The sequence below is a fragment of the Paenibacillus sp. UNC217MF genome, from assembly GCF_000686865.1.
Classification (GTDB): domain Bacteria; phylum Bacillota; class Bacilli; order Paenibacillales; family Paenibacillaceae; genus Paenibacillus_B; species Paenibacillus_B suaedae.
Genome location: NZ_KK366030.1, coordinates 1 through 57,365 on the forward strand (window position 1 = coordinate 1; position 57,365 = coordinate 57,365).

A 57,365-nucleotide genomic window follows, 5' to 3' on the forward strand; every position below is an offset into this window, starting at 1 on the left:
ATATCGCGGGGTGGAGCAGTTGGTAGCTCGTCGGGCTCATAACCCGAAGGTCGCAGGTTCAAGTCCTGCCCCCGCAACCAAATATGGAGCTGTGGTGTAGAGGCCTAACATGCCTGCCTGTCACGCAGGAGACCGCGGGTTCGAATCCCGTCAGCTCCGCCATTTATTTTCAAGTGGCTTGAATTTAATAGGATCTCAATGAGGCTTGGTAGCTCAGTCGGTAGAGCAAAGGACTGAAAATCCTTGTGTCGGCGGTTCGATTCCGTCCCAAGCCACCATAGAAATTTCGCCGGTGTAGCTCAGTTGGTAGAGCGGCTGACTTGTAATCAGTAGGTCGAGGGTTCGACTCCTTTCGCCGGCACCATCTTGGAGGATTAGCGAAGTGGCCAAACGCAGCAGACTGTAAATCTGTTCCCGTCCGGGTTCGGTGGTTCGAATCCATCATCCTCCACCATGTAGGGGCATAGTTTAAAGGTAGAACAAAGGTCTCCAAAACCTTTGGTGTGGGTTCAATTCCTGCTGCCCCTGCCAACAATTTCTAATGTAATATGGCGGTCGTGGCGAAGTGGTTAACGCATCGGATTGTGGCTCCGACACTCGAGGGTTCGATTCCCTTCGATCGCCCCATTACCACATTGGGGATTAGCCAAGCGGTAAGGCAACGGACTTTGACTCCGTCACGCATAGGTTCGAATCCTATATCCCCAGCCATTTGCGGACATAGCTCAGTGGTAGAGTATCGCCTTGCCAAGGCGAGGGTCGCGAGTTCGAATCTCGTTGTCCGCTCCAGATGTGGCGCCATAGCCAAGTGGTAAGGCAAAGCTCTGCAAAAGCTTTATTCCCCAGTTCAAATCTGGGTGGCGCCTCCAAACATCTTTTGTGCCCTTAGCTCAGCTGGATAGAGTATTTGACTACGAATCAAAAGGTCGGGAGTTCGAATCTCTCAGGGCACGCCATTAATTTCATAAGCCGGTGTGGCGGAATTGGCAGACGCGCGCGACTCAAAATCGTGAGGGAAACCGTGGAGGTTCGAGTCCTCTCACCGGCACCATATTTATAAACAAGACTTTCAAGCGATTGAAGGTTTTTTGTTATTCTCGGAAATGAAAGAATACGATAAGACGATTACATAGTTGCTTGAGCCAGTTTGACAGCAAATTGAATCATGAGGACAGGAAAAATAAAACGCGAAGTAGTCGAACCTATTAAGTCGAACATAGGATGTCCATAATAGAGGAACGAGCATCAGATGGATGTAGATCATGCTTCACGGTTAGATGTTGCTGGGATAGTGGACAAATAGAGTAGCCTTGCAAAGCGAACGAGTAGAGTTTGCTCTGCAAGGCTGTTTTTATGAATAAGACCTAAGTGTTTCAAGGTTTACTCGGGCTGTTTAGTTGGTTCGTTCGTAGGTAGATCGAGTGCTGGCTTGATCTGCTTGCTATGTTCCGGACCGTTGGTAAATCGCTTAATCATTTTCTCAATATCCAGACCGGATACGTCTTTTAACATTTGTGGAGCAGTCGCCATGAGTTGTGTGACATAGTTGCTTACCCGTGCTGCTCCTTCACCGTTTCCTGTGTCAACGACAGTGAGCTTGTCGATGGACTTGAGTGGCTCTGCGACTTTGCCAGCGAGTTCTGGCATCATCTTAACGACGATATCGAGAACAGCAGCTTCGCCGAACTTCTCGAACGCTTCAGCAAGCTTCTCCTTCGCTTCTGCTTCGGCTAGACCACGCAGGCGGATGACTTCAGCTTCAGCCGTACCACGCGCACGTTCAGCATCGGCAATCGCCAGACCTTCTAAGCGTTTCTGTTCAGCGAGGGCCTTGGCCTCGGCTTCGATACGATACTGCAGGGCATCCGCTTCCAGTACTTTGCGTGACTTCTCAGCTTCGGCAGATTGAACAACGGCATAGCGATCCGCATCGGCCTTCTTTTTCACTTCTGCATCATACTGTTTCTCACGACGGAGAATTTCTTTGGCTTCCAGATCAATCTCACGTTCTTTGCGAACAATTTCGACACGCATTTGTTCCTCAACAACGCTTTGCTTGGAACGTGCTTCTTGAATGAAGTATGCTTGGTCTGCTTCCGCACGAGCAAGATCTTGGTCTTTTTTGAAAGCAGCAACCTTTAATTCTTTTTCTTTGGAAGCTTCAGCAATGTTCGTATCTCTGAGCAACTCGGCTTTCATTCCTGCTTCTTCCGCTTTGGCCTTTTGGATACGGGCATCACGAACAGCTTCTGCCTCAGCAATGTCTGCATCACGTTTAACGGCTGCGATACGTGGTTTGCCGAGTGCATCTAAGTATCCGTGCTTATCTCGCACGTCTTTAATCGTAAAGGATACAATTTGCAGACCCATCTTTTTTAAATCTTTAGCGGCAACTCCCTGTACTTCCTGAGCAAATCGATCACGGTTGCGATATACTTCCTCGACGGTCATGGAACCAAGGATCGCGCGTAGATGACCTTCGAGAACTTCTTGAGCCTCACTCTTCAGCGCTTCGGTGGGCTTGCCAAGGAATTGCTCTGCAGCGGTTGCAATATCTTCAACAGTACCGCCTACCTTAATGATCGCTACAGCGTCAGTCATGACGGGTACACCTTGTTCGGTATACACTTCTGGTGTGGTTACATCAAGCTTGTGTGAGAGTAGGGATAGAAATTGTGATTGCTGAAAGATTGGCAGGATGAATGCACCACCGCCGCGAACAATTTTCATTTTACGTCCGGATTCGTCAGTGGATACGTTCTTGCGTCCCAGATAAGAACCGGTGACGATCATTGTTTCGTCTGGGCTGACGGTCTTGTAGCGTGCCCAGAATGCAAGGCCAAGTACGAGTATGACGCCAATAACGATTAATGGGATGATCAATGCTTCACTAAACTCCATAAGATACAGCTCCCTCTATATATATTTGTATAGGCAATGCCTGAATACACATGAATCCATAAATCGAATCGAAGTGAGAATGTAGGATATAAGTCCAGGAACAGAAGAGCAATGATGTTAATGGGTTGGACGGAGTGTTTCCTCGTTGAGCGGGGATACATACAGCGTATCTCCCTTTACTTCAACAACGACGATGGTCGTTCCGGAAGGAATGGCTTCTTTGTCGAAGGAGGCTGCAATTTGATTCGTTACTCCAGCTCCGATTCGAACAATGACCTCACCATAGCCAGCAGCCGGAATCGGAACATTGACCTCCCCAACCTTACCTGCAAGTTCTGTAATGGAGAATCCAATGGAGTTCTCACTATTCTCCATAGGCCTTACATATAGAAAATAGACACCAATGGATACTACAAGTGCACCAGCAAGAGCGGTGAGGAGAATGGTTGTAGAAGCCCAAACTGTATAACGGCTAAGCAGGACTCCGACTGCGCCAAATGCGGTTAAGCCGCTTACGAGTATGGTTGGCTGAAGCACCGCAAGGTGACTGTCGCCAACTAAACCATCGAATACATGGCTGAGCACCTCTCCAATCAGAAGTGAGACGATGGCGTACAAAACGCCGAATATCAGCAATCCCCAATATAATGTGTGCATGACGATGCGCTCCTTTCTCATCGCTTGAAGGATGTGACGCCTGCAGCGAATGGGCAGTTATGGAAATATATACGTAATTGGCGAAACTTTGTTTCAACTTCGACTTCAGACCAGTCTAGTATAGGCTCGATCAAAGGTCGGTCAGGTCCCCCGACTTGAGTCTAGGATCAAAAACCGTCCCCGGCCTGTTTTGGGCAAATGCATTTCCACCTAAAATAAAGACATAAGCAAGACACGACGAAAGGTGGTGACGAACCGAATGCAAACGAACAAAGGTAACACATTCGCTTTTGTACTGATCGCTCTGGGAGGAATCATATTACTTAGCAAGTTCGGGATTCATCTGGGCAGCTGGTTTGGCTACTTGTTCCCTCTCATTCTGATTGCGCTTGGCTACTATGGAGTGAAGGCAGGGAATTCATTCTTCGGATGGATTTTCATCATTATCGGAGCGATATCGTTGATTGGCAAGTTGTCCTGGATCATCGGTATCATCGTTGCCGTAGGATTGATTGGTTTCGGGATATCGATGTTGGGAGGCAAGCGCAACAAGAGCCATCCGTTTTAACAAAGGTGATTATTAATAATTGCAAATAGTCGGTTCAAGGAGGGTAAGGCTGAATGAGTGGTATTTTGAAAAGGGTTCGCGACATTACGATGGCAACATTGAATGAACGTTTGGATAAGGTTGAAGATCCTGTCCGCTTGATTGACCAGTTCCTGATGCGTACACGCCATGATATTAATGAGGCAGACCGCCTCTATCAACAATATGTCATGCATGCGAATCAAATGAGAAATCAAATGAATCAAGCACAAGAATTATGTTCTCGCAGAGAGCAGCAAGCGATGCTGGCCTTAAAGGCGGGGGAGGAATTCGCAGCCAAGATTGCATTGCAAGAGAAGCTGATGCATGAGGATAAGGTGCAGCAGTATTCAGAATTGTACGAAAAGAGCAAGGATGCGATTCTTGAGCTGGAAGAGCAATTGAATATGCTCAAGAGCGAATATCAAGCTGTATACGACAAGCGCCAGTATTACATCGCTAGAATGCAGACCGTTCGCTTGCAGCAGCAAATGAACGAGCGCTTCGGACAATACGGTGTGGGGCAAGTGGACAGCATGTTCCGCAGACTCGAGGATCGAGTGTCCGGGATGGAATGGGAAACGCAAGGCATTCAAGATGTACGCCGCATGAGCGGCCAAACGATGGGCAACATCAACCCGGAACGGGATATGGCTTTGAAGCGCGAAATGGAGCGCCTGAAACAAAAATTAGATTCAGCAAAGGAGTGAAGTAAGCCATGAACAGAAAGTTGTACCGTTCGACACGGGATCGTAAAGTATGCGGTCTCCTCGGCGGCTTAGGTGAATGGCTTGGATTCGATGTCACTCTGCTGCGTGTCCTGTTTGTAATCGGAGTATTCTTCTCGGCGTTCACACTTATCGCCGTATACTTTGTAGTATCACTAGTAGTACCTAAGGAGCCGTACCAGCCATTTGGACCTACCGGTTATGGTGCAGGCCCATACGGAGGCGGCTATCAAGGCCAACAAGGTTACCAAGGCGGCTACTCCAATGATCCGAACTATTACAACGGACCACGAGCTGCAGGGCCGACGAATCCATACGGCTCCTCCACATATGGAGGAGTGAAGCAAACCAACAGTTATGATGCCAATTATGCATCTTCTAATGATTCTTCCATCGATTCGATGATGATGGATATTGAGAAAAAAGCATTGAAAAAAGAAATCGAAGAACTTCGCCAAAAAGTAGCGAAGTACGAGAGAGGGGACAAATAAGATGGGTGTATTCAAACGTATTAAAGATATGACTAAGGCTTCTGTACATGAGTTGTTGGATAAAGTAGAAGATCCAGTGGTAATGTTGAATCAATATCTGCGCGACATGGAGGAAGAAATCCATGATGCGGAAGTAACAGTTGCCAAGCAAATGGCAAGTGAGCGCCAAATCAAGCATCGTTATGATGAAGCTATTCGCTTTACAGCTGACCGTGAAGCACAGGCAGAACGCGCATTGAAGTCAGGCCAAGAGGAAATGGCACGCAAGTTCCTGGAAGAAAAACTGTACTATGATCAAAAAGTTGCTGAATACAGCGACTTGCATGCCCAAGCACAGGGCCATGCGGAAGAGTTAATGCATCAGCTGCGCTCGATGAAGGATGAATTCTACAAGCTGCGCAACAAACGCAATGAATTGGCTGCACGTGCACAAATGGCGAAGGCACGCAAGCAGATGTCTTCTATTACAAGCAACCATTCCATCGAATCAGGTTCTGCAACTCGCGGATTCCATCGCATGGAAGAGAAGATTATGCAATTGGAAGCAGAAGCTGAAGTCATGCGTGTCCCTTACGGCGGATATGCAGGCACTTCATCCAATTACCAGCCGCCAGTAGATGTAGAGAAGGAAATGAAGGTAAACGAGCAATTGGCAGCATTGAAGCAAAAATTGGGTCAAACGGAGCAATAAATCCTTGGGGGATGTCCAAGGTTGTGATATGCTAACATAGGTAGCTTACGGCGATGCGCTAGCATCGCCGTAAGTGCTATCCGCGAATATTTGTGACAGGAGGTGCGACATGAATAAAAACAACCGTTTGCTTGCATATATTCTTATCGTCTTCGGGTTGCTCATTTTAATTGGCAAGTGGCTTAGTTTCGTAACGTTTGTCGCACTTGTAATGCTGTATTTGGGCATACGCAAAGTTCGTGCTGCAGAATTGCGTGTAGGGTACACCTTGCTAGGTATCGGCGGAACACTGTTACTTTTGGAACATTTAATGTTATTCGTCGGAATCATCTTGATTTCGTTAGGGATATTCTATTCGCGTGCTCGCAAAGACCAGAAACATGATCATGTCGAAAAGCGCCAGAATATTACGTCCAGCCTGAAGTGGGATCGAGTTCCGTATATTTTGCATAGCCAGAGCATGTGGCATTTCATTGGGGAAAGTGATATTGATTTGTCCTTAGCGATATTGGAAGAACCGGAAACCACCCTCATCTTTCAAGGTGTATTAGGTGACATGGACATTATGATTCCAGATGACATTGGTGTATATATCGAAGCTACGGTCATATTTGGACAAATTGATGTGGGACGCGACAAAGAAACCGGATTTTTGAACAAGTGGACGTGGCGATCGCCGAATTACGAGTTTACGGAGCAAAAGGTGAAACTCCATATTTCTTACCTCGTAGGAGATATTGATGTCAGGTTGCACATGTAGGACTGTTAGCGGAGAAAGGAGATGCAGAGGCCGGTATGGAACCGAAAAAGCATGTGAATATGGTAGTACGATTAATGGGCGAGACGCTTCTCCTTTCTATCATACTATTCTTTGTCATCATTTATTTGATGCAATCATATGGTTATGTGCAGCCATTTGAGACTTGGATCGACGGAGTGAAGGCGACATTATCGGTGTTGTTTGTCGTTGCAATCATTACGTCGATATTTGCGTTTTACCAAGGTTATCGAATGAAGCGTCGGGTGGAATTGCTGCGCGAATCGATGCTGCTCTTGGAGAAGGGGAATCTATCGCGGCCGATGCCGGATCTCGGCGATGACGAGATCGGCCAGCTAGCTGAACAATTGGAGCGAGTAAGCAAGCGTTGGGAAGAACAAGTGACTTCGATGCAGCGCTTGTCCACGAATAATGCGCAATTGGCAGAGCAGGCTCGGATATCTGCGATTATAGAAGAGCGGCAACGCTTGGCGCGGGAGTTGCATGATGCGGTAAGCCAGCAGTTATTTGCAATATCAATGACAGCTACCGCTGTACGGAGAACACTGGATGTTGATTTTGATCGAGCGGTGCGGCAGGTGGAGCTGATTGAAGAAATGGCTTCCGTTGCCCAGTCTGAGATGCGAGCGCTGCTGCTTCATTTGCGGCCTGTACATTTGGAGGGAAAAGGCTTGACACAAGGTTTGGCGGAGCTGATCCGCGAGCTTCAGTCCAAAATTCCAATTGAAATCCATTGTGAGATGGATGATCATATTGGATTAGTGAAGGGCGTAGAGAATCATCTGTTCCGGATTGTTCAGGAGGCGTTGTCGAATACACTGCGGCACTCGAAGGCATCACGGATGGAGATCAAACTGCAAAATCGAGGGGATTTCGTTCGTTTACTCCTTCGTGATAATGGGATAGGATTTGATTGGGACGATAAGAAGCAAGCAAGCTATGGCCTTCGTACGATGCAAGAGCGGGTAAATGAAGTGGGTGGCTCCATTCAGTTCATTACCGCACCTGACAAAGGAACCCGGATCGAAATTCGAGTGCCTGTCATGAGAGAAGAGCCTGGTCTGAAGGAGGAAGAGTTGAACGATGGAGATGGAAACATCGATGATGGACAATCCTATTAAAGTATTGTTGGTAGATGACCATGAAATGGTTCGCATCGGCCTTGCTGCAGTACTGAATACAGAAGAAGGCATTGAGGTCGTAGGGGAAGCGAGCAACGGGATGGACGGAATACGTCTTGCCCAAGAGTATAAGCCTGATGTTGTGCTTATGGATCTTGTGATGGATGGTATGGATGGTATAGAGACAACCCGCAAGCTGCTGCAGTTGTATCCTGACTGCAAAGTGATCGTACTTACAAGTTATTTGGATGATGAAAAGATGTATCCTGTCATTGAAGCTGGAGCATTCAGTTATTTGCTGAAGACGTCCCGGGCTACAGAGATTGCTGAAGCCATCCGGGCGGCTGCAAGAGGCCAATCTGTGCTGGAGTCCCAGGTAGCCTCCAAGATGATGAATCGATTCCGCCAGCCAGCACAGCCAACTGCGGCGCATGAACAATTGACAGAGCGTGAGATGGACGTACTTCGTTTATTAGCGCAGGGGAAATCCAATCAGGATATCGCGGATGATCTGTTTATTGGGATTAAGACGGTTAAATTCCATGTTACGAATATATTGGCGAAGCTTGGTGTGGAGGATCGCACGCAGGCAGCGATTTACGCTTATAAGAACGGATTGGCTGAATAGCCGAGAACCCGAGCGCTTTCCTAGGAGAGTGTTCGGGTTTTTTTCGAATGAACTGAGAAGAGGATGCAGGAATTCTAGATAAAAAGCAGAAAAAATAAGGAAACCAGACCCAAATCAAGAGCGAGGCGTCCACCAGGGAAGAAGGGACTGGCTCTATATGGATCGAATGCGCTTGTATATACTTGATTTGAAGTGTCAGCAACTTGAAGCGATCTGTTTTTCTTTTTCCCTCTGTGCTTCTTAACTGGGGAAGGTTCGACGGATGCAGCAGAAGCGTACGAGGTAGTAACAATATCGCCGTTCAATATCACTTTCCCCCCCTCACAAGAGGTAAGCCGTCCTATATATTGATCTCCATTCTGCATCACAACACAGACCGGGCGGCCACACAGCAATCGAATGAATGTCTCGTCTATCGGAACGGGAACCACGGTTGGTTAGCCTCCATTCTTGGTTGAATGTATATGTCAGTAGTCTATTCCATGAACGAATGCTAGGTATGGTCATACACCTAGAATCAGCCCGCCTAATTCTAAGAGGTGCTACACTTCGATAAGGTAAGGTGATGGAAGGATGCATGCAGTACGCCGTTCTGCCGTTGCGGCAGTAGGATTGGTGTTGTTAGCATTATGCGGTGCCATTGCACTCATCGGAAGCAATGATCGATGGCAGTTGGCTGGGAGTCGGGAATCGGTCGAGAAGCTTGATCTTGTGAAGCGGGTGAACATGCTGTGGGTGCTTGCTGAATTGGTCGGATCCGGGAAATTCCAGACTACGGTGCTCATTCAAGGGAATTATGCAGCTAATGGCAGCAAGGAGAAGAACCTCGAACAGTGGCAGAAGGATGCAGGAATCACTGCACACCTGATACGCAAGGAAGAACAAGGCAAGGAGGCGTATCGCGGAATTTATATATCGGATTCGATAGAGGCAGCGATTCTGTGGTTTCAAGAAGAGAATGGGCGCGTATACTATACGATATCCATACAGGGTTCAGCCAGAACCGGTATGACTCAGTCAGCTGCAGAAGGAGAACAACTGATGAAGAAGCTGTCATCTCATTACGGGGCAGAATGGACGGCGACCGTTCAGACAGTAGCGAGCCAATCGCTGAAGGACAGCTTCGAGAGGGCTGAGCGATCGTTGCGGGAATGGGGACAAGCAGAACCGCTTGACCGCTATGAGGATGAGCGTACGATCAGTGTATCTTATCAGACGGACTATATGGGTTCAGGGGTGCAAATGAAGCATGGAAATGCAAATTTGCAGCTTGCTGTTCATGAAAACAGGGACAAGGGAGAAACTCGCATATCTTTCGGTACACCGCTGATTGCCGGTGAATATTAATGAGAATGGATTGAGAATTGCAGCTAGACAAGGCAATGAGAATTATATTTGACGTCAAGGAAAGAATGGAATCTATACGGTAAGTATGCTAAAATGGCATCACATCCGAAATAGGAACTATATCAGATCTATAAACGAGTGTAAGGATGATGGAGAGAGATGACTGTGATGCAAAATCATGAATCCCAATTGGCAGAAGGCGCCGTATTCTATATATTCGGTGCTACTGGCGACTTAGCTCGCCGCAAATTGTTCCCGGCTATATATAGTCTGTATCGCGAAGGCAAGCTAGGAGAACGCTTCGCAGTTATCGGACTAGCCCGCCGTGCTCGTACGCATGAAGAATTCCGTCAGGATGTGCGTGCGTCTATCGACGAATTTTGCCGTTACCCGGTTCAGAATGATGAGGAATGGAACCGGTTTGCTAAGCATTTTGAGTACAAACCGTTAGATATTAACAATGTAGATGGCTTCCGCGAACTGCGTGAGCAGTCCGAGCATATCGAACGCGAGTACGATATTCCAGGAAATCGTCTGTTCTATTTGGCACTGGCTCCAGAATTGTTCGGCAGTGTATCGCACAATCTTCGTGATGGCGGAATGCTGGAGAGCAAGGGCTGGCACCGCCTCGTAATCGAGAAGCCGTTCGGTTACGATCTACCGTCAGCAGAGAAGCTGAACGAAGAAATTCGTCAAGTATTCAAAGAAGAAGAAGTGTACCGTATCGACCATTACTTGGGCAAAGAAATGGTACAGAACATTGAAGTTCTTCGATTTGCGAATGCATTCTTCGAGCCGCTCTGGAACAACAAGCATATTGCGAATATTCAAATTTCCCTATCTGAGACAGTTGGGGTTGAAGAGCGTGGAGGCTATTACGATCATGCAGGTGCATTGCGCGATATGGCGCAGAACCATATGCTGCAAATGCTCACGATGATTGCAATGGAGCCGCCAAGCCGCCTGCATCCGGAAGATATCCGCGATGAGAAGGTGAAGGTGCTTCGTTCCTTGCGCCAATACCCAGAGCAAGAGGATGTTCACCGCAATGTCGTGCGTGGACAATATTCCGCAGGCTCGATGAATGGCAAGGAGCTTCCTGGCTATCGTGAGGAAGATAAGGTGAATCCTGCATCTGTTACGGAGACATATTTTGCAGCACGTGTATTCGTTGACAACTTCCGCTGGGCGGGAGTACCGTTCTACATTCGGACAGGCAAGCGTCTGCCAGTGAAGACGACAGAAGTTGTAGTTGAATTCAAGAACATGCCTACGAATGTATACCTCGGACAGAAGCATAAGCTGGAGCCGAACTTGCTCGTTATCCGCGTAAATCCGATGGAAGGCATCTATGTGAAGCTTAATGGTAAGAAGCCTGGAGCGGAAGGCGGCATTCAACCGCTTGCGATGGACTTCTGCCAAAGCTGCATGGTCGGCATCAATACGCCAGAAGCGTATGAGCGTCTGATCTTCGATGCTGCTCGCGGCGATTCCACGTACTTCACGCGTTGGGACGAGGTGGCTACTGCATGGTCATTCGTTGATAATATCGCGAAGGCATGGAAGAAATCTAACGAAGATCTGTTTGCTTATCCAGCAGGCTCTTGGGGCCCTGAGCAAGCAGACAAGCTTCTGCAAGAGGATGGATTCCACTGGTGGCCTGTTAATGGACAGGAAGAAAGTGAAGTTGTCTGGACGAAGTAATTCGTTTCCCATAGATTGATAATCAGCTGTGCCCTCTACAGGGGCACAGCTTTTTTGGTTCAAGGTTGAAGGCAGTTTATAGTGAATGGCTGCTTCGCCTTTTCATGTGTCGATCTCGTGACTGTGAAAACAGGATGATTTTAATCCCTATCAAAAAGCTCGGAAAAACTATTGTCTTCTGAAAAAAATATAGTTATACTAGATTCCATAGTCTTGTTAACCATCTATCGGGAGGAATCAACATGAAACGCAACAAATTATGGATTATCGGGCTGCTCACACTTATCGTCCTTGTGGTGAGTGCGTGCGGTAACAATTCTACTCCTGCGAAGGATTCAACGTCTTCTACGGCGGAAGGGACAGGCCAACCGAAGGATGGAGGCAATATTATTATTGCAGTACAAGAGGATCCTCGTGTATTGAACCCATTGTATTCGAATGACCGTGTTACGTTGACGATAAATCAAACCTTGTATGCACCGTTGTATACGGTGGAAGACGGAGGCAAGAAGAAATTCGTACTTGCGGAGAGCATTACTCCATCGAAGGATTTCTTGACTTACACGCTGAAGCTTCGCAAAGGATTGACATGGCATGACGGCAAGCCGCTTACAGCAGATGATGTTGTATTCACAATCAACAGCATCTTGGATGAGAAGCAGCACAGCACGGATCGTGAATCCTACATTTTCAACGGCAAGCCGTTGCAGGCGAAGAAAGTGGATGACGTAACTGTCGATTTGGTTCTTCCACAGCCATCTGCTTCCTTTGAAGGAATCTTTGCTTCGTTCAAGCCGATTCCGAAGCATATCTTCGAAGGCGAAGCTGATATTGAGAAGAGCACGAAGAATGCAGCTCCAATTGGTTCTGGTGCTTATAAGTTCAAAGAATATCGCCCAGGCGAATATGTAACATTGGAGCGCTTCGATAATTATTTTGCAGGCAAGGGTCATCTGGACCAAGTCATCTACCGCATTGCAAAAGATCCGAATGCAGCGAACTTAGCATTGCAGAATGGTGAATTGAATATGCGCAAGGTTGAACCAGCGGATTACAACAAGTTGAATACAAGCGGCAAGCTGAACATGGTTGTATACCCTGAAGGCCGCTTGAACTATCTGGTGTTCAATATGAACATCGATGCGATGAAGAAGAAGGAAGTCCGTCAAGCGATTTCCTATGCAATTAACAAGCAAGAACTGATTCCGCTAGCTTATGGCTCTGCAGAATTTGCAGACCCAGCGGCGTCCATCTTTACACCGGATACAACGTATTACACAGCGGATGTTGAGAAGTATGACTACAATGCGGAGAAAGCCAAAGAATTGCTTAAGCAGGCTGGCGTAAGCAACTTGAAGCTGAAGCTTGCGTACTCGAATGCAAGCAAGATTCAAACAAGCCAAGCACTCTACATTCAACAAAAGCTGAAAGAAGTAGGTATTGAAGTGGAATTGCTGCCGCTTGAATCCGGCACGTTCTCCAATATGTCGCTTGATCCGAACAACACGAAATTCGATTTGTCCTTCAATGGTTATGTAATGGGAACTGAACCGGATTCGTACAAATCGCTCTACTTGAGCAATCAACTGTACAACTACGGCCATTACAACAATCCTGAACTCGATAAACTGTGGGAACAAGCTGCAGTAGAGATGGACAGCACGAAGCGTGGCGAACTGTACAAGCAAATTCAACAAACGATTGCCAGCGAGGCGGTTGTATATCCGATTGCAAACGACAAAGCGATCATCGCGGTAGACAAACGTTATGGCGGTCTTGATGAAGCGGTTGCGAAGCCGGTCTTCATGTTCGAAGATTTGTCCAAACTTTATCTGAACTAAGCACGATAATTTGATATCGAACATAAACATCCAGAATACAGGCGCCAGCAAGGGCTGGCGTCTGCACGGAGGGAATTGAATTGCAGAAATACATCTTGCGACGCGTTCTGCAAGCCATTCCACTGCTCTGGTTTATTTCAATCGTATCATTCGCGCTCATTAAACTAGCACCGGGAGACCCGGTGCTTTCGTTCGTCACACCGAACATGAACGCGGAGGATGTAGAGCGAATCCGTCATGACCTTGGATTGACGGAACCGATTATTGTGCAGTATTGGAACTGGCTTAAAAATGTATTTTCAGGAGATTTAGGTTATTCACTGATGAGCCATCGGCCGGTGACGGAGCTCATTTTAGAACGGCTGCCTGCGACGATTGGCCTTATGGGATCCGCTATGTTGATCTCACTTCTCATTTCGGTACCACTTAGCATGTACGCTGCGTCACGTAAAAATCGTCTTAGTGACCGCGGCCTTAGCCTGCTGTCTTATATCGGAATCTCGATCCCGAGCTTCTGGTTTGGCATTATGCTGATTTATATTTTTGCGTTGAAATTAAACTTGCTCCCAAGTATGGGGATGCGAACAATCGGGGTAGATTCCGCACTTGATATTTTGAAGCACGGAATTCTGCCTTGTACGGTACTGACTTTCATGAATGTATCGGTCTATATGCGTTACATTCGTTCGCATACGATAAGTCAGCTGGAAGAGGACTACGTTCAAATTCAGTACGCTTACGGAGCTACTCGCGGCACGGTATTGCGTCGTCATGTGCTGAAAAATGTTCTGCTGCCTGTCATTACAATTCTCGGTATGTCCTTCCCTGAGCTGATTGCCGGAGCATTCATTACGGAATCGGTATTCTCATGGCCAGGGATGGGGGCACTCGGGATTAGTTCGGTATTTCAGCTGGATTACCCTGTCATCATGGGCATTACGATGATCTCTTCCGTTATGCTGGTTGTCGGGAACTTGGTTGCTGACCTGATGTACGGCGTAGTAGATCCACGAATTAAGACAACGGGGTGAGTCAGATGAACCGAATGATATGGCGAAATATCGCTACACAATTGAAAGAACAGAAGCTGGCTCTGGTAGCATTGATTCTACTCGCGGTTCTCATTATCGCTTCCACCTTGGCATTTTTGAGCCCGCATGATCCCGACAAGATGGTCGTGACGGAGACACTTCAGTCCCCAAGCGCATCTCATTGGTTCGGTACAGATGATCAAGGGCGCGATGTGTTCGCACGGGCATTGTATGGCGGACGTATTTCACTTAGTGTCGGATTTTTGTCGATGTTTATCGCAGTGCTGGTAGGAACAGCTGTAGGTACAATTAGTGGTTTTTTTGGCGGCTGGATTGATAATACGTTGATGCGTATCGTTGATATTTTAATGTCGATACCATCCTTCTTCTTAATGCTTATACTGAATGCTTACTTGAAGCCAGGGATTACCACGATCGTGCTGATCATCGGCCTGCTTAGCTGGATGAACATATCCCGAATTGTGCGTGCGGAGACATTGTCCGTCAAGGAGCGGGAATATGTCCTGTATGCGCGAGTATCAGGCCAGAGCACGTTCGGCATCATTTGGAAGCATATCATTCCGAATATTATGCCTACGATTATTGTTACGGCGACGATCAATATTGCAGGGGCAATTATGATGGAGTCGTCACTAAGCTTCCTTGGACTCGGGGTACAGCCGCCGAATGCGTCATGGGGAAGTATGTTGAACAGCGCACAAGGATATATCGGGGAGGCGCCTTATATGGCTTTGTTCCCTGGATTGCTTATCTTGATTACAGTGCTGTCGTTCAACTTCCTAGGCGATGTGCTGCGTGTTGCCTTTGAACCAAAAGCGAATCAACGTTAGTCCATTATAAGCTGGGTTAGGTTCTAGGATGCAGTGTGTGCACTGTAGAGAGCAGATAGTTGGATCGTCTAACGACAGATGCAGGGCTAACGATACTATACAACGGAGTGAGACTTATGAATGAACTGCTATCCGTTCAACAACTGAGAACTTCGTTCCACACACGCGACGGAGAAGTGCAGTCTGTCCGGGGCGTCAGCTTCGATGTTCATGAAGGCGAAGTCATCGGCATCGTCGGTGAATCGGGCAGCGGCAAGAGCGTGACAGCGAAGTCTCTCATTGGATTAATACAACATCCGGGACAGATTAAGAGCGGTCAAGTGCTGTTCCACGGAGATAACCTATTAGATATGTCAGAAAAGGAATTGCGGCGCATTCGGGGTAATCGGATTGCAATGATTTTCCAAGATCCGATGACGTCGCTAAATCCGGTAGTTAAGGTAGGCGCACAGATCGTAGAGGTATTGCAGCGTCATCAGAAGCTGTCGAAGACGGAAGCACGAAAGCGGGCAATCGAACTGCTGCGTCAGGTTGGTATTCCTTCGCCCGAGCAGCGCATCGATCAGTACCCACATGAATTCAGCGGTGGGATGCGTCAGCGGGCCATGATCGCAATGGCGCTCTCCTGCCAGCCCGAGCTGCTTATTGCAGATGAGCCGACCACTGCGCTCGACGTCACGATTCAGGCACAGATTCTGGGATTGATGAAGGAGCTCCGGGATACGACGCGCACCGCCATTCTACTCATTACGCATGACTTGGGTGTTGTAGCGCAAGTGTGTACGAGGGTTATCGTCATGTATGGCGGGTTGATTATGGAAGAGGGCACGGTTGAGGATATCTTCGAGCGTCCTCGTCACCCATACACGAAGGGATTGCTTCGCTCGATTCCGAAAGTATCGACAGGAACACGCGAGCGTCTCGCTACGATTGAGGGAACGCCGCCGAACCTGCTACATCCGCCGGAAGGCTGCCCATTTATGGAGCGCTGCCCTTCTGCGATGGACAAGTGCAGACAAATGCCTCCGGTCGTTACGACCGATCCAGGTCATCGTTCGCTATGCTGGCTTGTGCATGAAGAAGAAGAGCAGCGACTGGAACGATTGGAGAGGGGGCTGTCAAATGAGTAACCAAAAAGAAATTTTGCTGGACGTGCGTGGACTAAAAAAGTACTTCCCAGCCTCCAAATCACTGCTCGGCCGTCCACAGAAAGTATTGAAAGCAGTAGATGATGTCAGTTTCCATATTCATAAAGGGGAGACGTTCGGACTTGTCGGAGAATCAGGCTGTGGGAAGTCAACGACAGGACGTTCGATTGTAAGACTATATGATGTAACGGATGGCGAAGTGCTGTTCGACGGTCAAAACATCGCGACAATGAACGAGAAGCAGCTGAAGCCGTTCCGCAAGCGAATGCAGACGATATTCCAGGATCCCTATTCTTCCTTGAATCCTGGCATGAACGTGACTCAACTCATTAGTGAACCGATGGCGATCCATGGCGTCGTGAACCGGAAGGATCAGCGTAATATGGTATTGTCTCTGCTGGAGAAGGTAGGACTGAAGCCAGAGCATGCAGAGCGTTATCCGCATGAGTTCAGCGGCGGTCAGCGTCAACGGATCAGTATTGCGCGCGCACTGTCGGTACGGCCTGAGTTCATCTTGTGCGATGAGCCAATCTCGGCGCTGGACGTATCCGTACAAGCCCAAGTGGTGAATATGCTGGAGGACTTGCAGGAAGAGTATGGGTTGACTTATCTGTTCATCGCGCATGACCTATCCATGGTAAGACATATATCGGATCGGATCGGCGTAATGTACTTGGGCAAGCTGGTCGAGGTCGCTCCTAGCGATGAGTTGTACAACCATCCTGCACACCCCTATACGCAGGCGCTTCTCTCCGCAATCCCTGTACCGGATCCGAAGCAGGCTGGTTCAGCGATCTCGATGCTTCAGGGAGATTTGCCAAGTCCGCTCGCAGACATGCAAGGGTGCAAGTTCGCATCGCGTTGTCCATTTGCCACGGAACGCTGCCGTCAGGAGGAGCCGAAGTGGCGGGAAATCTCGCCTGGGCATTATGCGGCTTGCCATTTGAATGATGGTCAAGTGTAAGTGGTGCAATTATATTAAGCTCGTATAGCAATTACGAGAGGTGATGGGTTTCCTATAGCTAGTATGATATAATGCTAGATATTTGTTAATCTATGCCAATGCACAATTGTGAGGAGAGTGGAATAGATGTCTACAGAGACTCGGGTATCGCAAAGTACCGCGATTATGATAGAACGCGCTCGTCGTAAGGGCATTACCGAAGAGCAGCTGTTGCATGCAGCACGCACAGGAGATGTTAGCGAACTCATTACGATTAATGAAGAGTGGTATACGTATGATGACTTCGTATCCTATGCGAACGAACATGATGAGCCGCTTGCTCAAGCAATTGCAGAGGGATATCGGATGACATTTAACACGAATAATGGTATGTCGATATGGCTGCAAGAGCGCTTCGATGTGCAAGAGGGAGAGCATTATACCAAGGAAATGGGTCGTATTTCAGGACTGAAGCTGAGTGCAGCTGATGTCGAAGTAATTCGCTCCTCATTGGCCTTGAACTGGACATTAGTTGAAGGGTCGGCTGCGGATGGAGCGGGTACGGTAACACTGGTTGTCCGTGCTCTGCTTGAGCAATCATAAGTAGTTAATAATACGTATTATGATATAATCGAATCGTCCATTCTCTCGATGAGAGGATGGGCGGTTTTTTAGTTGTAAAGTGAATGAGTTCCTAATATAGGGGATAGCTGTTAGGATAGCAGGGATGCAGTAACGAGGGATTAGAGATATTTCATATTCTTTGAAGGTTGTTCTCGTTACCCATTTATAGGTTTACTTATTTTGTGTTACAATAGGACTTACGTGATTTTGTGATGAGAGGGCTAACGATATGAGTAAATTATCCGAACAATTAGCGCAAGAGGTAGAGAAGCGTCGTACCTTTGCGATTATTTCTCACCCAGACGCCGGTAAGACGACATTGACAGAAAAGCTGCTCCTGTTCGGTGGCGCCATCCGTCTCGCAGGTACGGTCAAGGCTCGTAAAGCGAGCAAGCATGCAACAAGTGACTGGATGGAAATCGAGAAGCAGCGTGGTATCTCGGTTACGTCATCGGTAATGCAATTTGATTATAATGGGCATCGGGTTAATATCTTGGATACACCAGGTCACCAAGACTTCAGTGAAGATACGTATCGCACATTGACAGCTGCGGATGCTGCTGTCATGTTGATCGACGTTGCGAAGGGTGTCGAGGCACAGACCATTAAGCTGTTCCAAGTATGTGCGAAGCGTGGTATTCCGATCTTTACGTTCATCAACAAGCTCGACCGTGAAGGTCGCAGTCCGTTTGAGCTGATGGAAGAGATCGAGCAGGTGCTAGGTATTCGTTCTGTGCCTATGAACTGGCCGATTGGTATGGGACGCGGTCTATGCGGCGTATATGATCGCATGAAGAACCAAGTCGAGCTGTTCCAGGATGATAACACGAAGATTAGTGTGAAGAAGGTTGAGGATTACAACGATCCGGCCATTCGCCAAATTGCAGGGGACTATTTGCATGATCAATTGTGTGAAGAGTTGGAATTGTTAGACGTAGCGGGAGACGAGTTCGATTATGAGAAGGTAAAGCGCGGCGAATTGACACCCGTCTTCTTCGGAAGTGCGGTCAACAATTTCGGCGTGCAGACATTCTTGGATAACTTTCTTCAGCTTGCTCCGAAGCCAGCTCAGCGCCAATCGACGGAAGGACCGATTGAGCCAACGAACGAGAAGTTTACGGGCTATATTTTCAAAATTCAAGCAAATATGAACCCTGCCCATCGGGATCGCATTGCCTTCTTGCGCATTTGCTCCGGCAAATTCGAGCGCGGGATGTCCGTTAAGCATGTACGGGCAGGCAAGGAGATTAAGCTTGCGCAGCCACAGCAATTCCTTGCCCAGGATCGGGATATCGTGCAGGAGGCATTCCCAGGCGATATTATCGGTCTGTTCGACCCAGGCATTTTCCGGATTGGAGACAGCTTGAGTCAAGGTGGGGAAGTGGTGTTCGATGAACTGCCAACCTTCTCTCCTGAGATTTTCGCCCGGGTGACGGTTAAGAATGCATTGAAGCATAAGCAGTATCAAAAAGGCGTCGATCAGTTGACTGAGGAAGGTACAATTCAAGTATTCCATTCCGCAGGCGTGTTTGATGAGACGATATTGGGTGTAGTAGGTCAGCTCCAATTCGAGGTATTCGAATATCGGATGAAGGCGGAGTACGGCGTTGATGTGATGATGCAGCGTCTAACGTACCAGTTCGCAAGATGGGTAACAGGCAATCCGAAGGATATTGATCCAACGAAGTTCCGTATCAATTCACAGCTCGTGAAGGACAAGAACGGCAATTTTGTCGCATTGTTTGAGAACGAGTATGCGATGCGTACAGCTATGGACAAAATGCCGGATTTGAAGTTTATGGAGACAGCTCCTTAAGGAAAATAGACGACAAGAAGCCCGCCAGATTATTGGCGGGCTTTGTCATTATCCCAGACCCACAGGCCTGTATAGGAGGGCAGTACGACACTGCCATCACTTTCTGGCTTGAGGAACCTGCAGGCGGCGGAACCGAAAAACCAGCTTGTGATCTGCTTGGCCTCCTCCATCGAAGGGAAGCGGAAATGCGTGCTTAATTCCGTGCGCTCGAACCCGTAACGTTCTTCTAAGTCTCGAATGTACGTCCGTAATCCAGGGGGAACTTCGGGAGCGGCTACCCCCGTTCCAAGTGTCTCCCAAATCGCGATACATCCACCGGGACGCAATATGCGTCTTAGTTCGCTCATGATGCGATCTAGTAAACTGCCCTGTTCTTCACTTGTATTCCCTTCACAGGCACCATAACAGATTGTCCAGCCTGCTAGAATGAGATCAGCAGAATGATCAGCAAGCGGAAGCTTGTGGTGCAGTGCTTCATGTGTGGACAGCTTAGCGGCTGTAGGGGCGCTTATTCGTCCCAAGGATACATCAAGCCATATATTGTGCTTTAGCTGCTCTAGCATCGCTTCAGATGCGTCACAGGCTACATAGGAACCAGATTGCCAATCTCTGTTGGGCATGTCAGCTAATACAACTCGTGTAAATCTTCCGGTTCCTGCACCAATTTCGATAATCCGCTCATAATGCCGCTTATTGAGCACCTGCTGTACAGAGAGCCGCCATTCCTGCTCGATATCTTCGTACTGGATCATACGGTCATAATCGGCAGCCTGCTGGGCGTAGACGGTGTCATGATCCGGTTTCATTTTCGTGTTCGCTTGCTTGGTTTCATCCGATTGAGGTACAAGTGTCACTTTGCGATTTCGGGGTTGGGCGGTACCATCCTGCGCTGATTCGATTGTCACGGCTCTTACACCCTCTCTTTGGAAATCGTCAGCATGTGCATTAAATGATTCAACTGTTCCAGCTTTACCTTGAAACCGTGCTGCTCTAACCATGAAATCAATCTGGAACGATCGGCGAAATATTCGTCGTGGAGTGCTTCAATCCCCTGCACGTCCCCTGCAGCTGTCAGCTCGTCAATAAAGGTAGCGCGATGCGCCTCATCCCGGAACATTAGGTCTGCGATTACAATGCGTCCATCAGGATGAAGTAACCGGATCATCTCGGCAAGGGCGATCTCTTTCTGATCATCGGTTACATGGTGAAGCGCATAGGTTGATATTATGAAGTCAAATTGTTCATCCGCTATTGGCAAAGCCAGCATGTTGCCTTGCAGCAGCCGAATATTCGGCCATTTCTCCCGACATCGCTCGAGCATTGCGTTTGACTGATCAATGCCGGTCATATCTGCCCCCAGGCGCAAGCAGCGGCCAGCCAGATTGCCCGTACCAATCCCAATTTCAAGTCCTCTTTCTCCGGTCTTTGACTCTTGAATCGCCTCAAGACATACCCTGTCAAGAATGGCCTCATAATCGGCGTGGACATCCAATGGCCCCGTACCGTTCGCTACAGCGTGATCATATTGTCCTGCCTGCTTGTCAAAATTCCAGCGGTCGCTCCAATCACTGCGCAGCTTCTGGTAGCGTCGTGATTGTTCGCCAATGGCATGTAAATCGTTCATCATCATCTCTCCTTGATTCGCTTGATCGGAATCATAGCCGTTAAGCAGCTTGTCAATTTGGCCGAGGAGCCGCTTCAGCTCGGTATATTGCAGGGCCAGCTCTTGCCGCTTTTCTAATAAAAAGGGATGGACAGACGCCATATTCCCTTGAGCTGCATCATCAATACAGCAGCGAATTTGCTCGACTGACAAATTCATCTCCCGCAGTGCGCCTATTGTCCGTAGCCGGCTTATATCCGTTTCATTGAATACGCGATAGCCATTCTGTTCTTTGGCGAGCGGAGGCAGTAGACCTTTTTGCTCATAGAAGCGTATTGCTCTCGTTGTCATCCCAAGCTGCTCTGCAGCTTCTTGAATTTTCATGGGGCATCGGCTCCTTGCTTGGTTATGCTTTCATTGTATAGTTTGACGCAGCGTCAATGTAAAGCGATATGTAAAAAAAGACGCAGAACCGTTATCCCTCTATTCAAGGGCAATGGGTTCTGCGTCATTGTAATGTGGATATGCATAATTGCATTTCGTGGATGCGGGCAGATCTGATGCTTATTTGCCAGCTTGTTCGTCTTGCAGTTTGCTCTGAAGCGTATCGATAAGCTGCTGACGAGCCTCGCTGCTGCTCGCCTTCCAGATCATTTCGAACAGCACACCCAGTCCAGGCAATGCGCGTTCATCGTAATCGATGGAGCCCTCAATCATATCTACGATATCTTCATCGGGCTTATTTTTTACCTTTTGCACAATGGCTTGACGCAAATTCAATGTGACGGCCACAGGCAGTCCTCCTTCCTTCGCGTGTGCTTGCTTCATGCTATAACATTCCCTGAGATGAGGACAGTCATTCAAGGAAGGGATTCGCGTTTCACCTACAGAGATGGGCATGCTATAATGAAGGGTATAGAATGTTGTCGGAAAATGGGGAAGGTGAACCTATGGCTGCCAAAAAACAATTTGCCATTATCGGTATGGGCCGATTTGGTACAAGTATAGCGAACAGCTTAAGCAAAATGGGATTTGAAGTGCTTGCGATTGATTCGAGCGAGCAGAAAATTCAGGATGTAGCGAATATGGTTACGCATGCGGTATCCGCAGAATGTACGGATGAAGAAGCGCTGAAAGCGCTTGGTGTCCGCAACTTTGACGTAGTTGTTGTTGCCATCGGGCAAGATATACAGGCAAGCATCCTGACTACGCTCATCCTGAAGGATCTAGGTGTGCCGACGATCGTTGCCAAGGCGCAGAATGAACTGCACGGCAAAGTATTAAGCAAAATTGGTGCTGACAAGGTCGTATTCCCTGAACGTGATATGGGGATGCGCGTTGCGCACAACCTAATTTCGCCGAATATTTTGGATTACATCGAGTTGTCTGATGACCACAGTATTGTAGAGATTCGTGCGACGCCGCTTATGATCGGCAAGAACTTGAAGGAACTTGATATCCGCGCGAGGTATGGATGCAACGTTATGGCAATTAAGAACAACGGCAAGACTAACATTTCTCCATATGCAGAAGATCGCATTAAAGAAGGAGACGTGCTTGTCATTATTGGGCAGAACGAACATTTGAATACGATGGAGCTGGCATTTTCGGAATCATGAGAGAATCATTGAGCATTACATCGATACAGAATAATAAAGTAAAGAGCTGGGTACAGCTAAAAGAACGAAAGCACCGCAACCGTGAAGGCTTGTTCATCGTGGAAGGCATCCATCTCGTACTGGAGGCTCTGCGCTCTGATATGCAGGTGGATGTCGTGGCGTATGACATGAACAGCGGAATACCGCAGGAGTTGGAGCCATTGCACTTGCAAGAAGAGGGAGGACTATCATCCTCTGGTCGTGCTCCGGGCACGGAGTGGATTGCAGTGACGGATGCGATCATACGCAAATGCAGTGATACCGAGACCCCGCAGCCTGTCTTCGCTATTGTCCATAAGCCTGCTGCATCGGTAGACAGCTTGCTGGTATCACCGAACTCACTCGTTGTTGTTGTGGATGGCGTACAGGATCCTGGCAACCTAGGGACGATTATCCGTACCGCAGATGCAGTTGGCGCAGATGGTGTCGTCATTGGCAGAGGGACCGTTGATCTCTATAATTCGAAGACGATTCGTTCAACTATGGGGTCGCTATTTCACTTGCCGGTTGTAGAGGGGGATTTAGCTGAGCTGCTTCCTGCTGCGCAAGCAAGCGGGGTTCGCCTAGCCAGCACGAGCTTGCAGGCAACGCATTCCTGCTATAGCTATGACTATCGACCGGCGACATGGCTTGTCGTTGGCAATGAGGGGCAAGGCGTCTCTAAGAACGTGCAATCGCTCGTAGATGATACGATTATTATTCCGATGCGTGGGCAGGCGGAATCGCTGAATGTAGCCATGGCTACTACAGTGCTGCTCTATGAGGCAATGAGACAGCGTCATTACTCGCAATAGATCCTGTGGTATAAATGAATATCCCTATAAAATAGTATTTGAATAGACAAGAGACTGGAAAAGGATTGATTTACTGCGCGTTCCTTTGTCCGGTCTTTTTGCATATGCGGGACCTAATCAGAGGAGGTTCAGTTTATTGAAGTATTTCATGAGTGATATACATGGTGAGTTTAGTGGCCTCGAACAATTGCTAAAGTACGAGGAGATCGATTTAACTAAGGATCAGCTTGTGTTCGGCGGGGACTATATCAATCGTGGAAAAGAAAGCGGTAAGGTTCTCAAGAAGATTAAGCAATTAGTAGACACTTATCCTGATAATGTGATTGCGTTGATTGGCAATCATGAGGAGATGATGAGGGATTATTATCAACATGGGGACAAGCTATGGCTCAGACATGGAGGGATCGATACTCTTAAGGATTTTTCGAGGGCATTTGCTGATGAATCGGAGATGCATAAATACATAGAATGGGTCTGTGCTCTACCATTACTCTACGAAGATGATGAATTTGTTTATACGCACGCCGGATTAAATCCTCATGAGCCGTTACATCAACAGAATAGAAGCATACTTTGGATGTCAGAGTCGGATTTTTACAGCATACCGAAATCTAATCTGCAGAGGTTGACCGACAACAAGCCTATCGTTCATGGCCATACCCCAGTAGAGCGAATCTATTTTGACGGGGTTCGTCTGAATTGCGACATGGGTTCAAGTACGTACCCGATTAAAGAGGAGCGGGGATTAGGCTTAGTCAATGTGCGTGAAATGACCTATATTGTCTATAAGACAGCTCTGAAAAAAATGGAAACACGCAATGTTTACCGCATGTAGTAAAAATATTCATTCATATGCTCCTATTATCATACAGAAATGTATGATGTTTTCCATTATTTGATTATCTATCAATGTTCTCATTTTTGCTAGGATTAAAGATAGCGCAATCTATCATCTCTAGTAAAGTGAGGATATCAAAGTGACCTTTCGACGCAAAATTGTATTGTTAACGGCTGTGGCCGCGATGTTTATAACCGGAAGTTTGGCATGGGGAGAATCAAAGAGTGCAGGCTCAGGTTTGCCATTCGATGATATTGCTGGTCTATACGGGCAGCAGGATATTGTCACCTTATATAAGAAAGGCATTGTGACCGGATCCGGTAATCGACGCTATGAACCGGAGAAGTCGGTGACCCGAGCGGAGTTAATCAGCATGATCAATCGAATGTTTAATTTGCACCCCGTAGCAAGTGACATTTCTGCCTATGATGACGTGCCGCGCAGCGCTTGGTATTATGGTGCGGTTCAAGCCGGGTCATTGCTGCATTTGGTACAGGGAACAGGGGAGAGAAGCTTCCAGCCGCAGCAGCCTGTAACCCGACAGGAAGCAGCTGCAATGATTGTACGTGCCTTCAAGCAATCAGCGAAATCCGGCTCCGGCGTATTGTCTTATCCAGATTCATCGCGTATCGCGAAATGGGCCGTACCGTATGTAAGCATTATGGAAAAGCTGAACCTTATGACCGGTGACGATGATGGCTTCCGGCCAAATGACCCGCTGACCCGGCAGGAGACGGCTGTCGTGCTGAATCGGGCGCTTCAACGCCCGGATTGGTCGAAGGCTCTGACGAAGACCCCGCCGAAACGCATCGAGATGGGATGGATGCATGAGCTTACGACGCAGCAGTATATAGAGAAGGTTTCAGGTTCAAACGTTAATACATTATCGCCAAGATGGTTTTTCCTTGATGCAAAGCAGACGGTAACGGATCAAACCGACAAGGTGCTCCTGTCGTGGGCAAAGCAGCATGGCAAGCAGGTGTGGGCGCTTGTAGGGAATCGCTTCAATGCGGATTTGACGCATCAGGTGCTTACGGATCCAACGAAGAAGAATGCGGTCATTGCGAAGCTGTCGGGCTTTGTGAAGACATATGGGTTAGATGGTTTAAATCTTGATTTTGAAAATGTGAGACCAGATGATAGACAGGCCTTAACGGTGTTCGTGTCGGAACTGGCTGCTAAGCTGCATCAACAGAAGGCGGTTCTTTCTATTGATGTGTCTCCTGACTTGGGAACTGATTGGACGGAGGCATTTGACTATGCAGCACTCGGCAAGTCTGCGGATTATATGGTCCTGATGAGTTACGATGAGCACTGGGACGGTGCGCCGAATGCGGGATCCGTGTCATCGCTGCCATGGGTGCAGCGCGCGCTGGATAAACTTGTGGAGTCGGTGCCGGCTAACAAAGTCATCGTAGCACTTCCCTTCTATACGAGAGATTGGGCGATCAAAGAAAAAGGTGTTACTTCCCGTGAAATGACATTGAACGAGCAAGGTGAACTGCTTCGTTCCCGCAAGGTCAAATGGGATGACCGAACTTCACAGTATATCGCTGACTTCATGGATCGAGGAATAAGACATCAAGTGTGGGCAGAAGAAAGCCGCTCCCTGAGTTCGAAGTATGCAATGGCGAGCAAACGCAATGTGGCGGGATTTGCCTATTGGTATGTAGGTGCTGAGACGAACGATGTATGGAAGGCACTAGATAATCAGTGGAGATATTCTTCGTTAACATTTTGAAACAGGTTACATGTACGTAATAAATTGAATGGTGAATGAAAAAGTAATGGAGCAAATCGGAATTCAGGAGACTATTTTTATCATTCATATCGAACGAGCAATCCGTGTTAATCTGGTTGCTCGTTTTTTTGTCCTGCAATACATTACACGGTTGAATTCTTCTTTTTTCCCTCGGGCAAGCATACACTGAGAACGTACAGGCTGCTCGTTGCACCGACCGGGAGGGGGAATCGGATGTGAACAACAGGTGGCGTTCGAGCGGGTTCCGTGCGCGGCGATGGAGATGGCCGAAAATATCTTGGAGCAAGCGCCGTCCGGGCTGGAGAGCGTCAGGGTGGCGTCCACGGCCGAGGATGCCAGTTGCAAGTCAATCAGAAGCCAAAAATGTATCATCAGGCTGGAGCAGCAGACAAGCGAAGCCGAAGCGAAAACGCAGAGCCTTCTTCATTGCGCTCGTTATTTTCACGCTATTGACAGTGCAATTGTTCGTCTACGTGGATAGAAATGTGAAGGGGCCGCTCATGCATTTGGCTAAAATTCGTGTAAAGCAAATTGCGACGCAGGCCATTAACCGAGCGATTACCGATCAGGTGATGCGTGGGCGAGAACTCGATAAGCTGATTGAATGGAAAACCGATTCACGCGGTAAAGTGACAAGCTTCGTCTTGAATTACAACGAGCATATGCGGATTACCTCCGAAACGGTAGATATTGTAGAGTCCTCTCTCAAGAATATTCATGAAATCAGTGACAAGATTCCGCTTGGTCAAGCGCTGGGCAGTCCACTGATCGCTTCCTTCGGCCCACGGATACCGGTTAAGATGGAGCCGCAGGGTGCGGTTAAGGTGGAGTTGAATACCCGCCCTATGGACGTTGGCATCAATATGGTACTGGTTGAGGTGTATATCAAGGTTACGGAAGAGGTCGCGATTGTCATTCCATTCGATCTGGAGCCTGAAGTGGTTGAAACTCAAATTCCAATCTCCTATTTGCTCGTTGTAGGGGATGTTCCAATGTACTATTATGATGGCAAGGGCCAGCCAGTGGGAGCGAATCGGGAAAAAGCCCCTGCCTTGTCGCTGCCTATGCAGTCGGTTCCAAGCAGCGGAGGAAGTGGGAGTATTTCTTCGGGCAGCAAGCAGGAAGGGATAACAGTTCCAACACAGACGGAAACGCATGCTGATCCGACAGCTCCGGCCGAGACTGGTGATGTGCAGCAGCATGGCGGTAACGGTAATACTGGATCGTGATCGGATTATGGCGCACTGTATCAGATGCGCAATGGAATGTGTATGGGATTCGTATATGAAGAAGGGGCACATTCATCGGTACGGCCGAAAGATGTGCCCTTTTTGCCTTATTTAGAACCCAATCGTTAGCGCCGCTTGGAATTCAGCCGCTTGCGTTTATCGGATTGTTCCCACTGGTACAGAAGCGGATACGGATCGAACGCGTACTCGACTAAGCCGCGATCGCGATATACGCCATAGTGGAGATGCGGAGGGAACTTGCCTGATGTGCCAGGCTTGCCATATCCAGAGCTGCCAACCCATCCGACTGTCTGACCTGGGGTGACGATATCGCCAACCTTAATATGTTTCTCATAACCAGACAGGTGGGCGTAATAATGATATATGTTATTCAGATCACGTATGCCGATCCGCCAGCCGCCGTAACGGTTCCAGCCTTTCACCTCAACGATGCCATAGCAGGTGCTGCGCACAGGAACCCCATAGCCGGCAAAGATATCAGTGCCTTCATGAATACGATATCCCCCGTAATGCCGTCCCATTCCAAAAGTACTTCGATATGAATAGGAGCTTCCAAGAGGCAATGGGAAAGTGTACTCGAACAGATCTACTTTATCGAAATGCTCGAAAATCCGCGCATACTGCTGGACACGCTGAACAGCACGCGGATTGGAATAATAATGCCACAGTCCATTGCCAAAATCTTCGACATTAGGCCCATAGGCTCCAATGAACGAAGCGACGCTGTAGAGCAAGTCCACATCATTCGAGGCGTCCGCACGCTTGTCCCCGGAACCGTCGCGTCCAATACCTCTAAAGATAGATATCGACTTCGGGTTGTCATCATTGATATCCGGGTTCAGCATGCCAGCCCATTTACGGGGATCCACATATACGCCTGTTAGTCGATCTGGATGTTTACGCTGTTTTGGGTTGGCTTTGGTCAACGCCCGCTCGTACTGGTCGATGGCAGCTAATCGGTACCAAGGGATTCCGGTCAGTATCGACATTTGCTCATATAAATTTCGACGCGCTTTCCATACATCCCCTGCCGGGGATGGTGCCTGACCAGAATCTTTGGCAGCTCCAGACTGCTGGCTAGACTGAATCTTCTGCTGCTGTGAACCAGACGGAGCGGCGTGAACCAACACTGCTGAATGTGGTGTCATCAGCCCCAGCCATAAGGCAAGTCCTGCACATAGATAAGATGGAGCTTGTCTCATGTCTTCATTTCCTCCTTATTCCATACCTGAAAAGGTTGATTTAATGTTAGAATGTGCGTAAATGGCCTTTTTATCCAAGCAATGGACACGTAGGTATAGATTTTGAAGGGTTCATGGTATAATACAGAATTAGGTCAAGGTTAAGCGAACAAGAAGGAAGGTAGACTCCATGAAAACGAGAGAGCAGAAGCAGAAACCAGATTGGATACGCATCAAGCTGACTACCGGAGAGAACTATTCCGAGATTAAAGATATGATGCGCTCCAAAACGTTGCACACCGTATGCGAGGAAGCACGTTGTCCGAACATTTATGAATGTTGGGCAAATCGTACGGCGACGTTTATGATTTTGGGAGACATCTGCACTCGTGCTTGCCGCTTCTGTGCGGTCAATACCGGCATGCCGACGGAATTGGACTTGCAGGAGCCAGAACGCGTAGCAGAAGCTGCAGAGCGCATGGGCTTGCGCCATTGTGTCGTTACATCCGTAGCCAGAGACGATTTGAATGATGGAGGAGCATCGATCTTTGCAGAGACGATCCGGGCGCTACGTCGCCGGTTGCCACTCTGTAGTGTGGAAGTGCTTATCCCGGACTTCATGGGTAATTGGGATGCACTTAAGTTGGTTATGGACGCAAAGCCAGACATTCTCAATCATAACGTCGAGACGGTAGAACGGTTATCCGACCGTGTACGTGCAAAGGCGAAGTATGAACGCACACTTGAATTGTTGAAGCGTGCGAAGGAAATGCAGCCGAACATTCCTACGAAATCCAGCATTATGCTTGGCGTAGGGGAAGAATGGGATGAAATCTTGCAGACAATGGACGATCTTCGCGCCGTTGATTGCAACATTATGACAATTGGACAGTATTTACAGCCGACGAAGAAACACTTGTTCGTTGAGAAATATTACACTCCAGAACAATTTGCAGAGCTGAAGAACGAAGGATTGAAGCGTGGGTTCAGCCATGTGGAATCGGGACCGCTTGTCCGCAGTTCCTACCATGCGCATGAACAAGTCCAGTCCGCTCATAAGTCCATGGCTACACAAGCGTAATCGTGTTGTTAGCCGCTGGCGATGAGACGGAGTTCGCCTAAAGAGTGACCGTTCGAGAAGCCGATGTTCAGCAGCGGGAAGAATGCATCATCTACTCGATGTCCCAGTCTCCTTACAAGTTGCTAGCGACTTGTAAGGAGCAGCGGCGGCAATCGGGAGGAGAGGGAGCATGCAGGCCTCTATGTTATGGGAACAACCTCGATAAAGCGCGCTCCTCCGTTCGTGCTTGAGCCTGCTGCGGCAGGGGAAGGGGGAATCACGGACGTGATTCAAATTGGAGGCAGATCGTACGAAGTCATTCATGAGTACAAGAACGCATGGAATCCGGAAGCATTCAAGGGTCGCTATAGCGAAGTACTAGAACGGTATGATTACATTCTAGGGGATTGGGGATACAATCAGCTTCGCCTCAAAGGCTTCTTCCGTGACACTCATGCGAAATCCACTAAGGATAGCGCCTTGTCCGGAATGATGGATTACATTAATGAATATTGCAATTTCGGATGCGCCTATTTCATATTGGAAAGGGTAGGCAACAAGGATGTCCGTGTAAGGACTGCTGGAGATCAGGGAGATGAAGCAGAACAAGAAGGTGCAGCAGCATTGGAAGCGCCTACTGCGGATTTGCCGCCGCAGCAACCGAAGCAGGGGATCGTACTCCAGCCGAAGCAAAATAATCAGGATGCAGCAGCGGAACCAGCTGCGAAGCCATCCTCGTCTGAGCGTAAGCCTCGTCATTCGCGCAATCGCAATAAGCAGAATCATGGCAAAGGCGGTACACCGAATCAGGCAGCTGCGCAGCCACGACCTGCTGCGGAATCGAAGGAACGGGCAGAGCGGGTAGAACGCGCACCTAAAGAAGTGCGTTCCTAAGCAGACACAGCATAATACCATAGTAGATGGACTTACCGGCACCGCTTCTCATCTGTTCAAGACGAGGAGCGGTGCCGTTTGCATGAATAGGACATAGCAATGCCCGCCGTCCAGTGAACAGCGGGCATTGTGAAGTTGAACTTATACGTTATAACAGCCGTGCTCGTCATATCCGAGGAAGGCTTCACGAACCCGATTCCAGAACGGGAATGGACGATAGCGAATAAATGTTACCTTCTGATCGGCGACTCTACAGCGTATGGAGCACAGCTGCTCCAACGGAATGTTGATATGATCAACCGTCAGGAGCAATTTCTGCTTCTTCTGAGAATGGATGTCACAATGATGATGCTTCGGCAAAATAAGCGACGATCCAAGCGTACGATACACACGGTTGTTGATGGATGAAATCTCAGCAAGTTGAATCGATGGGATCGAGGGATGAACCATAGCCCCGCCGAGACTCTTATTGTAAGCTGTACTTCCAGACGGAGTAGATACGCACACCCCATCTCCACGGAACATTTCGAACAGTTCGTCATTAATATCAATTTGAGCGACGAGCGTATTTTCTACCCCTTTAAGCGTAAACTCATTCAATGCGATGTATGTCTTGTTGGAGCCGTTGTCATGAGTAGCGACTTGCAGCTCAATTAGCGGATACTTGACGATGCGCGGTGATATTTGATCTTGAGTTCGATTATCTGCAATCAACTGAACGAGCATCTCAATTTCATCTGGCTTCCAATCCGCGTAAAACCCGAGGTGGCCGGTATGGATGCCAACAAATGCAAGTTGATCAAGCTGATCGATGTATCGATGGAACGCTTGAAGCATCGTGCCGTCTCCGCCTATGGATAATACAATATTCGGTTCGTCATCATCACGTACTAGGCCCCGATCGTTGGCCAGTTGGTGGAACGTGTCAGCTAATGCGGCAGATACGTCGTCTCCCCGGTTCATTACTGCGTACTTCAAGGCGTTGGCTCCTTTGCACTGCTTTTCATTAAGATTTATAACGAAGTATATCCAATTCCATATTATACGTTCCACATCTGGAATACAATCGCCATTTCATCTGAAGCAGATTAGCCGTTCCCTTATCTGCCCATTCGATGGAAGTATCGCAGCAATCCAACAGCCGCTGATCCGATACTCAATATAATGAGAATGGCGAAGGCTGCTAGAAGACCAGTATGTGTGGCTGACCATGCTGTATTCCATACTTTCGTTGGAATTATGTTGTGGTCTAAGTCAGACAGCCACGTAGGGAGCAAGGATTGTACCGTTCTTGTACGGAGCAGCGGATACAGGATAAAAGCGACGAATGCGGCAAGGAAGCTGTGAATGAGTCTGGAAACAAAGAAAGGAATATATCGTAAATCGCACTGATTCATAATACTAACGATTTGGGCATGGACGGACAATCCGCCCCATGACAAAATCCAAGCTGCGGCTACCACTTGTGCATGAGTGCCAGCTGAGTCCGCGGCTCCAGCGCCCTTAGCGCCAAGAGTGACCTCAAATATTCCACCGGAAAAGGCGGAAGAGAGGGAGCCGGGGAGTTGAACAGTCTGAAGAAGCCCTTGCAGCACAGCCTCCCATACTCGCATAACCCCAATTACAGACAGTAAGTCCATCGCAACGGAGAAAAAGACAACCAGCCCTCCTACAACGATCATAAGCTTTAAAGAGGAGGCAACAGCCTCCTGCAATAAGGTGCCAAGGGAGCGGCCATCCTTCTGCCTTGCCTCATGCATGGCCCAGAAGGCGCGGACAACAAGGGGAACCCGCCTGACACGCTTCGTCTGTCCATGGGAGGAGATCGGCTCGACAGCTGCTGCTATGGGCGTCATAGGAGCATGCGGAGCATGGAATCGCATCAATAGCCCGACGACAAATGCCGCTCCGTAATGAGCAATTGCAATCGTAAGAGCTAGGCTGGCGTCTCCAAAAAATCCGATGGATACAGCACCTATTAGAAATATGGGATCGGATGACGTGGTGAAGGCGACGAGGCGCTCCCCTTCTTCACGGGAAATGAGCCTCTGCATTCGCAGCTGAGTGGTGAGCTTGGCTCCAACAGGGTAACCGGAAGCATACCCCATAGCGACCACAAACCCGCCGATTCCAGGGATGCGGAACATCGGGCGCATGATTGGATCAAGCAAGGTGCCAATAAAGTGTACAATGCCGAAACCAAGCAGAGCTTCGGATATAATAAAGAACGGGAGCAAGGATGGGAACAGGACGTCCCACCAGATGGCCAACCCCCGTGTCGAAGCGGATAATACGGTGTCAGGATATATGATCATTAATAAAATGAAAAGACCAATCGTTGCTGCGATGAGTACAATCTGGATGGAGGAGCTTGTCCGAGAGCGGCTCATTGTATATTCACTCCCTCTACTTCTTCAGTCAATGGGACGACCACTGCAATACAACATATGATAAAGGGACAACAATCATGCTGTTCACCTTCAGAACAGCGCTGTGATGATACAATTCTGTCTTTATTCTGTAATCAAAACGTAAAGGAAACGCTTGCATTTATCCGTGTCATTTCGGGAAGCATTATGGTACACTAAAAATACAAGAAAGATGAAATGCGTATCCGATCGTTAGGGGTGATTGGTGTGAGCATTATTGCAGGCATCCTTGTTTGCGCTTTTGTTTATGTCATTCGAGAATCGTTAATGGGATCACCAGAAGAAGATTGGTAAAGACAAGGTAAGAAGAGATTACAAACTACGGCCAGACGCTGAACAGATGCTCAGCGTTTTTTTTGTGCTTATTTTTGTGTTCATGACTCATTTGATTGAAACTTCTGCTCGTTTGTAATAAAGTGTTGAACAAGGACTACTTTATTGACGATATGCTGGCTGTTGTTGGCAGTCGCATGATGGAATAGATAGGAGCGATTATGGAACGGTACAATCAAACAATATATGAGGCGATCGGCGGAGAGGCGACGGTTCGGAAGATGGTGGAGGCTTTCTATCCACGAGTCCAGGCTCATCCTTTGCTTGCGCCACTATTCCCAGAGGATATTATGCCGGTAATGGAACGACAATTCATGTTCTTGACGCAGTTTTTCGGAGGACCATCTCTCTACTCTGATCAGTTCGGACATCCAATGATGCGTGCACGTCATCTGCCATTTCCGATAACGCATGATCGTGCAGATGCATGGTTAGGCTGTATGCGGGAAGCGCTTCATGAGATAGGAATGGAGCCAGGGCTGGCAGCGATGGTTATCGATCGCTTATCAGGCCCAGCGTATCACTTTATTAATACGAATGATGAGGCTTAATTCCTTGTTCATATAGAACGGCTCATGTATTCCATAATAGATTCGTTTTCATGGACTTCGTGCGACTCACATAATCGATCAGCAGAAAAGAGGAACGATTTATGGAGGTTGAACCGCTTTTTACGGTGAAGGTAGGCTGTCCGTACTGTGAACAGGTATTTGTTACTTCGCGTGTACGGCCTCGCTTCAAGAAGCCCTCACGCATTGACAGTGATTTTTGTACGCATTATGACGAGGGCAAGGTGAATCCGGACTATTACGTAGTTCGGGTATGTCCTTCATGTGGATGTGCATCCACAGAAAATTCCCTAAAGCATTGGTACGAGCCGCAGCGTAAGAAGTTCGAAGCACGCATCGCGAACCAGTGGAAGAACCGTGATTACGGTGGCGAGCGGACTTGGGAGGATGCGCTTGCAACGTACCAGCTGGCTCTGTTAACAGCTCAGACTATTGGCGAGAGCCATCGTGTGGTTGCTGGTCTTCTTCACCATATCGCATGGTTGTATCGATACCGCAATGATGTGGTAGAAGAGCGTCGATATATGCAATATGCACTTGACGCCTATGTTGCCGTGCTGGAGCAGGAGTGGCGCGATCAGAACGATGCGCGGCTCATTTTTATTATCGGGGAGCTGTATCGCAGATTAGGCGAATTCAATGAGGCTGTGAAATGCTTCAGTAAAATTGTTCATGATAAAAGGATCATGGATGCGGCAATGATCCGAGCTGCTAGAGAGCAGTGGACCCTTATTCGTGAGGAAATGAGAGAAGCAACTGAAAACGCTACATCGAGTATGGCCGATTGAATGAGGAGACAAGAAGACGTGTATCCGGCAGAAGTGGCGGGTACACGTCTTTGTCTTGACCAGTGAAAATCAATCCTCACTGATCCATGCATTCTATCGAATCGCGCGGTCTGCAAGCAAATAATCGTTATCCGCATCGATGATGACGAGGCGGTTGCGACAACAAGGGAATACAAGGAGCCGTTTCTTGCCGTCATGGATATCGGGAAGCTCATTTGGCTTAATGGGAAGAAGGACATTGTCTTTCTTACAAAACGGGCAGGTTGATATATACAGGTCGCCCATTAGCTGATCATACGGCAGTGTATTTTCAAATGGTATCATTCCTTGGTGCTCTCCGATGTTTGTTCTGTGCCAGAAGGACTCTGTTCTGCCTTGTTAAGCTCGGCAAGCTTCTGTATAAGAATGTGCTGCGGCATATGCATGAGCTGCTCTAAGGGGACATTAAGTGCCTTAGACAGTTTGACAGCGGTGTCTGCGGAGATTGGTAATGGTCTCATCTCACGTTCCTCCCTATACGAGTTCCTATAAATTTTGATATAGTTTAGTTATACACGGTCAAGGTGCAAAACTCAAACTTTGCAAGGTTGAATAGGTGTGGACAAATTAAGCCAATTGAAAGGTGTGTGCACGATGAAACAACCGTTAAGTCAAACGTGGGATTTGGATGTTATTTTTGAAGGTGGATCAGAATCTGAAGCACTTCAGGCTGCACTGTCTTCCGGTGAACAGAAGATCTCTTCGATCACGAGTGAGCTTAAGGCAATGGCTATTCCTCAATCTGTTGAGGAGGCACGACAGCTTGCCAAATTGACTGAACAGCTTCAGCAGTTGATTGCAGAGTTACGTGAGGCAGGTGCTTACATAGGGTGCTTGACGGCACAAAATGTAAAGGATAAGAAAGCGATTCAATTATCCGACCGTGTACGTACAATCGGTGCCCGACTGGTTACTTTGGATACGCTGTATGATGAGCTTTTGCGCGGCATGGATGAGCAAGTATGGTCTGAATTTGTTGCACTGCCTGAAATTGCAGGCATTCGTTTCAATTTGACTGAACGCCGAGAATGGGCAAAGGAGAAAATGTCACCGGAGAAGGAAGCGCTTGTTGGGGATTTGGCAACAGATGGTTATCACGGATGGAGTGCCAACTATAACACTATCGTATCCCATTTCCGTATCAAGCATGAAGAGAATGGGGAGACAGTGCTTCTTTCTGCAGGACAAGCTGACAACAAGTTGTCTGATGCTGATCGCTCGGTACGTGAGGACATGTTCGCGAAGTGGGAAGAAGCATGGGAAGAGCGTGCGGACTACTGTGCTGACGCCCTTAACCGAATTGCAGGCTTCCGCTTGAAACTGTATGAGAACCGTGGCTGGAACGAAGTGTTGAAGGAGCCCCTTGCCTACAACCGGATGTCGCAGGCGACGCTGGATGCAATGTGGGATACGATCGTTCGCAATAAGCAGCCGTTCGTGAAATATTTGGAGCGAAAAGCAAAGCTGCTTGGTGTAGAGAAACTCACATGGTGTGATGTAGAAGCTCCACTCGGCGACACGCAATCCAAGATTTCTTACGATGAGGGTGCGCGTACGATTGTCGAGCAATTCGAGAAGTTCAGCCCGCGTATGTCCAAGTTCGCAGTGAATGCATTCGAGAAGCGCTGGATCGAAGCGGAAGATCGCTCTGGCAAGCGTCCAGGTGGGTTCTGTACGTCGATGCCTGTTAGCAAAGAAACGCGTATATTCATGACTTATGCCGGCACACCATCGAACGTGTCCACCCTTGCCCATGAGCTTGGACATGGTTATCATACGCATGTGATGGAGGATCTTCCTACATTTGCAAAGTCATATGCGATGAACGTAGCAGAGACGGCTTCCACTTTTGCCGAGATGATCGTATCTGACTCTGCGGTGAAGCAGGCGAAGAATGAGCAAGAGAAGTTGACACTGCTGGAAGATAAGCTTCAGCGGTCAATTGCGTTCTACATGAATATCCATGCGCGCTTCCTGTTCGAGACTCGCTTCTACGAGAAGCGCAAGCAAGGCGTATTGTCCTCTGAGGAACTATGCTCGCTTATGGAAGAGGCACAGAAGGAAGCGTTCTGTGGTGCACTTGATTCGTACCACCCGCACTTCTGGGCGTCTAAGCTGCATTTCTACATGACGGGTGTGCCGTTCTACAACTTCCCTTACACATTCGGTTACTTGTTTAGTACGGGATTGTATGCGCGAGCTCTGCAAGAAGGCGAATCCTTCGCAGCGAAGTACGATGCATTGCTGAGGGATACAGCGGTAATGACGGTAGAGGATCTTGCACAGAAGCACCTTGGCGTAGATTTGACGAAGCCAGATTTCTGGCAATCGGCGATAGATGTGACATTGCAAGACGTGGAATTGTTCCTGCAAATGACTGAATAATTTAGAGTGACAACGGATAGACCGTGCAAGTTAAATGAGGCTTACATAGAAAGGAAAAACAACTTGGCGACATCAACTAGGCTTCTTAAGCTGTTCCATGCTTTGTTTTACTCAACGAATGCCGTTCTGCTTTCTTATTTGCCGCTTCTATTGCGGGAGCGGGGTTTCGAACCGTTTGAAGTAGGCACTATATTAATGTTGGGGCCTTTTCTGGCGATGTTTGCACAGCCTGCCGCAGGTCTGATTAGCGACCGCATCCGAAAGGTTCGCCCGCTACTAATCGGCTTGTGGATTGTATTGGGAATATCAGCGTCATTAGCTTTTTTGACAACGGATCGTATCCTTGTCGCGGTAAGTATTCTGATTTTGTATATTTGCTATCTTCCATCGATTTCATTGCTTGATACGTTAACAGTTAAAATAGCTAATTCTATGCAGCAATCATATGGAGCTGTTCGCCTTTGGGGTTCAGTTGGCTTCACCGTAACGGCTGTAACGCTAGCACAGGTATTTGATTTGGTGGGCGGAGTGGATTCACTGTTCTGGATGTATTTGCCGGTCTGGTCCAGCTTTTTTATCGGTATGTTCTTTTTGAAGGAACCGAGATATGATGATGGTGAGCCGGATGAAGCGGTGAACATGACCATTTTGAAAAAGGCGCTCACCATTCCTTCCTTGCTTGTATTGCTTGCTCTTATTTTCGTCATCGGGATGCCCCACCGGATGAATGATGCGCTGCTATCGCTGCATATGAGCGATTTGGGCGCAACCTCCGGGCAGGTATCGATTGCATGGGCTGTTGCAGGATTCAGTGAAGTTTTTGGCTTCATCATTATGGGACGAATCATGAAGCGGTATCGAATGCTGACATTGCTTTCCGCCGTAGGCATGCTATATGCGCTTCGATGGCTGCTGTATTCCATAACGACGGAGCCGGTGATGTTAATCGTACTGCAAGGACTGCATTCGATTACGTATGCTTGCTTCTGGGCCTTAGCAATCGAATTCGTAGTGCAGCTTCTCCCGCAAAAATTAGCAGCTACAGGACAATCGCTGCTCGGTATGGTGTTCTTTGGCTTGTCCGGATTGGCAGGAGGAGTTATTGGCGGAGCACTGCAGGAATCGTATGGCGGTAATGTCATGTATGGCCTTGGTTTTGTCCTTGCCCTTCTTGGAACATTTGGCTTCATGTTGTGGAACCGCAAGGATCGCAAGCGACACTTGCAGTTGAACAAGAAGCAACCGTATAACTTGCATAATGGAATTGGAAATTAAACTTATCATTTACAGTGCTGAATAGCTGTAAGGTAGGTAAATAGGTAATCCAATAACAGCGGGGCAGCCCTTAGTAGCATTCTACTAGTGGCTGCCCCGTTTGTTTTGGTTATATGCAATATTAGAATTTGAATACTTGAATCGTACGCTGCAACTGGATCACCTTTTGCTGCATTTGCTCCGTAGCATCGGCCATCGCTTGGACGGATGTAATTTGTTCATTCATAGAAGCAGATACTTGCTCTGTTCCCGCAGCAGATTGCTGTGTAATTGCTGAGATGTTCTCGATGGAGCTTGAAATGTTAACAGCTCCTTCCAGCATCGTATCACTTTCATTCGCGAAGGCGGCAATTTGTTCGGTAATAAATTGAATGCTATCTACAATTTCTAGGAAGATGCGCTCTGTTTCTTTAATTAATTCCGTTTGGGCGTGAACGACCTCTTCATTGACTTGAATATTCGTAATTGCCTGGCGGATGCCTGACTCAATGCTTTTCACCAGAGTAAATACTTCCTTCGTCGAAGCGGAAGATTCTTCAGCAAGCTTGCGAACCTCCTGTGCGACGACTGCGAAGCCACGGCCATGCTCGCCAGCACGTGCCGCCTCGATAGAGGCATTAAGGGACAATAGGTTCGTCTGCTCAGCAATGTCAGAGATGGTGCGTGTAATTTTAGAGATGCCATCTGCTTGTCGTGCAAGTTCCTCAATTGTCGAAGCTACTTGATCAGTTGCCTCGATGTTGCGCTGCATGCCTGCGCTTTGTGTCTCGACTGCCGTTCTTCCCTTAGCAACGAGACCGACTGTAAGGGCAGAACGCTCATTCATTTCCTTCGTAGAGTATGTATAGGACTCAACCTTCTGCTCAATTTGCTTGACGGAATCCGACATCGATGCGACATCTTCGGAGATTTCCGCTGCTCCAATCGCAAGTTCATTTGATGAAGCTGTCACCTGTTCCATAACGAGCTTTAAATTGTGGTTCATATGATACATTTCTCTGCTTGATTCGGATACGTGCCGCGTAATATCGGTCGTTTGGCGTAAAATTTCACGAAGCTTAATGATCATGGAATTAAAAGCATGCCCTAACTCGCCAAGTGAATCATTCGTTGTCACGTTCAACGTTTGGGAGAAGTCACCCTTCGATACTTGCAGGGCTGACTGGGCAATGTCTTTGATCGGGGCACTCAATGAACTTTCCAGAAAGTTAATAATGGGATAGCTAACACCGATTAGAATGGCGATAATGATTATCCCGGTTGTAAGCGATACATCAGCTAGGAGTAGGACTATTGTCGCTAATGCGAATAGGCCGACGATACTGTAACAGCCGAACAGCAGCTTTTGTTTGAAGTTTAACTTGTAGAACCAGTTCATAGGACCGCTCCTTTCCCCTATCATGCCAAAATTTAGAATTTGAAATCATTATAGCATCGGCTGTGAAGATGGTCTATGAAAATGTTAGTAAATTCAACACGATTAGACGAAATTCGTCAAGACGATTTTGCATGATGTAAAAATGTGTTGATTAAAGGAAAATAATCCCTTATACTGTGACTAAAGAACCATAAAATTGAAGCTAAGCTTCTGTCAAAATAGGGAGGAATGAATAAGATGAAGTCTGTCTCGATTCCATTAGCTAGGCAAATAAGCCTAGTTTTTGAGAAATTAGAATCAGAGCTGATTGGTTTGACAGGTGGAACAATTGTAGTTTGTCTTCGCAATGATATCATTGGGAAATTCGGTGTGAAGCACGATGCGTTGGAAAGCTGTGCTGGTGAACTAAAGCCGATTCGACAAGGATTGTCGAGGCAGCAAATTGCCCAATTTCTGCAAACGGCGATTGATGCGCTGAAACATAAAAAACATTGGACGCATGGGGAGATTGTGTACGATTTCACAGTTAGGCATGGGGAGCTGCATGTCAGCACATGGTTTGAATCGAATCATAATATGGTTCATATTTTGGATAAGAAGGAAGAGAATCTACATACTTACAGAAATGTATCTTAATGTGTTCATTCGCAATTGTCGAATGTTATTTGTAAATAAGAAAGCAGGAGTCCCTTCTAACACCAGTTGGTTGTAGTAGGACGTCCTGCTTTTTTTCGTAAGTATGGGGTGTTGCGTAACTAGCTTAAAAAGGTTCAACAGCTAAGCTTAGCGAGCGCGGCCAGCCAATTGCTGTTCAGCAATTTGTACAAGACGCTTCGTGATGTAGCCTCCGATGGAGCCCATATCGCGAGAAGTATAGTTACCGTAGTAACCATCTTGAGAAATTGGAATACCCAATTCTTGAGCAATCTCAAATTTCATTTGTTGAAGTGCTGCTGTTGCTTGAGGAACAACGAGATTGTTGGAACGGCTTCCGCTTCCTTGTTGTTGATTTGGCATGTTGTTCACCTCCTTGTGATAGTTATTATGGAGAGATAGAGATGAAATATGCGAGAGGAAGTGCTCGTTGTGAAATGTAAATAATGCCAAGTTGTCCTGATCTGGCAATCGTGGGAGGAACGCAAAAAGGAGGCTTGTCGCCTCCCCTGTTATGGATGTTGAATTTCAAGCTCTAAGTTGAGGATAACTGGCTTGTTCGGCTCAAGTTCAATCAAGCCTGTAACCTCATTGCCGAATGGAAGATTTGGCGCATCAGGAAGCCAAGTATAAGGCTCTATGCAGATAATTTCATTCGCAGTGCCTCGAGTGTAGAGAACCCAATGCTTGAACCAGGGCTCATTGCCTGTATAGCGGATACGATAACCGTCTTCGCGGGACAGCCAAGCTTCAGGCTTATGCTCGGCTATGCTGAATACCGTATCGAAGTCGGTTCCTTCTAAGTTCATTCCGGAGAGCAGCTTCTCGTTATCACCCAGCGGCAACGTATTTCCTGTCATAATAAGCTCTTCGTCCAGCTCATACACACCTGTAACAGGAACCTGCAGGGTCCAGCGGTTCGGTTCGCCATCAAGTTGTAACCACGTATGTGTTCCGAAGCCGAATGGTGCAGTCTGCCCACCAACGTTGGTTACTTGCAATTGTTGTGTCAGTTGGCTTCCCTTCAGTTCGTAAGTAAGCTCGAACTGGAGAGGTGTTGGATATTGCTCCATCCAGTGCTTATCTTCAGAAGAATGGAACCGAACCGTGACGATAGCGTGATCTTCGGTTGCTTCGGCACATGTAACTTGCCACGATTGCAAACGATGCAAGCCGTGAATGTGATTGTTGTTGGCTGTGTTCTGATCAAACTGATAGGACACTCCTGCATATTGGAATTGTCCGCGGCGTATCCGTCCAGGCGGCATAAGCATAGGGATGCCGAAGTGGTAAGGTTTGGTCATATAATAATCCAGATCGCTCTCAGCTGGCGTACGCAAAATATCGCGTTCAAGCACTTTGTCCCACAGACGAATGAGATTAGCGCCTAGGGAAGGCAGCAATGTTGCCTCAAGCGTGTCACTGTGAAGAATAACTGTCTCATGATCGTTCCATTTGCCTCTCGTAATCTGATACATGCGAATTGCCCCTTTGCTCGTGAAGTTATGTAATGGTTTGTTATTTTCATGATAGCAAATTCATGCATTAAAGTCATTGAAGCACACAAGGTCTAATTCAAGCGGGCGATAAACGGACAAAGGATAGATTGACAAATACAATGATCTTCGCTATCCTTATGGCTAATTCCTAGTTATGTAGAGCTCGCATAAGTGATAGGATATAATTGAATTCGTGTAAAATGATGATGAGGACAAGTACGCTATGCGGTAGCTCCAGAGAGTCGGTGGTCGCTGTGAACCGACGCGAATGCATAGTTGGAATGGGCCTCGGAGTGCTGTGTTGAACCAGTGATGTGCATGAAGTAGACATAGCCGCAGCTCTGCGTTACAGAGGTCAAGGCTTGCAAAGAGGGAGTCAGCATCGTTTGCTGATGCTTCCTAACATTCGTAGGACTGTGCTTGTTAGAAGTCACAGCCATACGATTATGCAGGCGAATTAGGGTGGCACCACGGTTCTTCGTCCCTTGCGGATGAAGGGCCTTTTTTGCGTTCACGAGTATGACGATACAAGAATAATGATATTTGTGGAAAAGGAAGTGTTGCGTGATGAAACGCGTATTATCTGGTATTCAGCCAAGCGGTCAATTGACACTTGGCAACTACATCGGAGCAATCCAAAACTTCGTGAAGCTGCAGGAAGAACATGAGTGCTTCTTCATGGTGGTAGACCTGCATGCCATTACTGTACCGCAGGATCCGGAAAAATTGCGTGAGCAGACAGAATCTGTAGCTGCCTTGTATATTGCGGCAGGCCTCGACCCAAGCAAGTCGAACATTTTCCTCCAATCTCATGTTCATCAGCATGCAGAGCTTGGATGGTTGATGACGACACTCACCTATATGGGTGAGTTGGAGCGGATGACGCAATTTAAGGATAAGTCGGAAGGGAAGCAGTCAGTTGGATCGGGCTTGTTCGTATATCCATCTCTTATGGCTGCAGATATTTTATTATATCAAGCCGATCTTGTTCCCGTTGGCGATGATCAGAAGCAGCATTTGGAGCTTACTCGGGACTTGGCTGCACGCTTCAACGGGCGCTTCGGCGACTTCCTGACTGTTCCAGAACCGTATATCCCGGAAGTCGGCGCACGGATTATGTCATTGGATGATGCCTCCAAGAAGATGAGCAAGAGCAACCCGAACTCTGGAAGCTATATTGCCTTGCTAGATGATCCTGCTGTCATTCGTAAGAAAATCAGTCGTGCCAAGACAGACTCAGAGGCACTTGTGAAGTATGATCCTGCGAATAAGCCGGAAATCAGCAACCTGATGAGCATTTATACACATGCCGCTGGTATGTCCATTGCTGAAATTGAGGCGAAATACGAAGGCCAAATGTACGGGCCGTTCAAGAAAGATTTGGCTGAGCATGTCGCTGCGCTCATCGAGCCGCTTCAGGCCCGCTATCATGAAGTAAGACGCACAGGTGAACATCACGAGGCGCTGCGTCGTGGTGCTGAGCGAGCACGTGAAGCGGCAGAGCAGACATTGACGGAAGTGAAACGCCGGATGGGCTTCGTGCTCCCGCAATAAATCTAGGACGATTTGTTAAGCCTGCTTGCCTACTGGCCTGATGTATGATCTTGTTGGGCTAAGCTTCGCCGACGAAGCTTGGCCTTCACAATGAAGCCGCATCCCATATTCACGATAGCAAGTATGGTAAAGAGAAGAGCAAGCCAGACACTTTGGCTGATGGAGATCGCTGTTGCGATCAGCAGGGCGATGGAAGAGCATGCGAACCATAGTGATAACCATTTGTTCATGGGGAAGACTCCTTTTCGCAAAATAATGTTACAGATAAGTATAACATTTTGCAGGCCGGATAAAATAAGTTTGCAAGCTTGCACAACTAGAAGCGTCAATTGCGAAAGGAGATTCACCTATGTCTAATCGTTCTGGTTCCAACAACTTGGTTGTTCCTCAAGCTACTGCTGCATTGCAGCAAATGAAATTCGAAATTGCTCAGGAGTTGGGCGTTCCAATTCCACAAGACGGCTACTACGGGAACTACACTTCCCGTGATACCGGTTCTATCGGGGGATACATGACGAAGCGTTTGGTGCAAATGGCACAACAATCGCTTTCCGGCGGTTCCCGCTAATCGAAATGCACTAATGATTTGGCTACCCTGCGCGCGGGGTAGCCTTTTATTATGAAAAGTGAGCATCAACAGCATTTGGCCAAAAAAGAAGGTACAGTGGATCCTGTCTTCACAGATTCCCTGTACCTTCTTCTTCTAAGTGCCCTTACACGCCGTTTCTATTCGTATTCCAATCCAAAATGCTTGCCGGAGTGAGTTTTGTTCAGCCAGCCTACGAAATAATCAAGCGTCTCATACTTGGCGTTCATCATGACGACAGCAACGAGGGGGAATTGCTTGCGATGCCTATACCTGACATCGGCCCAGCGAACGGCATATCCATAACCGGTTGGCTCTACCGTTGCACAAGCGTAGCGTGAAATGTACAGGAGCGCTTCTACAGCAGGGTGTTCCTTGGAAGCTTCTACTGCTGGATGCTTATCGCAGTAGGCCGTCTCTGTCCAATGGAGACGATTGTGATTCCAGTTCCCGATTCGGTATGCCCCTTCTGGAAGGGGCTTGACTACATTCCATCTGGATAGCGATACGGTCGGAATAAGTGTATACGTGTCCGAATGGACGTACTCTTCATCGAAGAGCAGCATCTGATCCTTGAGCTTCTTGTGTACAGTTGCCCTCCATAAGAAGTACACAAGGAGCAGCGCATACAGCACGGGAAATACTATTCTTGGTGACAAGACACCCAATCCCCACAATGCTACAGCTACGAGGTGGGAAGAGAAAATAATCGGATCGAACAGCGAGATGAAGTCAAAGGACAGCCATTTGTCTGTGACAGGCCATGCCGCTTGGGTCCCATAGGCATTACACAGATCAGTTATGACGTGTATGACTACGGCGAGAGCGGTCCAGAGCAGAACGTGCCAGAACAAGGCACCCTTGTTCAGCAAAGTCATTAGACCTGCGATAAGCAGTGCCCATATTGGCAGCATCGGGATGGAATGTGAGATGCCTCGATGCTGACGAATATAGGTGGTGTTGTCCTTCAGCTTGAGTGCAACATCCGCGTCTGGAGCCTGTGATCCGAGCAGAACACCGAAGAAGACGGCCGAAGCCGTAGCAGGATGGGTCATGACGGCAGGATCAATGTGTGAGAGTCCGGCAAGTCCCAATCCAATAACAGCATGTGTGCTTGTATCCATATTCGTAATCACCCTCTTGTATTGTGAGCAATTATGTACCAGAATATGACTCATGAGTACAATTCACAAGAAGGATTTAGTGGGGGCAACATAAGAAAGAGGGGGAATCAACCATGAACATTATATTTGTCGAGTATCGAATTGATCCGGACAAGCGAGAAGCATATTTGAAACAGATTACAGAGCGCCTGCAGCCTTTTCCTCAAGTCGTATTATATGAAGGAACTGACCAACCTAACGTATTCGTGGAGCAGTGGATGGATACCACACACGAAGAGTATTTGCAGCTAAGACGGATTCGTCTGGAGGAAACAAGTGAATGGGACGTTATTACCGCTTGCATTCCTGGCGGCAGATCCAAATTGCATATCTGGGAGTTCGCATCAATTTCCAAATAAGTATAGCCACAAACGCTATTGTGAGGAAGATCCAATAGATTGTCAAAATGATGAACGATGCTACGAGACATTGTCAGCAATTGGACGTTTTTGATATGATGAAAATTACAGCGGAAACACAAAGTTTCTGCTCTTGTTTGTACAACACAAGGAGGAACAGGTCATTTTGGATAAACAATATACGTACCAGGCTCCTTCCGACTCTATCCCGCTATCGCCGGAACCGGTGCGGGTCGAATTATGGAAAGAGTTTGTTCAGTTAACGAAGCCGGGCATTATTCGCTCCAACTTAATGGCTGCATTTACAGGGTTTTGGGTGGCAGCCAAATGGGATATTCCGTGGATGACCTTGCTGTGGATGATAATTGGTACAGCACTTACGATGTCGTCCTCATGCGTGTTCAACAACTATTTTGATCGAGATTTCGATATGAAAATGGAACGTACGCGCAATCGATCGCTTCCTACGGGACGTTTACAGCCGAATGTTGTGCTCTGGTATGCCATTATTCTTGGTATTGCAGGTCTGTCGGTCTTGTTCCTGATGACCAATCCATTGACAGGATGGTTTGGCGTTCTGGGCATGTTTGTTTATGTAGTCATTTATACATTATGGTTGAAGCGAACATCGACATGGAGCACCTCTGTTGGGGCCATTTCGGGAGCAATGCCACCCGTTATTGGGTATACATCTGTGACAGGTCAAGTGGATGAAGGGGCTATCCTGTTGTTCCTCATTCTATTCCTGTGGCAGCCGCCTCACTTCTGGGCGCTAGGCATTCGACGTGTTGAAGAATATCGTGCCGCTGGATACCCGCTGCTTCCCGTAGTCAAAGGAATCGAGCGGACGAAGAAGCAAATGATCCCGTATGTTGTGCTGCTTCTGCCGGTTACTTGGCTGTTCTATTCGTATGGCTATGTAAGCTGGATTTACGGGGTATTAGGAACCATTCTTAATGTGATTTGGCTGTATATTTGCATCTCGGGCTTCAAGGCGAAGGACAATGAAGCTTGGGCGAAGCGCAACTTCTTGTTTTCGATTAACTGGTTATTGCTGCACTTGTTCATTCTTGTCTTGGATACGATGGGGAAAATGTAATATCGCATCAAATCGAATTAATTGGAATTCAGCCTGACCACTAAAGGGAGTGTAACGGGAGGAACAGACGATGTCTCAATGGGCGAAGAAGTATTCTTTGCAAATCTTCTTAATGTCACTGGTTGCGGTATTTGCAATTATTGCTGCTTGGTTATACTGGCCGCGTGAAGATTTCAAGAAGGCACCGGATTTTTCTATGCAGAATGTGGATGGAAGCACAGTAAGTCTTGATAGTACGAACGGGAAGGTAAGGCTCTTCTATTTCTATTTCACGAATTGTCCAGACGTCTGTCCGCCGACGACATTTATGCTGTCTGAAGTACAGACTTTACTGCAGGAGAAAGGCGTATTTGGTAAAGAGGCAGGTATCGTATCCATCTCCTTCGATCCGGAGCGGGATACGATGGATGCGATTAAGACGTGGTCGCAGAAATTCAACGCTGACTACTCAGGCTGGTATTTCCTTCGCGGAAAAGAAGAGGACGTGGCCAACATGATGCCAGCGCTGGACTCTGCTGTGATGAAGGATCAGGATGGAAACTTTACACATCTCAATGTCATTACCCTGGTCGATCAGAAGGGCAATATTCGCAAAGCGTATAATGCGAATGATCGGGAGCGAACAACGCCCGAAGTGATTGCGGAAGATGTCATGAAATTAATTAAATAAGAGATTAGTTAAGCGGGGGAAGATCCGGATACACGATGTATTCGTCTAACCCCGCTTTTTCTAATTGTTGGATTAAATACTCATCTGGCGTACCTTCTACTCCAGCATATCCTCGGCGCGTATAGAGATGATCTGCATCCGGGAACGTATCTCGCAGTACAGATCGAATACGTTTCCCAGAAGAGTCATTATCCATAAATAAGTATACGGGCTTATCTCCAACCTGCTTACGCAGTTTTTCTGTGCGATCGGTATTCAATGTCCCGTATGTACACAGGATGTCAACTTTGTCAGCCAGCAGCTTTCGCAAGCGGCTGCGATCGTTTTTGCCTTCTACGATGAGAGCGATTTCCATCGTGTTCACCTTCTTCCTCTATGCGGTACGGGCAGCATTCCGAATCTGATGGAAATGATCCGGCCAGTAATTCTCCCATTATCAATAGTGTACCACAAATGATGAAATCCATTGCGGCGATGCAACGAGAAGCGCATGACAAAATTGGCTTGCCCGTAGGCAAGCCGTATAAGGAGAGAGCAAGATGGGGGGTTACAGCAGAGGAGCACGCAGAATGATGACGAGCAGGATGAACAGGGCGAGAATTACGGTGGTTATTGTCCAGAAGCGTGCGCCGAACGCCAGCTCTGGCCCACCGCCAGGCTCAGTATAATACCCCAACTAGGTTCACCTGCTTTCGTCGGTAGTCATTTCTCATCATTATAGTATGTTCGCGGAATTATCCTGTTCTGTGTATTCACCCATATTTGGGAATATGGGCGCAAACCATGTGAAGGCATCAAGATGCCGGGACAGGACATTCAGCTCTTGTTCTTATGTAGTTGGGTTCGTCGAAGGTGGACGCGTGCTGTGGACAGTCTTCTTCACTAACGATGTAGGCTTGCCTGGCGGGAGCAGCGTAACGGCTGTCATAAGGACGAGAAATGCGATGAAGTACGGCGATAATTGCCCACGGAGCTGCCCGGCAATCATCGGTCCAATGAAGGAGCCGATAGAAGAAGCAATCGATAAAATAGAGAAGATTCGTCCGTATCTGGCCCCGCCGCTCAGCAACAAGAGATGTGCTGATAAAGCCGGTAAAATGATTCCCTTCGTCATCCCGATAAGAAATAAGGAGAGAAGTAAAGGAACAGGCCAGTGAATTGCCAATAGAAAGAACAGAATCGCTAGCGAAAAGGAGCCGAGCCATGTGCGCATATAAGCAGAATAATGATTCAAGAACAACATGCTTAAGGTAAGGAGCGCCCCGAGGCTGATGGCCGAGAACAATACGCCTGTTTTCATTATTGAGGTTAACGCGTCAGCCATAAATGGCAACTCAAAAAATAAGATGCCCTGCGAGCAGGCAATGGCAAGCGGCATAAAGTAGAAGCGCCATGGGATAGCAGGTGCATGCTCAGAAGATGCAGCTGGTGTTGAAGTAGGGATGCTTGGTGCTGTCGTCTTAGAGGAGGGACTTTCACTTTCTTGAACATCTTGAATAAACAGCCATGCCAACATACCAACAAGGATAAGGCCAATGCCCAGCGCTTGGAACGCCATGACGAATCCGATTTGGGAAACGAGATAAGCGCCAGCGGCAGGGGAGACAACAGAGGCTAATGTATGGACGAGCCCATTGCCCGCCATCAACTTGCCTTGATGAACATGATCGCGTGCCATTCGTGCAAGCAGAGACAGGCAAGCAGGGGAGAGGAACGCGAGTACGAATCCGCTTATAGAGCGTAGAATAAGCAGCTGCCATGGGTTGACGACATGGGCCTGAAGCATGAGAATAATGCCGGCTCCAATGAGGCTGAACACGATGAAGATGCGGCTGCCGAAGCGGTCTACTCCGTAACCGGCCATGACGTTGCCAGGCAGATGGGTGAACGAATACATACCCATCATTAATCCGATGAAGGATGGAGCAGCACCAAGAGAGATTGCAAATGGGGTTAGAATGGGGTACTGCGCATGCAAATCGAAAAACGCAACGAATAAAAACAGGTAGAGCCAAAAGACAGAACGCAAGCCAAGTCACCTCCAGATCGCTATGGTATACTTGTACGTATTAGCGGACGAACTTAGTACCCGAATTTGGCTGATGATGTTAGATGGTCTGACTGTTGCATCATATGGGAATGATGTATAATACGCTTTGGAAAGGGTGATTGAAGAAGTGAGTCAACTCGAAATGTGGTTTGAATTTATTAAGCAAAATTGGCTTGTCTTCCTAATCGCACTCATCGTACTGCTCGTAATTGTTAGTTTCGTGAAAACGATGATAAAATGGGCGCTGGTCGTCGTAATTGTCGCTGCTGTAGCCGTCTATAGCGGAATTACGTGGGACGACGTGAACAACGTAGTGACGACAGTGAAGGATGAGACTGTGCTGAAGCTGAAGGATCAAGCGATGAACTCCATGATGGAGGAAGCGAAGAAGGCGACGTTCAAGAGCAATGAGGACGGGACTTATACGATCAAGTCGCCGAATTTGGAGCTTACAGGCACTCCTAACAGTGACAAAGTGAAATTATCGTTCAATGGAGTCTCCCTTGGTGAATGGAGCATGAACGATACGATTCGCGATTTCGTGAAGGAAGCGAAGCAGAACAAATGAGTACCGGATTGCAGTGGGAATGGAACGCGATAACGCTAGTACTGCTTGCGGTCGTGCTTCTTTCCGCAGTTCAAGGGGTGGCGAGAGGCGCTTCGGGGTCCATGCGCCACCTCTTTCTATTTGTTGCTCAGTCGGCCTGCACCATTGCATCGCTTATTCTGTCCTTCGCTGCTGCGATGTGGCTCTCGCCCATGGTACAGCGTCAGTTCGTTGATTGGAATATTGTTATACCCTCCCATGCACTGGCTTGGTGGGAGCAGATCTATTATACCTTCGTGACAGGGATACGGGACTTCGCCCTGCTACGCGTTGCAATCTTATTCGGCATCATCTATATGCTCGTACGAGGAATAATGGGTTGGCTCGTTTCTTTGATCTGGAGCGGGGCTTCTGTGGCGAGTCAAGAAGAAGGAAGCTCATCTTCTCGCTCAGGGTTCATGCAAGTGATTGGCCGTATGGCCAATTGGCTAACGGGTGGTGCAATTGGTGCGCTAATTGGTGGTGTGCGCGCCTTCATCATTATTATGGTGTTATTCGTATATGTTGCCCTTCAGCCTGCTACGAAGGCAAGCGATATCATTCAATCCTCTTCTGCTTATCGTACGGTGGCTAACCAAGTGATCGAGCCGCTTGCGGGGTCATTAATTACAGAGAGTCTGCCTGTCTTCACCTCCCAAATGGGGCAAGAATTCGGAGAACTTCTGCAGCGACGATATGAAGTCATTGATAATCAGATTTCTTCCGATGTGAAGCAAGCCGCGCGTGATGTGACGGCAGGAGCGTCAACCGATGAAGAGAAGGCGCGACGCTTGTATGATTGGGTCGGTTCCCGGGTTCAGTATGATTGGGATAAGGCCAAGCAATACGAGACGAAGCGGATTTGGAAGGAGCAGACCCCGGAAGATACCTTCGCTACGAAGCAGGGGGTATGTATCGATTATGCACGTCTGTATGCAGTTATGGCTCGTTCCTCAGGGCTTCAAGTCAAGGTTGTGACCGGTCTTGGATACAATGGCAATGGCGGCTATGGACCGCATGCCTGGAATGAGGTCTGGCTAAGCGAACAGAAGAAGTGGGTGCCGCTAGATAGCACATGGGCATCATCGGGAGATTGGTTCAATCCTCCTAAGTTCGACACCACTCATATTCCAGATAAGCCATTGACGATAAGATAATTTGCGGCGATGGCGATTAGAAGCTGCACAACCTTTGAATATAGGCAAATCAGTATGGTAAAATAAATAAGATTGTACAGCAAAAGTTAGCAAGAAAGGATGATTGGCATTGAGTCATCCAAATGCGGATGATCCGCAGAAGCGGGAAGTACAGAACCGGCGTACGTTTTCGTTTCGGTTGAACTTATTCTTTTTTATTACATTTTTGATTTTCACCGTGCTTATCGTGAGACTGGCCATTTTGCAATTCGTTGAAGGTCCCGCCCTGAAGGAGAAGGAGTCCCAGCTTGGATTCCGGGAAACGGCGGTACCGCCGCTTCGGGGAACCATATATGATGCTTCGAATACGCGGCTAGCCTATTCTACAGCGTCGCAATCTCTTTACTTCAATGTGGTGAAGAATTACGGGGATCCGAGCAAGAAGATGACGGATGACCAGAAGAAGAATCGAGCTGAGGTAGAGCAGCTTGCGAAGCAGCTCGAGGAAATATTCAAGAAGATAGGCAGTCCTCAAGACAAGCCATTAACAGCTGAAGAAATTTTGAAGCGAATGGACTTGGGTGGAAAGATGAACTTTGTTTTCGTTCCTAGGCTCATTAAATCAGGATTGACGAAGGAAGAGGTTGCTTACTTCCTGGAGCATAAATCGCAGTTCAAAGGCATCGATATCGTCGAGGATAGTGTCCGTAACTATGATAAGGATACGATCGCAGTACAGACGGTCGGTTATTTGAAAAAGTTCAAGGGTGTTCGCGAGCGGATGCCGTTCTACAAGGAACAGTATGAGAAGCAGGAACAGCTTCCTACGGAGAAGGAATACTTGGAATACGAGGATGTTGGCGTTGACGGCATCGAATTGATGTATCAGAACGAGCTGCGCGGTTTGAACGGGGTGAAGAAGTTCCCGGTCAACGTGGCGGGTCGTATTATCGGGCCGATGCAGCTGACGAAGCCGGAGCGCGGCAACAACATACATTTGACGATCCATCGCGATATTCAGAAGGCAACAGAGAAATCGATCATAGATACACTGGAGAAGATTCGCAATTCCTCGAACCGCATTGAGTATGCGCCAAATGCCCGTACTGGTTATGCAGTTGCGATGGAAGTGGATACCGGTAATATCGTGTCGATTGCCAGTATGCCGGATTATGACCCGAATGTATGGCGCAACGGCCAAATCAGCGTCGAGGATTATGAGAAGATCCAGTTTTATATGGGAAATGGGGCCGTTCGCGAAGTCTATGGTCCGTATAATGATGACAAGGAGCGCGGACGTCATCCAACTTCCCTTGTCTATCTTGGATCTACGATGAAGCCATTGTCGGTTCTCGTCGGGTTGAAAGAAAGATTGTTCGGTCCATGGGAAGATTACTATGACAAAGGTTACGGTGAATTCGGACGCCGCGGCCATGAGACGAAGGTATGGAACTCAAGCAAAACGTCTTACGGTTATATGGATGCAGCAAAAGCCTTGAAAGTATCTTCTAACGCCTTTATGGTGGATATGATTGGTAAGAGGCTCTTCTCCCTTTCCGACAGAAACGGTTTGGAATTGTGGGATAAATACATGGAAGCCTTTGGTCTTGGCGTGAAGACAGATAGCGGCTTGCCTGGTGAATCCGCAGGATTGAAGGACTATCTGGTAGAGGCGGAGCGCAACAATGCACAGTCCGCTCTCGTATACGCCTCCTTCGGTCAGCAAGGGAAGTATACAACCTTGCAGCTCGCTCAATATGCAGCTACCCTAGCGAATCATGGTAAGCGCATTAAGCCGCAATTCGTAAGCAAGATTACAGATGGGGATGGCAAGGTAGTCAAGTCATTCGGTCGTGAAGTGTTAAATGAGACGAATTTCGATGACACGCACTGGCGTGTCGTTGAAGAAGGGATGTCGAAGGTTAACGTTCACGGTTTTGATGGATTCCCATATTCGTTCTATAGAAAGACGGGTACATCGCAGCAAGATATAGCAGGGAAAAGACTAGAAAACGCCGTGTTCATTGCCTATGCGCCGGCGGATAAGCCGAAGCTTGCGGTTGCGGTTGTCGTACCAGAGGGCGGATATGGTTCCTACGGGGCAGCTCCGATCGCGCGTGCTATGTTCGATGCGTATGATGAGGTATACGGACTGACGGGTACGCCGAAGAAGAAGCAAGTTACAGGTGGCGAATCTACGGATGCAGCTAACAACAATCAATAAGCAGGAGGAATCGCTGCGTTCAGTGGCAATGATGAATTTCTGAGCGTTGCAAGCCTCAAAATAAAGACTTTTTCATATCGTACATGGTGTCACCGATCAGGGAGCACATCGCATACGATATGGAAAAGTCTTTTCTTTTTGCAAAACTATATGTCTAGGGAAAGAATTTTTTTTATACAAAAATAGTTGCATTAGGGAAACATATTTGTGTATATTAAACAATGATCAGTGATAAACGTAATCATTACAAAAAAACATTGGGCATTTATGTGGGAGGGAACGAAAGATGACGAAGGCAGCTGAAAGACCGAATGGGAAGTTCAAAATGAATTCGGCGTTGAAGCGGTTGGTTATGACGATATTGTTCTTAAGCGTAGCTGTAGGATTAGCAGCATGTGGCGGCAGCACAAAGGAGGGCAAGACAGAGGGAACTGCAACGTCCGCCGATGCTCATCCAATCAAGGTAACAACTACGATTGGTATGATTGCTGACGTGGTGAAAGAGGTAGGAGGAGAACGTGTTGATGTGATTGGGTTGATGGGGCCAGGGGTTGACCCTCACTTATACAAGGCGTCCCAAGGAGACATTAAGAAGCTGGATGATGCGGACATCGTATTCTACAACGGCTTGCATTTGGAAGGGAAGATGGTCGATATTTTGGAGAAAATGAGCGATAGCAAGACGACGGTTCCCGTCTCCAGAACAATTTCGGAATCTGAGCTGCTCGCAGATCCAACATTAGCACAATCGCATGATCCGCATATTTGGTTCAATGTGCAGAATTGGATCAAGGCGACAGAGGTCATTCGTGACACGCTGGTGGAATATGATGCGGCACATGCAGAAGCCTATAAGCAGCGTGCAGAGGCATATGTAAGCAAGCTGCAAGAGCTTGATGCGTATGTACACAAGCGGATAGAAGAGATTCCGGAAGGGAGCCGCGTGCTCGTGACGGCGCATGACGCGTTCGGATATTTTGGCAAGGCGTACGGCATGAAGGTTATGGGGCTTCAAGGAATCAGCACGGCTTCTGAATACGGAAGCAAGGATGTATCCGATCTTCGCGATTATCTGGTGGACAATAAGATTAAGGCAGTTTTTATTGAATCGAGTGTACCGAAGAAGGCAATTGAGGCGGTCATCGAAGGAGCGAAGAAAAAAGGCCATGAGGTCGTCATTGGCGGTGAATTATTCTCGGATGCAATGGGCGAGCCGGGGACAGAAGAGGGGACTTATATAGGCATGGTTCGCTTCAACGTCAATACGATCGTCGATGCACTGAAGTAATGTACATAACTTCGAGATATATAACACGGTAGGAGAGGAGCGAAATGAGCATGATGGATAAGGGGAATACGCCGCTTCGTGTGAGCGGCTTAACTGTTGCATACCAGAAGAAGCCCGTGCTTCGCAATGTTAGCTTTACGATACCGGAGGGGAATTTAATCGGCATTATCGGCCCGAATGGTGCAGGGAAATCTACACTTATTAAATCTGTGCTTGGATTAATTCCTCGAGTAAGCGGAGAGGTGAATATATTCGGTAAGCCTTACTCGGAAAGCCGCAAACGGGTAGGCTACGTCCCACAGCGCGAATCTGTGGATTGGGATTTCCCCACGAACGCACTCGATGTTGTAATGATGGGCCGTTACGGACACTTAGGATGGTTCAAGCGACCGGGCGCGAAGGAGAAGGAGATTGCGCTCGATTGTCTGGCCAAGGTGGGGATGGCGGATTTTGCAGATCGGCAAATAAGTCAGCTGTCCGGCGGACAACAGCAACGTGTATTCCTAGCAAGGGCGCTTGCCCAAAATGCGGACATCTATTTTATGGATGAGCCGTTCGTTGGTGTAGATGCGATGACGGAGAAGGCGATCATTACATTATTAAATGAATTGAAGCGTCAGGGGAAGACCGTGCTTGTCGTCCATCACGACTTGGCAACAGTGAAGGAATACTTCGATTGGGTAATGCTTCTGAATGTAGAATTGGTTGCCTGTGGAGAAACAGAAAAAATATTTAACACAAGCATGTTGCAGCAAACCTATGGCGGTAGACTTACCGTGTTGGATCAAAATGCGGGTGCCGTCATGGTAGGAACGAGGTGAGTGCAATGTTCGGAATATCTTGGGACGTGTTGCGTGATCCGAATACACAGTGGATTCTCGTCGGTTGTTTGCTGCTCGGTCTCATGAGTGGCATTGTGGGCAGCTTCGCTTATTTGCGGAAGCAGAGTCTGGTTGGGGATACGCTCGCGCATGCTGCGCTGCCAGGCATATGCATTGCTTTTATGCTCACTGGGGTTAAATCGCTGCCCTTATTTTTCCTAGGGGCCTTCTTATCCGGTATGTTGGCAACAGCGGGAATTTCAATCGTGACGCGCTATACGCGCATCAAAGCGGATGCGGCAATGGGGATCATGCTGTCGGTGTTCTTCGGTGTAGGCATTGTGTTGCTGACGCAAATTCAACATTCCAGCTACGGTAACCAAAGCGGGCTCGACAAGTTTCTGTTCGGCCAAGCAGCTTCCATGATGCAGAGTGATGTCTATACGATGGCAGGCGTGTCGCTGCTTATTATTGTGGCATGCAGCCTGCTGTTCAAGGAATTCAAGCTGCTCAGCTTCGATCCTGGCTTTGCGCGCGGACTCGGGTTTCCGGTTGGCGTGCTGGAGCAGCTGCTTATGCTGTTTACCGTAATTGCCGTCGTTGTTGGCATTCAGGCAGTCGGCGTTGTGCTTGTTGCGGCACTATTGATTACTCCTGCCGTATCTGCACGCTATTGGACCGATCGACTCGGATTAATGGTGCTGCTCAGCGGGCTGTTTGGAGCAGTAAGCGGCATTATTGGCACACTTGTCAGTACGACGACGAGCAATTTACCTACTGGCCCGCTCAGTGTATTGGCTGCAACCTTCGTCTTCTGCTGCTCGGTTGTATTTGCCCCGCACCGCGGTGTGCTTGCGAAATGGATTCGTCGGATCCGTAACCATCAATCGATTCGGGTGGAGGAACGAATTCGTCTAGAGGAGACGGAGCCTCGATTGCGAAAGGAGGCGTCGTTGTGACAGACCTATGGATTATACTGACCGGTGCGCTAGTAGCTGCAACTTGCGGGATATTGGGCTGCTTCCTCGTGCTTCGCAAAATGTCCATGATCGGGGATGCCATCAGCCATTCCGTGCTTCCCGGCATCGTTATAGCCTTCATGCTAAGCGGCTCACGTGATTCGTTCGTCATGCTGCTGGGTGCGTCCGCAGTAGGCTTAGTAACGGTATTTCTCATTCAGCTGTTTCAAAATAGCGGCGTGCAATCGGATGCATCAATTGGAGTGGTATTTACCGCATTATTCGCGGTTGGCGTTGTGCTCGTAAGCTTGAATGCACGCAATGTGGATCTGGATTTGGATTGTGTTCTGTTTGGTGAAATCGCTTATGTCCATTGGAATACAACGACCTTGTTCGGCATCGACATGGTGCCGAAGGCTGTATGGATACTCAGTTTTACACTGCTAGTGATATTGCTCGTTATCGGGTTGTTCTATAAGCAGTTCAAAATATGTGCATTCGATCCGGCGATGGCTATCGCCTGCGGCATACCTGTTGCGTTATTTCATTATTTGCTGATGGGACTCGTGTCCATGACGACAGTGGCTTCATTTGA

57 protein-coding genes, 12 tRNA genes, 1 pseudogene and 1 other annotated feature (1 of these 71 running past the window's edge) are annotated in these 57,365 nt (G+C 47.9%); of the genes and pseudogenes, 52 read left to right on the forward strand and 18 right to left on the reverse strand.

The annotated features are described in order from the left end of the window. Window positions 1-4: 4 nt before the first annotated feature. The 12 genes from BP95_RS0126825 (at window position 5) to BP95_RS0126880 (ending at window position 1,051) form a co-directional block, all read left to right on the forward strand. Window positions 5-80: transfer RNA gene (locus BP95_RS0126825), tRNA-Met, on the forward strand. A gap of 5 nt (window positions 81-85) precedes the next feature. Next, window positions 86-162, forward strand: a tRNA-Asp gene (locus tag BP95_RS0126830). A gap of 40 nt (window positions 163-202) precedes the next feature. Continuing rightward, window positions 203-278, forward strand: a tRNA-Phe gene (locus BP95_RS0126835). Window positions 279-288: 10 nt separating this feature from the next. After that, window positions 289-364: transfer RNA gene (locus tag BP95_RS0126840), tRNA-Thr, on the forward strand. 4 nt (window positions 365-368) lie between these two features. Beyond that, window positions 369-454 (forward strand) — tRNA-Tyr (locus BP95_RS0126845). A 3-nt stretch (window positions 455-457) separates the two neighbouring features. Next, window positions 458-531: transfer RNA gene (locus BP95_RS0126850), tRNA-Trp, on the forward strand. 20 nt (window positions 532-551) lie between these two features. Further along, window positions 552-627, forward strand: a tRNA-His gene (locus tag BP95_RS0126855). A 9-nt stretch (window positions 628-636) separates the two neighbouring features. After that, window positions 637-711: transfer RNA gene (locus BP95_RS0126860), tRNA-Gln, on the forward strand. Between the two features lie 3 nt (window positions 712-714). Continuing rightward, a tRNA-Gly gene (locus BP95_RS0126865) sits at window positions 715-789 on the forward strand. A gap of 5 nt (window positions 790-794) precedes the next feature. Continuing rightward, a tRNA-Cys gene (locus tag BP95_RS0126870) sits at window positions 795-869 on the forward strand. A gap of 10 nt (window positions 870-879) precedes the next feature. Continuing rightward, window positions 880-956: transfer RNA gene (locus BP95_RS0126875), tRNA-Arg, on the forward strand. Window positions 957-968: 12 nt separating this feature from the next. Further along, window positions 969-1,051, forward strand: a tRNA-Leu gene (locus BP95_RS0126880). A 329-nt stretch (window positions 1,052-1,380) separates the two neighbouring features. On the opposite strand, the gene BP95_RS0126885 is transcribed toward BP95_RS0126880, so the two are convergent. Both BP95_RS0126885 and BP95_RS0126890 read right to left on the reverse strand, forming a co-directional pair. Further along, on the reverse strand, window positions 1,381-2,901 hold the full coding sequence (locus BP95_RS0126885) for a flotillin family protein (protein ID WP_021254301.1): 1,521 nt from the start codon (window positions 2,899-2,901) through the stop codon (window positions 1,381-1,383). Window positions 2,902-3,018: 117 nt separating this feature from the next. Beyond that, window positions 3,019-3,558: an NfeD family membrane protein gene (locus tag BP95_RS0126890; protein ID WP_021254300.1), complete on the reverse strand. Its 540-nt coding sequence runs from the start codon at window positions 3,556-3,558 to the stop codon at window positions 3,019-3,021. A 259-nt stretch (window positions 3,559-3,817) separates the two neighbouring features. Here BP95_RS0126890 and BP95_RS0126895 point away from each other — a divergent pair, with 259 nt between their 5' ends. From BP95_RS0126895 to BP95_RS0126975, 16 genes are all read left to right on the forward strand, one after another. Further along, window positions 3,818-4,126: a LiaF transmembrane domain-containing protein gene (locus tag BP95_RS0126895; protein WP_021254299.1), complete on the forward strand. Its 309-nt coding sequence runs from the start codon at window positions 3,818-3,820 to the stop codon at window positions 4,124-4,126. A gap of 53 nt (window positions 4,127-4,179) precedes the next feature. Continuing rightward, complete coding sequence (locus BP95_RS0126900) at window positions 4,180-4,854, forward strand: PspA/IM30 family protein (RefSeq protein ID WP_021254298.1); 675 nt, start codon at window positions 4,180-4,182, stop codon at window positions 4,852-4,854. Window positions 4,855-4,862: 8 nt separating this feature from the next. Beyond that, window positions 4,863-5,363 (forward strand): PspC domain-containing protein, encoded by a 501-nt coding sequence (locus BP95_RS0126905; protein WP_021258624.1) that lies wholly within the window; start codon window positions 4,863-4,865, stop codon window positions 5,361-5,363. A gap of 1 nt (window position 5,364) precedes the next feature. After that, entirely contained in the window at window positions 5,365-6,054 is a 690-nt protein-coding gene (locus BP95_RS0126910) for a PspA/IM30 family protein (RefSeq protein WP_021254296.1), read from the forward strand. A 109-nt stretch (window positions 6,055-6,163) separates the two neighbouring features. Continuing rightward, window positions 6,164-6,814, forward strand: a complete 651-nt coding sequence (gene liaF, locus BP95_RS0126915; protein WP_021254295.1) for a cell wall-active antibiotics response protein LiaF — start codon at window positions 6,164-6,166, stop codon at window positions 6,812-6,814. 35 nt (window positions 6,815-6,849) lie between these two features. After that, window positions 6,850-7,953, forward strand: coding sequence for a sensor histidine kinase (locus BP95_RS0126920; RefSeq protein ID WP_021254294.1), 1,104 nt, complete (start codon window positions 6,850-6,852; stop codon window positions 7,951-7,953). Next, the gene (locus BP95_RS0126925; RefSeq protein WP_021254293.1) at window positions 7,916-8,581 is read left to right on the forward strand and encodes a response regulator; all 666 of its coding nucleotides are present in this window, start codon (window positions 7,916-7,918) and stop codon (window positions 8,579-8,581) included. The genes BP95_RS0126920 and BP95_RS0126925 overlap by 38 nt, the downstream gene beginning before the upstream one ends. 573 nt (window positions 8,582-9,154) lie before the next feature. Continuing rightward, complete coding sequence (locus BP95_RS0126935) at window positions 9,155-9,928, forward strand: YwmB family TATA-box binding protein (protein ID WP_021254291.1); 774 nt, start codon at window positions 9,155-9,157, stop codon at window positions 9,926-9,928. 159 nt (window positions 9,929-10,087) lie between these two features. Further along, window positions 10,088-11,632 (forward strand): glucose-6-phosphate dehydrogenase, encoded by a 1,545-nt coding sequence (gene zwf, locus BP95_RS0126940; protein ID WP_021254290.1) that lies wholly within the window; start codon window positions 10,088-10,090, stop codon window positions 11,630-11,632. 242 nt (window positions 11,633-11,874) lie between these two features. After that, entirely contained in the window at window positions 11,875-13,473 is a 1,599-nt protein-coding gene (locus BP95_RS0126945) for an ABC transporter substrate-binding protein (RefSeq protein WP_021254289.1), read from the forward strand. 80 nt (window positions 13,474-13,553) lie between these two features. Beyond that, complete coding sequence (locus tag BP95_RS0126950) at window positions 13,554-14,504, forward strand: ABC transporter permease (protein ID WP_028533684.1); 951 nt, start codon at window positions 13,554-13,556, stop codon at window positions 14,502-14,504. Between the two features lie 5 nt (window positions 14,505-14,509). Further along, window positions 14,510-15,355, forward strand: coding sequence for an ABC transporter permease (locus BP95_RS0126955; protein ID WP_028533685.1), 846 nt, complete (start codon window positions 14,510-14,512; stop codon window positions 15,353-15,355). A 116-nt stretch (window positions 15,356-15,471) separates the two neighbouring features. Beyond that, window positions 15,472-16,485 (forward strand): ABC transporter ATP-binding protein, encoded by a 1,014-nt coding sequence (locus BP95_RS31485; protein ID WP_036667646.1) that lies wholly within the window; start codon window positions 15,472-15,474, stop codon window positions 16,483-16,485. Continuing rightward, entirely contained in the window at window positions 16,478-17,467 is a 990-nt protein-coding gene (locus tag BP95_RS0126965) for an ABC transporter ATP-binding protein (protein WP_021254285.1), read from the forward strand. Before BP95_RS31485 ends, BP95_RS0126965 begins: the two co-directional genes overlap by 8 nt. A 126-nt stretch (window positions 17,468-17,593) precedes the next feature. Continuing rightward, entirely contained in the window at window positions 17,594-18,049 is a 456-nt protein-coding gene (locus BP95_RS0126970; protein WP_028533686.1) for a hypothetical protein, read from the forward strand. A 250-nt stretch (window positions 18,050-18,299) separates the two neighbouring features. Continuing rightward, on the forward strand, window positions 18,300-19,886 hold the full coding sequence (locus BP95_RS0126975) for a peptide chain release factor 3 (RefSeq protein WP_021254283.1): 1,587 nt from the start codon (window positions 18,300-18,302) through the stop codon (window positions 19,884-19,886). 29 nt (window positions 19,887-19,915) lie between these two features. Here BP95_RS0126975 and BP95_RS32170 read toward each other — a convergent pair whose 3' ends face one another. The 3 genes from BP95_RS32170 to sspI form a co-directional block, all read right to left on the reverse strand. Further along, entirely contained in the window at window positions 19,916-20,791 is an 876-nt protein-coding gene (locus BP95_RS32170; protein WP_021254282.1) for a class I SAM-dependent methyltransferase, read from the reverse strand. Between the two features lie 5 nt (window positions 20,792-20,796). Next, window positions 20,797-21,873 (reverse strand): MerR family transcriptional regulator, encoded by a 1,077-nt coding sequence (locus BP95_RS0126985; protein WP_021254281.1) that lies wholly within the window; start codon window positions 21,871-21,873, stop codon window positions 20,797-20,799. A gap of 180 nt (window positions 21,874-22,053) precedes the next feature. After that, on the reverse strand, window positions 22,054-22,281 hold the full coding sequence (gene sspI / locus BP95_RS0126990) for a small acid-soluble spore protein SspI (protein ID WP_028533687.1): 228 nt from the start codon (window positions 22,279-22,281) through the stop codon (window positions 22,054-22,056). Between the two features lie 158 nt (window positions 22,282-22,439). Between sspI and BP95_RS0126995 the strand changes: the two genes are divergently transcribed. The 5 genes from BP95_RS0126995 to yunB all read left to right on the forward strand — a co-directional run bounded on the left by BP95_RS0126995 (window position 22,440) and on the right by yunB (window position 27,770). After that, a complete protein-coding gene (locus BP95_RS0126995) occupies window positions 22,440-23,108 on the forward strand; it encodes a potassium channel family protein (protein WP_021254279.1) in 669 nt (222 codons plus the stop codon). 8 nt (window positions 23,109-23,116) lie between these two features. Next, window positions 23,117-23,941 carry a TrmH family RNA methyltransferase gene (locus BP95_RS0127000; protein WP_028533688.1) on the forward strand — a complete coding sequence of 275 codons (825 nt, stop codon included), beginning with the start codon at window positions 23,117-23,119 and terminating at the stop codon, window positions 23,939-23,941. A 136-nt stretch (window positions 23,942-24,077) separates the two neighbouring features. After that, window positions 24,078-24,776, forward strand: coding sequence for a metallophosphoesterase family protein (locus tag BP95_RS0127005; protein ID WP_028533689.1), 699 nt, complete (start codon window positions 24,078-24,080; stop codon window positions 24,774-24,776). A 142-nt stretch (window positions 24,777-24,918) separates the two neighbouring features. Further along, on the forward strand, window positions 24,919-26,520 hold the full coding sequence (locus BP95_RS0127010) for an S-layer homology domain-containing protein (protein ID WP_028533690.1): 1,602 nt from the start codon (window positions 24,919-24,921) through the stop codon (window positions 26,518-26,520). 236 nt (window positions 26,521-26,756) lie between these two features. Beyond that, window positions 26,757-27,770, forward strand: coding sequence for a sporulation protein YunB (yunB, locus tag BP95_RS0127015; RefSeq protein ID WP_028533691.1), 1,014 nt, complete (start codon window positions 26,757-26,759; stop codon window positions 27,768-27,770). 125 nt (window positions 27,771-27,895) lie between these two features. On the opposite strand, the gene BP95_RS0127020 is transcribed toward yunB, so the two are convergent. Next, window positions 27,896-28,993: a M23 family metallopeptidase gene (locus BP95_RS0127020; protein ID WP_021254274.1), complete on the reverse strand. Its 1,098-nt coding sequence runs from the start codon at window positions 28,991-28,993 to the stop codon at window positions 27,896-27,898. Window positions 28,994-29,150: 157 nt separating this feature from the next. On the opposite strand from BP95_RS0127020, the pseudogene lipA reads away from it, so the two are divergent. Then, window positions 29,151-30,053 (forward strand): annotated as a pseudogene (gene lipA / locus BP95_RS0127025) (lipoyl synthase); the annotation flags it as partial. A 186-nt stretch (window positions 30,054-30,239) separates the two neighbouring features. After that, window positions 30,240-30,926 (forward strand): YutD family protein, encoded by a 687-nt coding sequence (locus BP95_RS0127030; protein ID WP_021254272.1) that lies wholly within the window; start codon window positions 30,240-30,242, stop codon window positions 30,924-30,926. A gap of 141 nt (window positions 30,927-31,067) precedes the next feature. Here the strand turns inward: BP95_RS0127030 and BP95_RS0127035 are convergent, their stop codons facing one another. Both BP95_RS0127035 and ylbJ read right to left on the reverse strand, forming a co-directional pair. Then, on the reverse strand, window positions 31,068-31,904 hold the full coding sequence (locus BP95_RS0127035) for an NAD kinase (protein WP_021254271.1): 837 nt from the start codon (window positions 31,902-31,904) through the stop codon (window positions 31,068-31,070). Between the two features lie 122 nt (window positions 31,905-32,026). Continuing rightward, a complete protein-coding gene (ylbJ, locus tag BP95_RS0127040; RefSeq protein WP_021254270.1) occupies window positions 32,027-33,316 on the reverse strand; it encodes a sporulation integral membrane protein YlbJ in 1,290 nt (429 codons plus the stop codon). A 533-nt stretch (window positions 33,317-33,849) separates the two neighbouring features. Between ylbJ and BP95_RS0127045 the strand changes: the two genes are divergently transcribed. Together BP95_RS0127045 and BP95_RS0127050 are read left to right on the forward strand one after the other, a co-directional pair. Then, window positions 33,850-34,239 carry a globin domain-containing protein gene (locus tag BP95_RS0127045; RefSeq protein WP_021254269.1) on the forward strand — a complete coding sequence of 130 codons (390 nt, stop codon included), beginning with the start codon at window positions 33,850-33,852 and terminating at the stop codon, window positions 34,237-34,239. A 101-nt stretch (window positions 34,240-34,340) separates the two neighbouring features. Further along, window positions 34,341-35,045 (forward strand): DUF2225 domain-containing protein, encoded by a 705-nt coding sequence (locus tag BP95_RS0127050; RefSeq protein ID WP_021254268.1) that lies wholly within the window; start codon window positions 34,341-34,343, stop codon window positions 35,043-35,045. Window positions 35,046-35,138: 93 nt separating this feature from the next. Here the strand turns inward: BP95_RS0127050 and BP95_RS0127055 are convergent, their stop codons facing one another. Together BP95_RS0127055 and BP95_RS0127060 are read right to left on the reverse strand one after the other, a co-directional pair. Beyond that, window positions 35,139-35,369: a hypothetical protein gene (locus BP95_RS0127055; RefSeq protein ID WP_021254267.1), complete on the reverse strand. Its 231-nt coding sequence runs from the start codon at window positions 35,367-35,369 to the stop codon at window positions 35,139-35,141. After that, window positions 35,366-35,545, reverse strand: a complete 180-nt coding sequence (locus BP95_RS0127060; protein ID WP_021254266.1) for a YycC family protein — start codon at window positions 35,543-35,545, stop codon at window positions 35,366-35,368. The genes BP95_RS0127055 and BP95_RS0127060 overlap by 4 nt, the downstream gene beginning before the upstream one ends. Window positions 35,546-35,678: 133 nt before the next feature. Here BP95_RS0127060 and BP95_RS0127065 point away from each other — a divergent pair, with 133 nt between their 5' ends. Next, window positions 35,679-37,469: a M3 family oligoendopeptidase gene (locus BP95_RS0127065; RefSeq protein ID WP_021254265.1), complete on the forward strand. Its 1,791-nt coding sequence runs from the start codon at window positions 35,679-35,681 to the stop codon at window positions 37,467-37,469. A gap of 63 nt (window positions 37,470-37,532) precedes the next feature. After that, window positions 37,533-38,744 carry an MFS transporter gene (locus tag BP95_RS31495; protein WP_021254264.1) on the forward strand — a complete coding sequence of 404 codons (1,212 nt, stop codon included), beginning with the start codon at window positions 37,533-37,535 and terminating at the stop codon, window positions 38,742-38,744. 121 nt (window positions 38,745-38,865) lie between these two features. On the opposite strand, the gene BP95_RS0127075 is transcribed toward BP95_RS31495, so the two are convergent. Beyond that, window positions 38,866-40,122 (reverse strand): methyl-accepting chemotaxis protein, encoded by a 1,257-nt coding sequence (locus tag BP95_RS0127075; RefSeq protein ID WP_021254263.1) that lies wholly within the window; start codon window positions 40,120-40,122, stop codon window positions 38,866-38,868. A gap of 237 nt (window positions 40,123-40,359) precedes the next feature. Between BP95_RS0127075 and BP95_RS0127080 the strand changes: the two genes are divergently transcribed. Continuing rightward, complete coding sequence (locus tag BP95_RS0127080; RefSeq protein ID WP_021254262.1) at window positions 40,360-40,758, forward strand: hypothetical protein; 399 nt, start codon at window positions 40,360-40,362, stop codon at window positions 40,756-40,758. Between the two features lie 147 nt (window positions 40,759-40,905). Here the strand turns inward: BP95_RS0127080 and BP95_RS0127085 are convergent, their stop codons facing one another. Both BP95_RS0127085 and BP95_RS0127090 read right to left on the reverse strand, forming a co-directional pair. Then, the gene (locus BP95_RS0127085) at window positions 40,906-41,139 is read right to left on the reverse strand and encodes an alpha/beta-type small acid-soluble spore protein (RefSeq protein WP_005551150.1); all 234 of its coding nucleotides are present in this window, start codon (window positions 41,137-41,139) and stop codon (window positions 40,906-40,908) included. A gap of 149 nt (window positions 41,140-41,288) precedes the next feature. Then, entirely contained in the window at window positions 41,289-42,254 is a 966-nt protein-coding gene (locus BP95_RS0127090; RefSeq protein ID WP_028533695.1) for an aldose 1-epimerase, read from the reverse strand. Between the two features lie 215 nt (window positions 42,255-42,469). After that, window positions 42,470-42,764: a binding site (T-box leader), on the forward strand. A gap of 78 nt (window positions 42,765-42,842) precedes the next feature. On the opposite strand from BP95_RS0127090, the gene trpS reads away from it, so the two are divergent. Then, the gene (trpS, locus tag BP95_RS0127095) at window positions 42,843-43,829 is read left to right on the forward strand and encodes a tryptophan--tRNA ligase (protein WP_028533696.1); all 987 of its coding nucleotides are present in this window, start codon (window positions 42,843-42,845) and stop codon (window positions 43,827-43,829) included. A gap of 29 nt (window positions 43,830-43,858) precedes the next feature. Here trpS and BP95_RS0127100 read toward each other — a convergent pair whose 3' ends face one another. Further along, entirely contained in the window at window positions 43,859-44,059 is a 201-nt protein-coding gene (locus tag BP95_RS0127100; protein WP_021254259.1) for a DUF5325 family protein, read from the reverse strand. A 119-nt stretch (window positions 44,060-44,178) separates the two neighbouring features. On the opposite strand from BP95_RS0127100, the gene BP95_RS0127105 reads away from it, so the two are divergent. Next, a complete protein-coding gene (locus BP95_RS0127105) occupies window positions 44,179-44,397 on the forward strand; it encodes an alpha/beta-type small acid-soluble spore protein (RefSeq protein ID WP_005551143.1) in 219 nt (72 codons plus the stop codon). Window positions 44,398-44,555: 158 nt separating this feature from the next. On the opposite strand, the gene BP95_RS0127110 is transcribed toward BP95_RS0127105, so the two are convergent. After that, window positions 44,556-45,539, reverse strand: a complete 984-nt coding sequence (locus tag BP95_RS0127110) for a metal-dependent hydrolase (RefSeq protein ID WP_021254258.1) — start codon at window positions 45,537-45,539, stop codon at window positions 44,556-44,558. Window positions 45,540-45,652: 113 nt separating this feature from the next. Here BP95_RS0127110 and BP95_RS0127115 point away from each other — a divergent pair, with 113 nt between their 5' ends. The 3 genes from BP95_RS0127115 to BP95_RS0127125 all read left to right on the forward strand — a co-directional run bounded on the left by BP95_RS0127115 (window position 45,653) and on the right by BP95_RS0127125 (window position 47,706). After that, window positions 45,653-45,937, forward strand: coding sequence for a hypothetical protein (locus tag BP95_RS0127115; protein ID WP_021254257.1), 285 nt, complete (start codon window positions 45,653-45,655; stop codon window positions 45,935-45,937). Window positions 45,938-46,103: 166 nt separating this feature from the next. After that, complete coding sequence (gene cyoE, locus BP95_RS0127120; protein WP_021254256.1) at window positions 46,104-47,036, forward strand: heme o synthase; 933 nt, start codon at window positions 46,104-46,106, stop codon at window positions 47,034-47,036. Between the two features lie 70 nt (window positions 47,037-47,106). Then, entirely contained in the window at window positions 47,107-47,706 is a 600-nt protein-coding gene (locus BP95_RS0127125) for an SCO family protein (RefSeq protein WP_021254255.1), read from the forward strand. Between the two features lie 4 nt (window positions 47,707-47,710). On the opposite strand, the gene BP95_RS0127130 is transcribed toward BP95_RS0127125, so the two are convergent. From BP95_RS0127130 to BP95_RS0127145, 3 genes are all read right to left on the reverse strand, one after another. Next, window positions 47,711-48,061 carry a toprim domain-containing protein gene (locus BP95_RS0127130; RefSeq protein ID WP_021254254.1) on the reverse strand — a complete coding sequence of 117 codons (351 nt, stop codon included), beginning with the start codon at window positions 48,059-48,061 and terminating at the stop codon, window positions 47,711-47,713. Between the two features lie 192 nt (window positions 48,062-48,253). After that, window positions 48,254-48,382, reverse strand: coding sequence for a hypothetical protein (locus BP95_RS34360; protein ID WP_260612440.1), 129 nt, complete (start codon window positions 48,380-48,382; stop codon window positions 48,254-48,256). A gap of 153 nt (window positions 48,383-48,535) precedes the next feature. Continuing rightward, a complete protein-coding gene (locus BP95_RS0127145) occupies window positions 48,536-49,735 on the reverse strand; it encodes an MFS transporter (RefSeq protein WP_028533698.1) in 1,200 nt (399 codons plus the stop codon). Between the two features lie 148 nt (window positions 49,736-49,883). Between BP95_RS0127145 and BP95_RS0127150 the strand changes: the two genes are divergently transcribed. From BP95_RS0127150 to BP95_RS0127180, 7 genes are all read left to right on the forward strand, one after another. After that, a complete protein-coding gene (locus BP95_RS0127150; RefSeq protein ID WP_021254252.1) occupies window positions 49,884-50,324 on the forward strand; it encodes a hypothetical protein in 441 nt (146 codons plus the stop codon). After that, the gene (locus BP95_RS0127155; RefSeq protein WP_442952340.1) at window positions 50,267-51,499 is read left to right on the forward strand and encodes a transglutaminase domain-containing protein; all 1,233 of its coding nucleotides are present in this window, start codon (window positions 50,267-50,269) and stop codon (window positions 51,497-51,499) included. Before BP95_RS0127150 ends, BP95_RS0127155 begins: the two co-directional genes overlap by 58 nt. A gap of 109 nt (window positions 51,500-51,608) precedes the next feature. After that, a complete protein-coding gene (locus BP95_RS0127160; protein WP_028533699.1) occupies window positions 51,609-53,702 on the forward strand; it encodes a peptidoglycan D,D-transpeptidase FtsI family protein in 2,094 nt (697 codons plus the stop codon). A 286-nt stretch (window positions 53,703-53,988) separates the two neighbouring features. Then, the gene (locus BP95_RS0127165) at window positions 53,989-54,990 is read left to right on the forward strand and encodes a metal ABC transporter solute-binding protein, Zn/Mn family (RefSeq protein WP_028533700.1); all 1,002 of its coding nucleotides are present in this window, start codon (window positions 53,989-53,991) and stop codon (window positions 54,988-54,990) included. A gap of 50 nt (window positions 54,991-55,040) precedes the next feature. Further along, window positions 55,041-55,811 (forward strand): metal ABC transporter ATP-binding protein, encoded by a 771-nt coding sequence (locus tag BP95_RS0127170; protein WP_090513654.1) that lies wholly within the window; start codon window positions 55,041-55,043, stop codon window positions 55,809-55,811. Window positions 55,812-55,816: 5 nt separating this feature from the next. After that, complete coding sequence (locus BP95_RS0127175) at window positions 55,817-56,770, forward strand: metal ABC transporter permease (RefSeq protein WP_028533702.1); 954 nt, start codon at window positions 55,817-55,819, stop codon at window positions 56,768-56,770. Beyond that, window positions 56,767-57,365, forward strand: the 5' portion of a protein-coding gene (locus BP95_RS0127180) for a metal ABC transporter permease (protein ID WP_028533703.1). Its footprint extends 283 nt past the window's final position; only the first 599 of its 882 coding nucleotides appear in the window; its start codon is at window positions 56,767-56,769; the stop codon falls past the right edge of the window. Before BP95_RS0127175 ends, BP95_RS0127180 begins: the two co-directional genes overlap by 4 nt.

Excerpts from the sequence above, each read along its gene's own strand:
- BP95_RS0127110 (WP_021254258.1), bottom strand. The coding sequence starts at position 45,539 with ATGGATACAAGCACACATGCTGTTATTGGATTGGGACTTGCCGGACTC.
- BP95_RS0126945 (WP_021254289.1), top strand. The coding sequence starts at position 11,875 with ATGAAACGCAACAAATTATGGATTATCGGGCTGCTCACACTTATCGTC.
- BP95_RS0127130 (WP_021254254.1), bottom strand. The coding sequence starts at position 48,061 with ATGGAAATCGCTCTCATCGTAGAAGGCAAAAACGATCGCAGCCGCTTG.
- BP95_RS0127165 (WP_028533700.1), top strand. The coding sequence starts at position 53,989 with ATGACGAAGGCAGCTGAAAGACCGAATGGGAAGTTCAAAATGAATTCG.
- BP95_RS0126925 (WP_021254293.1), top strand. The coding sequence starts at position 7,916 with ATGGAGATGGAAACATCGATGATGGACAATCCTATTAAAGTATTGTTG.
- BP95_RS0127100 (WP_021254259.1), bottom strand. The coding sequence starts at position 44,059 with ATGAACAAATGGTTATCACTATGGTTCGCATGCTCTTCCATCGCCCTG.
- BP95_RS0127090 (WP_028533695.1), bottom strand. The coding sequence starts at position 42,254 with ATGTATCAGATTACGAGAGGCAAATGGAACGATCATGAGACAGTTATT.
- BP95_RS0126885 (WP_021254301.1), bottom strand. The coding sequence starts at position 2,901 with ATGGAGTTTAGTGAAGCATTGATCATCCCATTAATCGTTATTGGCGTC.
- BP95_RS0127050 (WP_021254268.1), top strand. The coding sequence starts at position 34,341 with ATGGAGGTTGAACCGCTTTTTACGGTGAAGGTAGGCTGTCCGTACTGT.
- BP95_RS0126955 (WP_028533685.1), top strand. The coding sequence starts at position 14,510 with ATGAACCGAATGATATGGCGAAATATCGCTACACAATTGAAAGAACAG.
- BP95_RS0126895 (WP_021254299.1), top strand. The coding sequence starts at position 3,818 with ATGCAAACGAACAAAGGTAACACATTCGCTTTTGTACTGATCGCTCTG.
- liaF (WP_021254295.1), top strand. The coding sequence starts at position 6,164 with ATGAATAAAAACAACCGTTTGCTTGCATATATTCTTATCGTCTTCGGG.
- BP95_RS0127175 (WP_028533702.1), top strand. The coding sequence starts at position 55,817 with ATGTTCGGAATATCTTGGGACGTGTTGCGTGATCCGAATACACAGTGG.
- trpS (WP_028533696.1), top strand. The coding sequence starts at position 42,843 with ATGAAACGCGTATTATCTGGTATTCAGCCAAGCGGTCAATTGACACTT.
- BP95_RS0126970 (WP_028533686.1), top strand. The coding sequence starts at position 17,594 with ATGTCTACAGAGACTCGGGTATCGCAAAGTACCGCGATTATGATAGAA.
- BP95_RS0126900 (WP_021254298.1), top strand. The coding sequence starts at position 4,180 with ATGAGTGGTATTTTGAAAAGGGTTCGCGACATTACGATGGCAACATTG.
- BP95_RS0126935 (WP_021254291.1), top strand. The coding sequence starts at position 9,155 with ATGCATGCAGTACGCCGTTCTGCCGTTGCGGCAGTAGGATTGGTGTTG.
- BP95_RS0127055 (WP_021254267.1), bottom strand. The coding sequence starts at position 35,369 with ATGATACCATTTGAAAATACACTGCCGTATGATCAGCTAATGGGCGAC.
- BP95_RS0126910 (WP_021254296.1), top strand. The coding sequence starts at position 5,365 with ATGGGTGTATTCAAACGTATTAAAGATATGACTAAGGCTTCTGTACAT.
- BP95_RS0126965 (WP_021254285.1), top strand. The coding sequence starts at position 16,478 with ATGAGTAACCAAAAAGAAATTTTGCTGGACGTGCGTGGACTAAAAAAG.
- zwf (WP_021254290.1), top strand. The coding sequence starts at position 10,088 with ATGACTGTGATGCAAAATCATGAATCCCAATTGGCAGAAGGCGCCGTA.
- BP95_RS0127085 (WP_005551150.1), bottom strand. The coding sequence starts at position 41,139 with ATGCCAAATCAACAACAAGGAAGCGGAAGCCGTTCCAACAATCTCGTT.
- BP95_RS0126905 (WP_021258624.1), top strand. The coding sequence starts at position 4,863 with ATGAACAGAAAGTTGTACCGTTCGACACGGGATCGTAAAGTATGCGGT.
- BP95_RS0126985 (WP_021254281.1), bottom strand. The coding sequence starts at position 21,873 with ATGAAAATTCAAGAAGCTGCAGAGCAGCTTGGGATGACAACGAGAGCA.
- BP95_RS0126890 (WP_021254300.1), bottom strand. The coding sequence starts at position 3,558 with ATGCACACATTATATTGGGGATTGCTGATATTCGGCGTTTTGTACGCC.
- BP95_RS0127045 (WP_021254269.1), top strand. The coding sequence starts at position 33,850 with ATGGAACGGTACAATCAAACAATATATGAGGCGATCGGCGGAGAGGCG.
- BP95_RS0127075 (WP_021254263.1), bottom strand. The coding sequence starts at position 40,122 with ATGAACTGGTTCTACAAGTTAAACTTCAAACAAAAGCTGCTGTTCGGC.
- BP95_RS0127080 (WP_021254262.1), top strand. The coding sequence starts at position 40,360 with ATGAAGTCTGTCTCGATTCCATTAGCTAGGCAAATAAGCCTAGTTTTT.
- BP95_RS0127115 (WP_021254257.1), top strand. The coding sequence starts at position 45,653 with ATGAACATTATATTTGTCGAGTATCGAATTGATCCGGACAAGCGAGAA.
- BP95_RS0126920 (WP_021254294.1), top strand. The coding sequence starts at position 6,850 with ATGGAACCGAAAAAGCATGTGAATATGGTAGTACGATTAATGGGCGAG.
- BP95_RS0127065 (WP_021254265.1), top strand. The coding sequence starts at position 35,679 with ATGAAACAACCGTTAAGTCAAACGTGGGATTTGGATGTTATTTTTGAA.
- BP95_RS0126995 (WP_021254279.1), top strand. The coding sequence starts at position 22,440 with ATGGCTGCCAAAAAACAATTTGCCATTATCGGTATGGGCCGATTTGGT.
- BP95_RS0127030 (WP_021254272.1), top strand. The coding sequence starts at position 30,240 with ATGGGAACAACCTCGATAAAGCGCGCTCCTCCGTTCGTGCTTGAGCCT.
- BP95_RS31485 (WP_036667646.1), top strand. The coding sequence starts at position 15,472 with ATGAATGAACTGCTATCCGTTCAACAACTGAGAACTTCGTTCCACACA.
- BP95_RS0126975 (WP_021254283.1), top strand. The coding sequence starts at position 18,300 with ATGAGTAAATTATCCGAACAATTAGCGCAAGAGGTAGAGAAGCGTCGT.
- BP95_RS0127105 (WP_005551143.1), top strand. The coding sequence starts at position 44,179 with ATGTCTAATCGTTCTGGTTCCAACAACTTGGTTGTTCCTCAAGCTACT.
- BP95_RS0127155 (WP_442952340.1), top strand. The coding sequence starts at position 50,267 with ATGGAGCATGAACGATACGATTCGCGATTTCGTGAAGGAAGCGAAGCA.
- BP95_RS0127125 (WP_021254255.1), top strand. The coding sequence starts at position 47,107 with ATGTCTCAATGGGCGAAGAAGTATTCTTTGCAAATCTTCTTAATGTCA.
- BP95_RS0127170 (WP_090513654.1), top strand. The coding sequence starts at position 55,041 with ATGATGGATAAGGGGAATACGCCGCTTCGTGTGAGCGGCTTAACTGTT.
- ylbJ (WP_021254270.1), bottom strand. The coding sequence starts at position 33,316 with ATGAGCCGCTCTCGGACAAGCTCCTCCATCCAGATTGTACTCATCGCA.
- BP95_RS0127020 (WP_021254274.1), bottom strand. The coding sequence starts at position 28,993 with ATGAGACAAGCTCCATCTTATCTATGTGCAGGACTTGCCTTATGGCTG.
- BP95_RS0127060 (WP_021254266.1), bottom strand. The coding sequence starts at position 35,545 with ATGAGACCATTACCAATCTCCGCAGACACCGCTGTCAAACTGTCTAAG.